The following is a 56,674-nucleotide window of genomic DNA, read 5'->3' as shown; positions in this document are numbered from 1 at the left end:
GGGCGCAATTGCACGATCGGTGGCGGCGCGAGTGTGCTTTGCTCCTATCTCGGCAATGGCGTCATCATTCACAATGGTGCGCGCATCGGCCAGGATGGGTTTGGCTATGCGCCGGGGCCGCGCGGCATGGTGAAAATCGTGCAGATCGGCCGCGTCATCATTCAGGATAATGTCGAGATCGGCGCCAACACCACGATCGATCGCGGCACCATGGATGATACGGTCATCGGCGAAGGCACGAAGATCGACAACCAGGTACAGATCGGACATAACGTCCGCATCGGCCGCCACTGCGCCATCGTCAGCCAGGTCGGCATAGCCGGCAGCACGGTGCTCGGCGATGGTGTGCAGATCGGCGGTCAGGCAGGCTTGAACGGCCACATTCATATCGGCGACGGCGTTCAGATCGGCGCCAAGAGCGGCGTAATGAATAATATTCCAGCGGGTGAGCGTTATGCTGGTCTTCCGGCGCGGCCATTGTGGGATTTTCTGAGAGAGTCGGCGGAGATCGCAAAGCGATCAGGAGCCAGAGAAAAGAAGGACGGTGCGGAGCATGACTGAAGAAGCCAAGACGTCGATGTCGTCGGCAGACGTCATCGAAATCATGAAGCTCTTGCCGCATCGCTACCCCTTCCTCATGGTCGACAAGATCATTGAGATCGATAGCGATAACTCCGCCATCGGTATCAAGAACGTCACGGCCAACGAGCCGCAATTCACCGGCCACTTTCCGGAATCTCCGATCATGCCGGGCGTGCTGCTGATTGAAGGCATGGCGCAGACGGCTGGCGCGATCTGCGCCCGCAAGGATGGAATCGGCGGCAATCTCGTCTACTTCATGACGATCGATAATGCCCGTTTCCGCAAGCCGGTCGTGCCGGGCGACCGTGTTGAGTTCCATGTCGTCAAGCTGAAGCAGCGCGGTACGATCTGGAAGTTCCATTGCGACGCCAAGGTCGATGGTTCGCTGGTTGCCGAGGCCGATATCGGCGCGATGATCGTACGGAAGGACCAAGAGCAGGCATGAGCAGCATTGCAAAAAGCGCGCGCATTCATAAGCTCGCGGTTGTTGAGGATGGAGCGGTCATTGGCGAGAACGTCGTCGTCGGTCCGTTCTGCCATGTCGGCCCCAAGGTCGTGCTGCATGATGCCGTCCAGCTCCTGACGCATGCTGTCGTGACCGGCCGGACGACGATCGGCAAGGGCACGAAGATATTCCCCATGGCTGTCGTAGGCGGCGATCCGCAGAGCGTGCATCATGGTGGTGAAGAGACGACGCTGGATGTCGGCGAGAATTGCACGATCCGCGAAGGCGTGACGATCAATACCGGGACGGCCGACTACGGCGGCAAGACCATCGTCGGCAACGACAATCTGTTCCTTGCCAATTCGCACGTCGCCCATGATTGCCGCGTCGGCAACAATGTCATCATGTCGAACAATGTGATGCTGGCGGGGCATGTCACCGTGGAAGACCGAGTCATCCTCGGCGGCGGCTGCGCGGTGCATCAGTTTACCCGTATCGGTCGGCAAGCTTTCGTCGGTGGTCTCTCCGCCGCGAGCTACGACGTCATTCCCTATGGCATGCTGAACGGAAATCCGGGCGTGCTCTCGGGCCTCAACATTGTCGGCATGACCCGGGCCGGAATTGAGCGTTCGGTCATCCATTCGGTTCGCCGCGCCTATAAGAGCATTTTCGAAGGCGAAGGTTCGATCCGCGACAATGCGGCGGCGATCCGCGCTGAATATGCCGATTGCAAGGAAGTGATCGAGATCCTCGATTTCATCGCCGCCGACAGCGATCGCGCATTGTCGTCGCCCAATCGCGGTAAGGGCTGAGGTGGCCGCGAGCGGTCAAAGCCATACGGGCAGGCTGGCGATCATCGCAGGCAGCGGCTTTTTGCCGGCCTATGTCGCCGACGCCGCCCGCCAGGCAGGTGAAAATCCTGTTATCATAGCACTGACGGACGAGGCGGATCGCGATTGGTCCGCTTTCGATCATGCCAATCTCGGCGTCGGCAATTTTGCCGGCCTGGAGGCGATGTTTCGCCGCTATGGGGTCGACCGGGTCGTGATGTCCGGCGGTGTTGCGCGCCGTCCGCCTTGGCGCGACGTGCGCCCGACCTGGCGCGTCATCAAGGAATTGCCGTTGACCATCCGCACCCTTCTTTCCGGCGGCGATAATGCCGTGTTGCAGATGGTGATCCGCTTGATCGAGGCTGGCGGCGTCCGCGTCGTCGGCGCGCATGAGATCGCACCGGATTTGTTGGCGACCACCGGGCCGCTTGGCCGTTTCTCGCCATCGGAAGAGGACCTGCGCGATATTGCGCAAGGTGCGAAGGCAGCCGTTGCGCTGGGGCTGCTGGATGTCGGGCAGGGTGCCGTCAGCGTCGGCGGCCGCGTCGTGGCACTCGAAGGCGCCGAGGGCACGGACAAGATGATCGAGCGTGTGGCAGGTTTGCGGGCCGACGGGCGCATATCAAAACGTCGTCGCGGCGTATTGGTGAAGCTCTGCAAGCCTCAGCAGGATGTACGCGCAGACCTGCCGTCGATCGGGGTCTCGACGGTACTCAACGCCAAGAGAGCCGGCCTTGCCGGCATCGCCGTCGAGGCTGGCAGGGCGCTGGTCCTGGAACGTGAAGCGGTCATCGCGGCTGCCGACGAAGCCGGGCTTTTCGTCTGCGGCATCGACCGTGGCCTCAGCGCGGAGGGCTTCATGTGAGCGGTGCGCCGTTGAAACTCGCTGTCATCGCCGGCGAGGTCTCCGGCGATCTGCTTGGCGGCGATCTCGTCGCGGCATTGAAGCAACGCTACGATGGCCCCATCGAGCTAATCGGCGTTGGTGGCGACGCGCTGGAAGCGCAGGGCTTGCGTTCGCTTTTCGATTATTCCGAACTGTCGATCATGGGTTTTGCGCAGGTTATCAAGCGCTTGCCGAAACTGCTTGCCCGTATCCGCCAGACGGCGGACGCCATCATCGCGGCCAAGCCTGACGTGCTGCTCATCATAGACAGCCCGGATTTCACCCATCGCGTCGCCAAGAAGGTCCGCGCTGCGCTGCCTGACCTGCCGGTCGTCGACTATGTCTGCCCGAGCGTGTGGGCGTGGAAAGAATATCGCGCGCAGAAGATGCTCGCCTATGTCGATCACGTCCTCGCCATTCTACCCTTCGAGCCGGCGGCGATGCAGCGGCTGGCGGGGCCGGCTACCACCTATGTCGGCCATCGCCTGACGGTGGATCCGAACCTGCTGGAGACCCGTCGCCTGCGTGCGCTTCGGGTGCCTAGCGCGCCTGATGGCGAGAAGACGATCCTGCTGCTTCCCGGATCGCGTTCCTCGGAAATTCGCCAGCTTCTGCCGGTTTTCGAGCAGGCGGTGCTGGAGCTTAGCCGGCGAAGCGATCGCGTTCGTTATGTCTTGCCGACCGTTCCGCGGCAGGAGGCATTGGTGCGCTCGCTGCTTGAAAACTGGAGCGTCAAGCCGGATGTCTTCGTCGGCCAGGATGCCAAGTGGAATGCTTTTGCGGAAGCGGATGCTGCAATGGCAGCCTCCGGCACCGTGGTTCTGGAATTGGGGCTTGCGGGCGTTCCCGTCATTTCGGCCTATAAGACCGAGTGGCTCGCCCGGTTCGTGCTTTCGCGCATCAAAACCTGGACGGCGGCTCTGCCGAATTTGATTGCGGATTATGCCGTGGTGCCCGAGCTGATCAACGACGTGCTGCGTCCCGGTCTGTTGGCCCGCTATATGGAGCGCTTGTCGAATGATACGCCGGAGCTTGCGGCTATGCTTCACGGCTACGATCTGGTCTGGCAGCGAATGCAGACCGAGGAACCGCCTGGCGAAAAGGCGGCGGCGATCGTTCTCGATGTCTTGTCCAAGAAAAAACCCGGCCATTTCTGACCGGGTTTTTTGTTGTCTCGTTTTTCGGCTTAACGCTTGGAAACCGGAACGTATTCGCGCAGCGGTTCGCCGGTGTAGAGCTGGCGCGGACGGCCGATACGCTGTTCCGGATCTTCGATCATCTCGTTCCACTGAGCGATCCAGCCGACGGTGCGGGCAAGCGCAAACAGCACTGTGAACATGGTCGTGGGGAAGCCCAGGGCCTTCAGCGTGATGCCGGAATAGAAGTCGACGTTCGGGTAAAGCTTCTTCTCGATGAAATAGTCATCGGTCAGCGCGATACGTTCCAGTTCGATCGCGATGTCGAGCAACGGATCGTCCTTGATGCCGAGTTCGCCGAGCACTTCGTGCGCCGTCTTCTGCATGATCTTGGCGCGCGGATCGTAGTTCTTGTAGACGCGATGGCCGAAGCCCATCAGACGGAACGGATCGTTCTTGTCCTTGGCGCGGGCGATATATTCCGGAATACGGTCAACCGTGCCGATTTCCGTCAGCATGTTGAGCGCTGCTTCATTGGCGCCGCCATGAGCCGGGCCCCAGAGGCATGCGATGCCAGCGGCAACGCAAGCGAACGGGTTGGCGCCGGAAGAGCCAGCGAGACGAACCGTCGAGGTCGACGCGTTCTGCTCATGATCCGCGTGCAGGATGAAGATGCGGTCCATGGCGCGTGCAAGCACCGGATTGACTACATATTCCTCGCAGGGCACGGCAAAGCACATGCGCAGGAAATTCGAGGCATAGTCGAGATCGTTCTTCGGGTAAACGAAGGGCTGGCCGATATGGTACTTGTAAGCCATGGCGGCAAGCGTCGGCATCTTGGCGATCATGCGCAGGCTTGCGACCATGCGCTGGTGCGGATCGGTGATGTCGGTGGAGTCGTGATAGAAGGCCGACAGAGCGCCGACGCAGCCGCACATGACGGCCATCGGATGCGCATCGCGGCGGAAACCGGTGAAGAAGCGGGACATTTGCTCATGCACCATGGTGTGGTGCACGACCCTGTAATCGAAGTCTTTCTTCTGGGCTGCGGTCGGCAATTCGCCGTAGAGCAGCAGGTAACAGACTTCGAGGAAATCGCCGTGTTCAGCAAGCTGTTCGATCGGATAACCGCGATGCAGCAGAACGCCTTCGTCGCCATCAATAAAGGTGATTCTGGACTCGCACGACGCAGTCGAGGTGAAGCCAGGATCGTAGGTGAAAGTGGAGGTGTTCTTATAAAGGGCACCAATATCAATGACACTTGGGCCGATGGTTCCGGTCTTAACCGGCAAATCCACCGTCTTTTCACCCCAAGTTAGTTTCGCGCTTTGTTCCGTCATGCTGATCCTCCAAGATTTGGCGGGATGGCGCCTTAAAAAGCGCCAAAGGGTTAAGCGACTAACGATTAGCTATATGATCCAGAGCCTAATGCCAAGTTATCGTTACGCCTATTTGTGCATTGCGGTATCAACTTTTGGGCACTGCGGTAGGCGGACTCGTCGTGCGCTAACATGAATTGGCGTCATTTGTTGGAGATTAGGCCGATTTCAGTTGAAATCACCTAGCGGTGACGGCAAAACTCTCGCTCTAGCTGTAGTTTTGCGTGGGCGCTGGGGTATATGCCTAATTTAGAGGCACCGGATCCGCAGGTGGAAAGTAGGGAGTTTGCTGCGGTTGCCGAGCGCGAGCACGGCATCGGCACGACTATTTCTGCTACCAAAGCGATGCGGCCGGAGCGAACACAGGATCACGCCGCGCTTATTGCCCGTCTTCGCCTTGCGGCAGGCAGCATCCGACTCGGCATTTACCATTTGGTCGAAGAAGAGGCGGCGTACGGTCGCGCGATGCTGTTTGCGCCGGTCTATATCGGCGCCGGCGCGATCTTCTGGTTTGCCGCCGGAGCCGATCCGCCGCCGCAGGCCGTTTTTGCCGCCCTCCTTATCTTCGCAGCCGCTTTCTTCATCCAACAGGAGGCGGGGCGGGTGTTGCGGCACTTGCTGTATGCGGCCATGCTTGCCTGCTCCGGCATGGCTTTGGCGCAATGCGAAACCTGGCGCGCGTCGACGGTGATGCTCGACTCTGCGGTGACGACTACGATCACCGGGCGGATCGAACGGCGCGAGGCCGACGATAAGGGGCGTTGGCGCTATGTCGTAGCTCTCGAGGCAACGGAAAAGCCGGCTGTTCGCCGGCCTCCGGCGCAGATCACCATTTTCGTGCGCAAACAGCTCCAGCCCTTTGAACTCGGGGATCGCATTCAAGGCAGGGCGCGGCTGACGCCACCGGCCGGACCCGCCTTGCCCGGTCTCAACGATTTCGCCTTCAGCGCCTATTTCGATGGCACCGGCGCGAACGGCTTTGCCTACGGAACGCCGACGCTACTATCACCGACCAGTGATGTTGCTCAGGGATCGTTTTTCGATAAGGCGGATATCTGGCTCGCGCGTTTGCGCAGCAGCATCGGCGACAGGATTAGGATGCTTTTGCCCGGTGACACCGGCGCCTTTGCGGCCTCGCTTGTCACCGATGAGAGACGAGCGATCTCGGATGAGACGACGGAAGCGCTGCGGACCTCAGGTCTTGCGCATATCATTGCCATCTCCGGCCTGAACATGGCGCTCTCCGCGGGCATCTTTTATGTCGGCCTGCGTTATGCCCTCAGCCTGTTTTTCGGCGTGGCCCAGGCCTGGCCAACGAAGAAGATCGCAGCCTTCGGCGCGCTGGTCACGGTGACAGCCTATTATTTCATTTCCGGCTTCGGCGTATCGGCAGAGCGCGCTTTCATCATGATGGCGATCATGCTGGTTGCCGTGCTCTTCGACCGGCCATCCCTCAGCCTCCGAAACGTAGCACTGTCGGCGATCGTCATCCTCATTCTGTCACCGTCACAGGCGCTCGGACCAAGTTTCCAGATGTCCTACGCGGCGACCTTGGCATTGGTGTCCGGTTATTCGCTCTGGACGAGGCGACCGCATCGGGAAAGCGTTCTCTCCCGGTTCCGGCTCCTGCGTCCGCTGCTCTTCGTCTCGCGCTTCTTCGGAGGCATATTGTCGACCTCCTTTATCGGCGGCGCGTCGACCGCGATCTTCTCGATAGAGCATTTTCACCGCTTGGCGACATATGGTCTTGTCGCCAATCTGGCGGCCATGCCGGTCGTCTCCTTTGTCGTCATGCCTTTTGGTATGGCGGCTACAATGCTGATGCCGTTTGGCGTCGATGCTCCTTTCTGGCAGATCACCGGCGCGGGACTCGATGCCGTCATCGTCGTTGCCAAAACGGTCGCCGCCTGGGGCGGCAATATTCCCTTTGGCCGACTACCGGTCTGGCTATTTCCCACGGTCATAGTCGGCTTCTTGCTGATGACCCTGCTCAAAACATGGCTGCGGCATGCGGGTGCGCTTTTGATCATTGGCTCGGTCGCAGTCGTGGCCCTCAGCCCCGGTGTTCCGAAACCCGATCTGATGATCTCCGAGGACGGTACGCTGGTCGCTTTGCTGCGAAACGGTGCGTTGACGACCAACCGTGAGAAACCGCCCGATTTCATCTTCGAGCAGTGGCAAAGAGCCCTGGCGATCACCGAGCAGCAACCGCCTGCGATGCTTCCGCCCGACAGCCAGCTCCCTAAAATCAGCAAATCGGACAAGCATCGCCGCTTGAGTTCCGACGAACAGACCGCCGTTCGAAAGGCGATGGATGCGGCACTGGACAATGCCGGGCAGGGCGGTTTCGCCTGCCAGAAAGGGGCTTGGTGCGTGGCAATGCTGGAGAATGGCGACATGCTTGTCACCATTGAAGACGCTGCTTATCTCGCTCCGGCCTGCGATACCGCCAATATCGTCGTCACACCCATACGGCTGCGGCTTGATCGCTGCCGCTCCGGCGCTATGCTTTTTACGGGCGTAACACTTCGCCGGACTGGGTCCATCGAAATGAACCTCGGCGCCGAGAAACCGGTAATAACGGCGGCGTTTGAAAATCTAACGCGGCCATGGAGCCTTCATCGCGCCTATGACTGGCGAACCGGTACTTTCGGAGCGCCGATCGCACCGGTGTCACCCGTCAGTGATAGCGGCGAATGAGGCCGACGAGCTTGCCTTGCACTTTCACACGATCCGGCCCGAAAATACGGGTCTCGTAAGCCGGGTTAGCGGCCTCAAGCGCGATCGAAGCTCCCTTGCGGCGGAAGCGCTTCAATGTCGCCTCTTCATCATCGACGAGAGCGACGACGATGTCGCCGGGATTGGCGGTCGTGGCGTTGCGGATAATGACGGTATCGCCATCAAAGATGCCGGCATCGATCATCGAGTCGCCCTTGACCTCCAGCGCATAGTGCTCGCCGGAGCCGAGCATGTCGGCGGGAACGGTGATGTCATGGGTATTGTTCTGGATGGCCGAGATCGGAACGCCGGCGGCGATGCGGCCCATGACGGGGACCGAGACCGAACTGTTGTTTTCCTCACTTACCGGCTTGGCGGGAGCGGGTGGCGGCACAAGTTGCGGTTTGCCAAGGCTACCCTCGATGACGCTTGGCGAAAAGCCGCGGCGTGGCTGCAGGCTCGGGCTATAGGCCTCCGGCAGCTTGATGACTTCCAGCGCCCGGGCCCGGTTCGGCAGACGGCGGATGAAACCGCGCTCTTCCAAAGCCGTGATGAGACGGTGAATGCCAGATTTTGACGCGAGGTCCAGCGCATCTTTCATCTCGTCGAAAGATGGCGGAACGCCGGACTCCTTCATGCGTTCGTGAATGAAGAGAAGCAGTTCCTGCTGCTTGCGCGTCAACATCGTTTTGAACCTCGGGACTGAGAAGGTGTCGTGAAACAAATCCAGAACGGACACTATATGTTCCATATGTGTTCCGCAAGTCCTTAAATTTTGGTGAATATTTTGTAAGTGTCTCAAATAAATGGGAACAGAACGGGTCCTGGGCTGACGGATTTTCTCGACGCATACAGACTAAGGTACTGATATGTATATGGAATACGATTAAATGTGATTTCTGCGATCAGGAGCGGTCCATCTCAAAAGCGATAAAAAGCCACGTTGTTTGCTCAATAGTCTCTTTGGAGAGCGATGCTCTCCGAACGAAGGAGAACAAACTGTAGATCGAACAGGAAGGATCGAATTTTCGCGGGGCTGGGATCGGCGACGATTCTAGTAATATTGGATGGAAATTCAATAGGTTGGGCTCTTACTCGAACTCCTGTGCGTATGCTCGAGCAGGGTGCGGTCGTTGGCGATCTGCTTTAGCATACTGCGACCGGCCAGAATCATCTCGAAGAGAAAGGCCACGAAAGCGCCCATGAGCGCGATGACGGCAAGGCCGAAGAACCACAGCAGTAGCTGCTCGCGAAATTGCTGGCGAATCGCTCCGCCCATGAGGCCGAGCGTTGCAAGGCATGTGCACATGCCCGATGCCGTGCCGAGCAGGACGGCAACCTCAAGCGCCAATGTCCGCCGCCGCAGATAGTAGAGCTGCAGCAGCCGCGTTTCATCCGGGTCCTCCGAAGTCACCCGTTCGAAAAGGCTGTTGACCCGGTCCGAGACGCGGGCGAGCCTAGCCGAGAAAACATTGAGGCACCCGGCGGTGCCGGCCAGGCCAGCAGAAAGACCGGCGTCAGCGCTATTTGAATAACGTGCGCGGCAGCAGACGTTAGCTGGTCGTTCAGCACGCTCGATCTCCTTTCCGACGTCATCCGCATCAGGTTCGGGGTGTTGCTTCGGCAAGGAAGGACGTCAGCGTGAGGCCGTGGCTGATCTCACGCGAATGTTTTACGTCGGTGGCGCCGGCGATTGTGCCAACTGTTCAGCGGTTCTCTTTTTGTGCATTGTCAGAGCGGCGGCTGCGGTGTCGGATTTCTCCTCGCCGCCCACCTGGACGGTTGGCTGAGCGAATTCGATACCGTTTTCCATGAAGGCGTCGCGGATCATGGTGTAGGCGCGCCGCCGGATATAGGTTTGCCGACCGGGAAGGACGGTGAAGGCAAAGCTCAGTTCGATACCGAAGTCGCCGATCTGCTCGACGCCCTTCATTTTCAGGGTCTCGAGGATTTGCGGGCCGATTTCCGGATCTTCCTTCAATTGCTCTCCGATTTGCTTGGCGATCTTCTTCGCCTTGGCGACATCGGTGTTGAACGGAACCCGCAGCATGAATTTATCGATCGCCCAGTCACGGCTCATGTTCTGAACGGCGCCAAGTTCGCCGAAGGGAACCGTGAACACCGGACCGCGATGATGTCGAAGCCTGACGGAACGCAGGCTGAAGGATTCCACAGTTCCCTTGTAGCTGCCGCTCTGAATGTATTCGCCAACGCGGAAGGCATCGTCCATGAGGTAGAAAATGCCGCTGACGATATCCTTGACGAGCGTTTGCGAGCCGAAGCCTATCGCCACGCCGAATATGCCGGCTCCCGCAATCAGCGGCCCGATCTGCACGCCCATTTCCGACAATACCGTGAGGACGGCGGCCGCGATGACGATGGCTGCAAGCGCGTTGCGGAAGATCGGCAGCAGGGTGCGAAGGCGGCCCGCGCGCGCGGCTTCCGCCGACGGCGAGGATGCGTCGCTATCGGCAACGCTCAATCTCTCGTCAATGAATGCTTTCGACAACTGCCAGCAGAGATCGGCCAAAATCAGGATGACGACGCTCTTCAGTGCGCCGCGAACGGCTGCGTCGATTGCCGGATTTTCTCGTGCGAGGATGTTGGGATCATAGTGCCAGATGACTGTGATCCAGCCGACCGCGGCTGCGATGACGAGTGCCCGCGCACCACGGACTGCCAACACCATGCGCGCACTGTTCTTGTTGTCGCTCGGCCACCGTCCTTTTGCGAATGCCTCTGCCGTTCGTCCGACGGCGGACAGCAATCCCGGAAGAATAACGGCATAGACCCCAAGCCAGAAAAGACCGAGGAAGTTTGTCACCCAAAGAAGCCAGAGGCCGATCGCGTAGACTGAATAGAGGGTATTCACAAGCGCTAGCTGCCTGGAGGCTGTCGCATCGCCCGGCCGTCGCCACACGGCTTCAAATACGATTAGCAACAGGAGAATGGAGAAGCCGTGGGAAATGACGGTGCCGACGTCTCCGTCGATGGAGAGCGGTTTGGTCAGCGACGTCGTGGCGCCGGCGAAGGCCAGAACGGCGATGAAGAGACAGGCTCTATGGTAGCCGAAGGGCGACAAGGCGCCTGCGTCCCTCGATAGCTTGCAGCAGGCAAACACGAGGCGAGCGGCGATGAATGCCAGCAGATAAAACAGGATCACCACATGCAGAAGTGGCGGCCAGTCGATGGCCAGGAAAATGCCGGAGCTGACGAGGGTGAAAGCGATCCATGGCCCGAATTCTCCGATCGTGTGTGCGACAAGAGGATTTTGAAACCGGGCTTTGAGGACAGTTTTTTTGAAAAACCATTCCCCCGCGAGACCGATGCAGACCAGTATGGTGAGCATGACGAATGCTGGCGCAAAGCCGCTGTTCCTTGCCTGCTCACGCACCCTGCGCGCTGCATCGGCGAGCTGCACCGGGACATTCGGAATCGCCGCTCGCAGCGCCTGATATCGCGCCCGAGCGCGGGCTTCGCCGCTCTCGATCAATGTCGCTGTCGCCGCGGTAGGCTGCTGCTCCGCCGCCTGCCGCTTTTCCAGCCACTGGCGTAGCTCCGGATCATTCATCAAGCGAAGCAATTCGGACACTTTTGCAGGCGGTGCCGCAGGGGGTGTTTCGGCAACCTGCGCCCGGCACAGTTGCGGCACGATCATCATAAAAAGAAGAACCAAAACACCAGGGATCAGGCGCCGAAACATCTGAACAACCTCGAAACCAGTTCATTCGCAAGGGAAGTCATCAATTGGCACCTGCCGATCTCGGCCGTTCAATTCGTGAGTTCACGCTGCTGGGGGTCGCTTTTCAATGTATCTTCGATATCGGTAGCTTTAGGGCCGGTTGTTTTGGCGTTTTCGATCGCGGTGACGGGCGCTGTTACTGTCTTGGCAGCCACCGTACCGACGCCTTTGACTGTTCCGGCAATCACAGCGGTGATGTCGTCGCTCAGCCGTACGTCGGAATCGGTGAGCGGCTGCCCGGCAACGAGTCGGGTGCCGATCAACTTGACGATTTCCGGGCTCTCCGCGAATTTTCCGTGGTTGAGGCTGTCTCCGGTTTTCACCTTGGTAAGATCGATCGCGGTGATCCCAGCGCGTTCGAGCTTGGTGCGGTAGGGTTCTTCGGCCGGATTGATGGCGCCGAGGCGATAGACATCGCCCGATATCAGTCGGGAGACTGCCAGCGCCCGGTCGTCCTGGGAAACAAAGATCGTGAACTTCGGCCGCGGCGCGCCCATCTCAACGAACTGTTTCGCGAAAACATCGATGTCGATATCCGGTGATGCCAGGATGACGTTGTGGATTTTCGGGTTCACGCGGCCATCCCGGATGCCCATCTGGCGCAACGCCTCCATGGCGAGCCAGGTGCCCATGGAGTGCGCCATGATGGTGATGTCTTTCACCTCTGGATCGCTTGATAAGGTTCTGAGGGCCGTCTCGAGCGCCGTTCGCGAATAATTCGTGCTCTCCTTATCGTAGTTGTAGTCGAGAAGCCGTGCGCGTGAAGGCCAGGTAAAGAGCATCGGCGTCACCTGGGCGCCGGAATCGTGCACGATCTGCGCAAGCCTGAAGACGGAATCCTCGTATTTGTTGTTAAAGCCGTGAACGAAGACCAGCACCTTTCCGTCGACGGTATGCTGGCTGAACCAAGCACGACCTTCAGCGATGGAGTGCAGCTCGTGAACCCGGGTTACCGCAAACTCCGTCTTTGGATCTGGCGGCAATTTCTTGGGCCATTGCAGGGTTCCGGGTTTGCGGTTCGGTGGGATGGAGATGGCGACGTCGGTTAGATACGGACGCGGGCTCCGCTCGCCGGAGAAAAGTGTATTCGGATCACCCGACGGCGCCCGGCTGGTTGCGACCAGCATGTCAACCGTGGAACTGTGCGGAATGGCGGTCGACAGTGCGACCGGCTTCATAACCCCCTCGGCATGCCCAGCGCATCCCGCCACGGCAAGGCAGAGACATGCAACCAGACACAAGACCGCGCGTGTAAGCGCCCTCTCGACGAGCATCAAACCTATGCCTCCCCCTCGGCATTCGACAGGTCGGACAAAGTACTGCCGCGAAAATAGAAGTAACGACAGACCGTCCTTCCTTTTCCGAGATCGGATTGTGCGTTGCGTTAGCCCTGGACAATCCGAAATGGAAGAATGCGCATTTTTGTGTGCCGCCAATAAAGGGACGTCGTCGAGGCCACCATCACCGCGATCATTCGCCTAAGGCTGCGTTCCCAGTTGTGTTATTATATTATGATGATCGAATTATTTCGTTTCCGCAAGCCAGAGTTCTGCGCCGCTGTATACGCCATTCCGCTAAGTGGATGGAAGATATAGCGCATCTGGAGCGCAGTCTGCGGCAGGATGCTTGACCCTTCTTCCCGCCGCCTGATTTTCGACGATTTCATTCCTGTCCCTCACAATAGTTTTTGACGCGCTTGTTGAAGATGTCCTGGGAGCGCTCTACCTGGTTTTGCCGTAACGCTTTGATCTTGAATTGAGCGGCAGATGGGCGCAAACCTGCCGACGAATGAAGGGGGAGACCATGATCTCGTCGCCGCATCCGCTCGATCATTTCGTTCTGCCGACGGCCAATATCGCAGGGGCGCGGGAACGGCTGGGTAAGCTCGGCTTTACCGTCGCCGCCGATGCCCGCCATCCCTTCGGCACGGAAAACGCCTGCGTTTTCTTTCCCGACAATATCTATCTGGAGCCCCTGGGCGTTGCATCCCAGGAGCAGTGCCAGGCGAGCGTGGCGGAAGGCAATGTTTTCGTCGCCCGCGACCAGGCCTACCGTTTTCGCATCGATGATGAAGGTTTTTCGGCCATCGTTTTCGGTACGGACGATGCGGTCGCCGATGACGAGCGCTTCCGGGCCAATGCCATGTCTGCCGGAAACATGCTCGATTTTGCGCGGCCGATGCGCATGCCGGATGGCTCGGAGGTGACGGCAGGTTTCCGTCTCGCTTTCGCAGCCGATCTGCGTTCGCCGGATTTCTTCACCTTTTGCTGCCAGCGCATCAATCCGTTGCCGGCTGATCGCGGCGCCTTGGAGCGGCATGCCAATGGCGTGACCGGCATCGCTAGAATTGCCGTATCGACGCCGAAGCCGGCTGCGTTCCGTGGCTTTTTCGAGCAGGTCGCGGGTGGACCAAAGATAGTCGATCATTCCTTCGGCCTAACTGTCCACGCGGCCAATGCGGGGATCGAGGTCCTGACCCCGCAAGGCATGGAAGCCTTCTACGATTTGCCGGTGCCGGCCGAGGATCCCGGCCTTCGCGCGCGGGCAATCCTTTTCAAGACCCGCGATCTTTCCGTGACATCGGCGCATTTGACTGCTAACGGCGTCACATACACGCGTAAGAACAATCGTATTCTGGCAAAGCCCGCCCCCGGACAGGGCGCGCTGTTCGCCTTCGAGGAGATAGCATGAGCACGAATTCCGAAGTGACCGTTGGCGAGGGAGCCTCCAAGGTCCTGTTCTCCAACTCGTCAAAGCTTTCGCTGATTGCTGGCCCCTGCCAGATGGAAAGCCGCGACCACGCTTTCATGGTTGCCGGTGTCCTGAAAGAACTCTGCGGCAAGCTCGGCATCGGCCTTGTCTACAAATCGTCCTTTGACAAGGCGAACCGCACCTCGCTGTCAGGCAAGCGCGGCATCGGTCTGGAAATGGCACTGGAAGTCTTTGCCGACCTCAAGAAGGAATATGGCTTTCCGGTTTTGACCGACATCCACACGGAAGAGCAGTGCGCCATTGTCGCCGAGACGGTCGATATTCTGCAGATCCCGGCCTTCCTGTCGCGCCAGACCGACCTGCTGGTTGCAGCTGCCAAGACCGGCCGCGTCGTCAACGTCAAGAAGGGACAGTTTCTCGCGCCCTGGGACATGAAGAATGTGCTCGCCAAGCTGAACGACAGCGGCAATCCGAATATCCTACTCTGCGAGCGCGGCGCCTCCTTCGGCTATAACACGTTGGTTTCCGATATGCGCTCGCTGCCGATCATGGCGGCAATGGGTGCGCCGGTGGTCTTCGACGCGACCCATTCCGTGCAGCAGCCGGGCGGGCAGGGCGGTTCGACCGGCGGCGATCGCCGATTCGTCGAAACCTTGGCGCGCGCAGCGGTCGCTGTCGGCGTTGCCGGCGTCTTCGTCGAGACGCATGAAGACCCGGACAATGCGCCGTCTGATGGTCCGAACATGGTGTATCTGAAGGACATGCCGCAGCTTCTGGAAAAGCTGCTTGCCTTCGACGCGATCGCCAAGGCCTGAGAAATGGGAGGCGTTCAACAGGCTGACATGAACTTGCGCTACGCGGCCTGTAGGAGCTTCAATCGAGGATGCGGGGCGGCATTGTAATTTCCGCATCTTCGACTAAGACAGATTTCAATCGATTTACAACCAGCGAGCAGGAAGCTATCATGACCGCAATCACCGACATTATCGCCCGCGAGATTCTCGACAGCCGTGGCAACCCCACCGTCGAAGTCGATGTGTACCTCGAAGACGGCAGCATGGGCCGCGCCGCGGTTCCGTCGGGCGCGTCGACCGGCGCGCATGAAGCCGTCGAAGTTCGCGACGGCGGCAAGCGTTATCATGGCAAGGGTGTCGAGAAGGCTGTCGAAGCCGTCAACACCGAGATCTTCGATGCGATCGGCGGCATTGACGCGGAAAACCAGATTCAGATCGACAACATCATGATCGAGCTGGACGGCACGCCGAACAAGTCGCGCCTCGGTGCCAACGCCATCCTCGGCGTATCCCTCGCAACCGCCAAGGCCGCTGCCCAGAGCGCCAACCTGCCGCTCTACCGCTATGTCGGCGGCGCTCACGCCCGTCTGCTGCCGGTTCCGATGATGAACATCATCAACGGCGGCGCCCATGCCGACAATCCGATTGACTTCCAGGAATTCATGATCCTTCCGGTCGGCGCAGATACGCTCCGTGACGCCGTGCGCATGGGTTCGGAAATCTTCCACGTTCTCAAGAAGGAACTGGCTTCGCAGGGCCACAACACCAATGTCGGTGACGAAGGCGGTTTTGCACCGGGCCTCTCCAGCGCCCCGGCTGCGCTCGACTTCATCATGAAGTCCATCGAAAAGGCCGGCTACAAGCCGGGCGAGGAAGTCGCGCTTGGTCTCGACTGCGCCTCCACGGAATTCTTCAAGGACGGCAAGTACGTTCTCGAAGGTGAAGGCCGCACGCTGGAATCCGGCGCTATGGCCGAATACCTTGCCGAGCTCGCTGCCAAATATCCGATCATCTCGATCGAAGACGGCATGGCCGAAGACGATTGGGAAGGCTGGAAGATCCTGACCGACCTGACCGGCAAGAAGACGCAGCTTGTCGGTGACGACCTATTCGTCACGAACTCGGCTCGTCTGCGTGACGGCATCCGCATGGGTGTCGCCAACTCGATCCTCGTCAAGGTCAACCAGATCGGCTCGTTGACGGAAACCCTCGACGCCGTCGAAACCGCGCACAAGGCCAATTACACGGCCGTCATGTCGCATCGTTCCGGCGAAACCGAGGATTCGACCATTGCCGATCTCGCTGTTGCGACCAACTGCGGTCAGATCAAGACCGGCTCGCTGTCGCGTTCCGATCGTCTTGCCAAGTACAATCAGCTCATCCGCATCGAAGAAGCGCTCGGCCCTCAGGCACAATATGCCGGCCGTTCCATCCTTCGCGGCTGATAGTCGATACCCCTGAAAATCCGCGGGATTTTCGCAAAGGCTTATTCTGCGTCGAATAACAATCCGAGTCGGCTTATAAGCCAATAATTTCCAGCTCTTGAACCGCGCTTTCGGGCGCGGTTTTTTGTTGGAAAAATGGCAGAGTCAACGGATGGTTAATCTCTGGCGGCTAGTGTTGTCAGAGATGTTTGATTTAGCGTGATCTTATCGGAAGCCACTTCGCATTTCCGTCGCGGACTTGGGGTTCAAGATCATTCTCGACAGAGCGTTTTGAGCAAGCGAGTATGTGGACAAAATATCATAAGAAGAGAAAGTTCGGCCGTTTCGTTCTCCCCGCCATCACGGTCGCCTTCGTGAGCTATTTCGGCTATCACTGCATTCACGGCGATTACGGTCTGAAGGCGACCGAGGTCTTCGAGAAGCAGCGCATCGATCGCAGCAAGGAACTCGCCGATCTCGTCGCCAAGCGCGAACGCCTTGAAAAAGAAGTGGCATTGCTCAGCGATGGCTCGCTGGACAAGGATATGCTTGACCAATATGCGCGCTATCAATTGACCTACTCGAAGGACGATGAGATCGTTATCTTCAACAAATAGTCACAATTAACCGAATTCTGGTTAATTGCTTTTTTTATAAGCATATCAATCGCTTGCGAAGAATATGAGCCATGCAATTATAGCATTGCTGTGGCGAGCAATCTTCCCTATGTTACGCGGCACTACATAACGAGGCCACTCACATAGGGAGAGTTGAATGGCGCCGCGAAAATCCGCGTCCGTTTCCAGCCGCAAGACGACATCCAAGCCTGCCAAAGACACCAATGGTGGTGCGATCGCGGAATTCGACCGCGATGCGGAACTCAAGGCCTATCGTGAGATGCTCCTGATCCGCCGCTTCGAAGAGAAGGCCGGCCAGCTCTACGGCATGGGCTTCATCGGCGGCTTCTGTCACCTCTACATCGGTCAGGAAGCTGTCGTCGTCGGCATGCAATTGGCGCTGAAGGAAGGCGACCAGGTCATAACCGGCTACCGCGATCACGGCCATATGCTGGCGACTGGCATGAGCGCCCGCGGCGTCATGGCCGAGCTTACCGGACGCCGGGGCGGCTATTCCCGAGGGAAGGGCGGCTCCATGCACATGTTCTCCAAGGAGAAGAACTTCTACGGCGGCCACGGCATCGTCGGCGCGCAGGTCTCGCTTGGCACCGGCCTCGGCTTCGCCAACTGGTATCGCGGCAATGACAATGTCAGCGTCGCCTATTTCGGCGATGGCGCGGCCAACCAGGGCCAGGTTTCTGAAAGCTTCAACATGGCGCAGCTCTGGAAGCTGCCGGTGATCTACGTGATCGAGAACAACCGTTACGCCATGGGCACGTCGACGGCGCGCGCAACCGCGCAGTCCGACTTCTCCAAGCGTGGTACCTCCTTCGGCATTCCCGGCATCCAGGTCGACGGCATGGATGTCCGCGCCGTCAAGGCTGCTGCCGACGAAGCAGTCGAATATTGCCGTTCCGGCAAAGGCCCGATCATTCTGGAAATGCTGACCTATCGCTACCGCGGCCATTCCATGTCGGACCCGGCCAAGTATCGTTCCAAGGACGAAGTGCAGAAGATGCGCTCCGAGCATGACCCGATCGAGCAGGTTCGCGCTCGCCTTCTGGAAAAGGGTTGGGCGTCGGAAGACGAGCTGAAGGCGATTGATAAGGACGTCCGCGACATTGTCGCCGACAGCGCCGATTTCGCCCAGAACGATCCGGAGCCGGATGCATCCGAGCTCTACACCGACATTCTGCTCTAATCGGGGAGGGACGATCCATGCCCATCGATATTCTTATGCCCGCCCTGTCTCCGACGATGGAAGAGGGCACCCTTTCCAAATGGCTCAAGCAGGAAGGCGACAAGGTCACTTCCGGTGACGTCATTGCCGAAATCGAAACCGACAAGGCGACCATGGAAGTGGAAGCCGTCGACGAAGGCACGATCGGCAAACTGCTGATCCAGGCCGGCACCGAAGGCGTCAAGGTCAACACCAAGATCGCGATCCTGTTGCAGGACGGCGAGTCCGCCTCGGATATCTCGACGGCCAAGGCTGCTCCGGCTGCCGAACCGGTCAAGACCGAAGCTCCGGCCGCTGCCGCTGCTCCGGCACCCGTTCCGGCGCAGCCGAAGACCGCGCCTGCTGATCCGGAAATCCCGGCCGGCACGGAAATGGTATCGATGACGGTGCGTGAAGCACTGCGCGACGCCATGGCCGAAGAAATGCGCGCCGATCCGGACGTCTTCGTCATGGGTGAAGAAGTTGCCGAATACCAGGGCGCATACAAGGTTACCCAGGGCCTGCTGCAGGAATTCGGCCCTCGCCGCGTTGTCGATACCCCGATTACCGAGCATGGTTTTGCCGGTGTCGGCGTCGGTGCCGCCATGGCCGGCCTTCGTCCGATCGTCGAGTTCATGACCTTCAACTTCGCCATGCAGGCGATCGACCACATCATCAACTCCGCCGCCAAGACCCTTTATATGTCCGGCGGCCAGATGGGCGCTCCGATCGTCTTCCGCGGCCCGAACGGCGCGGCTGCTCGCGTTGCCGCCCAGCACAGCCAGGACTATGCCGCTTGGTACAGCCAGATTCCGGGCCTCAAGGTCGTGATGCCCTATACGGCAGCCGACGCCAAGGGCCTGCTGAAGGCCGCGATCCGCGATCCGAACCCGGTCATCTTCCTTGAAAACGAAATTCTCTACGGCCAGCACTTCGACGTGCCGAAGCTTGACAATTTCGTTCTGCCGATCGGCAAGGCCCGCATCCATCGCTCGGGCAAGGACGCAACGGTCGTCTCCTTCGGCATCGGCATGACCTATGCCACCAAGGCAGTTGCCGAGCTGGAAGCCCAGGGTATTGACGTCGAGCTGATCGACCTTCGCACCATCCGCCCGATGGACCTGCCGACAATCATCGAATCCGTCAAGAAGACGGGCCGCTTGGTGACCGTCGAGGAAGGCTATCCGCAGTCTTCCGTCGGCACGGAAATCGCCACCCGCGTCATGCAGCAGGCCTTCGATTATCTCGATGCGCCGATCTTGACGATTGCTGGCAAGGATGTGCCCATGCCCTACGCCGCCAACCTCGAGAAGCTCGCGCTTCCGAATGTCGGTGAAGTGGTCGATGCGGTGAAAGCCGTTTGCTACAAATAAGGGGAGGGCTCTTCGATGCCTATCAACATCACCATGCCTGCCCTCTCGCCGACCATGGAAGAGGGCAACCTCGCCAAGTGGCTGGTCAAGGAAGGCGATAAGATCAAGTCCGGTGACGTCATCGCCGAGATCGAGACCGACAAGGCGACGATGGAAGTCGAAGCCGTCGACGAAGGCACAGTTGCCAAGATCGTCGTTCCCGCCGGTACCGAAGGCGTCAAGGTCAATGCGCTGATCGCGGTTCTGGCCGGCGAAGGCGAGGACGTCTCCGCTGCTGCTTCAGGCGCTGCCGCTCCGGCTGCAGCACCTGCCGCCGCGGCACCAGCGCCGAAGGCGGAAACGGCTCCGGCTCAATCCGCACCGGCCGCACAGCCGGCGCCGGTCGTGCCCGCCGCTCTTTCGACGGACGGCCAGCGCACCTTCGCATCGCCGCTCGCTCGCCGGCTTGCCAAGGAATCCGGCATTGATCTGGCCGCGCTCGTCGGCTCCGGCCCGCATGGCCGCGTGGTCAAGAAGGACATCGAAGCTGCCGTCTCCGGCGGTGTCGCCAAGGCCGCTCCGGCTGCTGCTCCCGCAGCTCTGCCGGCCGCTGCTGCACAGGCTCCGGCCGCAGCCGCTCCGAAGGGCATGTCTGATGATGCCGTTCTCAAGCTGTTCGAGCCCGGTTCCTACGAGCTTGTGCCGCATGACGGCATGCGCAAGACGATTGCCAAGCGCCTGCAGGAATCCAAGCAGACGATCCCGCACTTCTACGTCTCGGTCGATTGCGAACTCGATGCACTGCTGGCGCTCCGCACGCAGCTCAACGATTCCGCTCCGAAGTCGAAGGACGGTGCTCCGGCCTACAAGCTCTCCGTCAACGACATGGTCATCAAGGCCCTGGCGCTGGCGCTGCGCGACGTTCCGGATGCCAACGTGTCCTGGACCGACAGCAGCATGGTCAAGCACAAGCATGCCGATGTCGGCGTTGCCGTCTCCATTCCGGGCGGCCTGATCACGCCGATCATCCGCAGCGCCGAGCTGAAGACGCTGTCTGCCATCTCCAACGAGATGAAGGACTATGGCAAGCGCGCCAAGGAACGCAAGCTGAAGCCCGAGGAGTACCAGGGCGGTACAACGGCCGTGTCCAATATGGGCATGATGGGCGTCAAGAACTTCGCCGCCGTCGTCAACCCGCCGCATGCGACCATTCTGGCCGTCGGCGCGGGCGAACAGCGTGTGATCGTCAAGAAGGGTGAAATGGCCATCGCCACTATGATGACCGTCACGCTGTCGACCGACCATCGCGCCGTCGACGGTGCGCTTGGTGCCGAGCTCCTGGCTGCCTTCAAGGGCTACATCGAAAATCCGATGGGGATGCTCGTCTGAGCCTTGTCACGACACGGAGGCATGAATGACCAAGACCGTTCTGTGTTATGGCGACTCGCTGACATGGGGCTATAGCGCCGAAACGATCGGTCGTCATGCCTTCGAAGATCGGTGGCCGAGCGTGCTGCAAAAGGCGCTCGGCAATCAGGTCCGGTTGATCCCGGAAGGGCTGAACGGCCGCACCACGGCTTTCGACGATCATCTCGCCGATTGCGACCGTAACGGTGCAAAGGTATTGCCGACGATCCTGCAGACGCACGCGCCGCTCGATCTCATCATCATCATGCTGGGCACCAACGACATGAAGCCGGTGATCGCCGGTTCGGCCTTTGCTGCCTTGCAGGGCATCAGCCGGTTGATTCAGCTTATACGCAATCATACATGGGCGTTCGATTATGAAGTCCCCGACATTCTGATCGTGGCGCCCCCTGTTATTACTGAGACCGCCAATCCGGCCTTCGCCGCCCATTACCTCGGCGCGATCAAGGAGTCGGCGAAGCTTGCGACGCTCTACCGCGATCTGGCTGACGAGCTTGGCTGCGGCTTTTTCGATGCAGGCACGGTTGCCGTCACCACACCGCTTGATGGCGTGCATCTCGACGCAGAAAACACCCGGGCGCTTGGCCGCGGCCTTGAGCCGATCGTGCGAGTGATGCTCGGACTTTAACTATTTGATTGAGCATGATCTTACCTGAAAACTGCTTCACAGTTTTCGCTTTGCGGTTCGGCATCGTGCTTCGGAAAAATCAAGGCGAGCTGAGCTTCGACCGGCCGCCAACCAAAGGCAGGAAACATATGGCTGAGAATTACGACGTCATCATCATCGGCTCTGGCCCTGGCGGCTATGTCGCCGCCGTGCGCGCCGGCCAGCTTGGCCTGAAGACGGCGATCGTCGAACGCGAACACCTCGGTGGCATCTGCCTGAATTGGGGCTGCATTCCGACCAAGGCGCTGCTCCGTTCGGCCGAAATCCTCGATCATTCCAATCATCTGAAGGATTATGGCCTTGTCCTCGAAGGCAAGGTGACGCCCGATGTGAAGGCGGTCGTCGGCCGTTCGCGCGGCGTTTCCGCGCGCCTTAACGCAGGCGTGGGCTTCCTGATGAAGAAGAACAAGGTCGACGTGATCTGGGGTGAGGCCAAGATTACCAAGCCAGGCGAAATCGTCGTCGGCAAATCGACGAAGCCGGTCGTCGAGCCGCAGCATCCGCTGCCGAAGAACGTCAAGGGCGAGGGCACCTACACCGCCAAGCACATTATCGTCGCCACAGGCGCTCGCCCGCGCGCGCTGCCCGGCATCGAGCCGGACGGCAAGCTGATCTGGACCTATTTCGAGGCCCTGAAGCCGGATTTCCTGCCGAAATCGCTCGTGGTCATGGGTTCCGGCGCGATCGGCATCGAATTTGCGAGCTTCTATCGCTCGATGGGTGTCGACGTCACCGTGGTCGAAATCATGCCGACCATCATGCCGGTGGAAGACGCCGAAGTTTCCGGTATCGCCCGCAAGCAGTTGGAAAAGCGCGGCTTGAAGATATTCACCAAGACGAAGGTCACCAAGGTCGACAAGGGTGCGAACAGCATCACCGCGCATATCGAGACCGAAGATGGCAAGGTACAGCAGATCACTGCCGACCGGATGATCTCCGCCGTCGGCGTACAGGGCAACATTGAAAATCTGGGTCTGGAAGCGCTCGGCGTGAAGACCGATCGCGGTTGCGTCGTCATCGATGGCTACGGCAAGACCAACGTGCCGGGCATCTATGCGATCGGCGACGTCGCCGGCCCGCCGATGCTGGCACACAAGGCCGAACATGAAGGCGTGGTCTGCATCGAGAAGATCGCCGGTCTGCCGAACGTGCATCCGACCGACAAGAGCAAGGTACCGGGCTGCACCTACTGCCAGCCGCAGGTTGCCTCCGTCGGTCTGACGGAAGCAAGGGCAAAGGAACTCGGCCGCGACATCCGCGTCGGCCGCTTCCCGTTCACGGCCAACGGCAAGGCGATCGCTCTTGGCGAAGACCAGGGCCTGTGCAAGGTCATCTTCGACAAGAAGACCGGCGAGCTGCTCGGCGCGCATATGGTCGGCGCTGAAGTCACCGAACTGATCCAGGGTTTCGTTGTCGCCATGAACCTGGAGACGACAGAAGAGGAACTGATGCACACGATCTTCCCGCATCCGACCGTTTCGGAAACGATGAAGGAAGCCGTGCTGGACGCCTACGGCCGCGTACTCAACGCTTGATAATCTCCTGGCTCGCCCTCTATCCGGAGGGTGGAAAATTGCAAAGGAAATCATCATGTCTATCAGTACTGAGGCTTGGATCGTCTTTCTGTTGATCGGTTTGGTGGCGGGGTTTCTCGCCAGCCTGGTTGTCGGCGGCGGGGGCCTGATCAGTTGTTTGTTGAGCGGCGTGATCGGCGCTTTCGTGGGCGGGTTCCTGTTCAATCGGCTGGGAATCTCGCTGGGCATACAAAATGCGCTCGTGGTTGAAATCATTCACGCAACGGTGGGCGCAATCATCGTAGTCCTGTTTGCAAGGGCGATAGCGTAGGGGTAAAGGCGCGATGGAAGGCATAGGCTGGCTGGGTCTGATCATCATCGGCGGTCTCGCGGGCTGGCTCGCGGGTAAGCTGATGGAGGTGCGATACGGCATCATCCTCAACATCGTTCTCGGCATTGCCGGCTCGGTCGTTGCAGCGGGCATTCTGGTGCAACTGCATGTCGGCGTGCCCGGCGGTCGGCTCGGTTATTTCGTCACCGGTTTCATTGGTGCATGCATTCTGATATTTCTCGCCAAACTCGTACGGCGATGAATAGGCCGCGAGCAAGCGGCGGAAAGTAGACGTTCATGGTCACGATTCTCGACACGATCAATCCCGATGCCAAGCGTGTGCGTCATCCGGAGAAGGCGCATCGGCCGGATACGGAAGTCCTGCGCAAGCCGGATTGGATCCGCGTCAAGGCGCCGACATCGAAGGGCTATGCCGAAACCCGCTCGATCGTGAAGGAGCACAAGCTCGTCACTGTCTGCGAGGAGGCCGGCTGCCCGAACATCGGCGAGTGCTGGGACAAGAAGCACGCCACCTTCATGATCATGGGTGAGATCTGTACCCGCGCCTGTGCCTTCTGCAACGTCTCGACTGGTAAGCCGAATGCGCTCGATATGGCCGAGCCGGAAAACGTCGCCAAGGCCGTCAAGGAGATGGGCCTCAGCCACGTCGTCATCACGTCCGTCGATCGCGACGATCTCGAAGACGGCGGCGCCGAGCATTTCGAAAAGGTGATCTGGGCGATCCGCGCCGCCTCGCCGACAACGACGATCGAAATCCTGACGCCGGACTTCCTGAAGAAGCCGGGCGCCCTGGAGCGCGTCGTCGCCGCCAAGCCGGACGTCTTCAATCACAATCTGGAAACCGTCGCCGGCAACTATCTGACCGTGCGTCCCGGTGCCCGCTACTTCCACTCGATCCGTCTGCTGCAGCGGGTCAAGGAGCTCGATCCGACCATGTTCACCAAGTCCGGCATCATGGTCGGCCTCGGCGAAGCGCGCAATGAAGTGCTGCAGCTCATGGACGACCTCAGGACAGCCGACGTCGACTTCCTGACCATCGGCCAGTACCTGCAGCCGACCCGCAAGCATCATCAGGTTATGAGCTTCGTCACCCCGGACGAATTCAAGTCCTATGAGACGGTTGCCTACACCAAGGGCTTCCTGATGGTCGCCTCCAGCCCGCTCACTCGCTCTTCGCATCACGCCGGCGATGATTTTGCCCGGCTGCGGGCCGCCCGCGAGAAGAAGGTTCTGCTGGCCGCAGAGTAAAATTCCAATCTCTTGCCTTTTGAACGAACCGCGGCGATTGTGCCGCGGTTTTTGTTTCTACCGTCATCAGATCATCATCGCGCGAAACTTCATAAAGCTGCATCTTACTCGTTGTGAGGTTGAAATATGAGGGAATTGAGCAGCATAGCCGAAGGAGTTGCCCATCTTAGGGGCGTCGATCGCATCCTCATCATGGGGTGCTCCGGCGGAGGCAAATCAACGCTGGCCCAGAAAATTGTCGCTCGCCTGGACCTGCCTTACATCTCGATGGATCGCGAGTTTTTCTGGCTGCCGGGCTGGGTAAAGAGAGACAAGGCCGAGGAACGTGCTCTAATCGCGGCCAAAGTAGCCGAGGATCGGTGGCTGATCGATGGAACAGGGCCATCAAGCTTTGATCTGAGGTTACCACGCACAGAGCTTGTCCTTTGGGTACGCATGCCGCGCTGGGTATGCGTATGGGGAGCTCTATCGAGAGCGCTGCGATGGCAGGGGCGGTCGCGCCCCGATATGGCGCCGGGTTGTCCCGAGCGCATCGATTGGGAATTCCTGCGTTACATCTGGGATTGGGAGCGCAAGTTTGCTCCTAAAGTGCTTGCCGGCCTCGCTCAACACGGCCCGGATGTGCCTGTTCTGCAGCTAAAATCCCGCGGCGAAATGCGCAGGCTTCTTGATCTTCTGAGCCGTCCTGCTTAATTGCCGCTCATGCCTCAGTTTGAAACCCACCGCCCTGTTCCGCATTCGCCTGATCAGATGTTCGATCTCGTTGCCGATGTCGAGCGCTATCCGGAATTCCTGCCGCTTTGCGAGGCGCTGGTTGTCCGCAACCGCAAGGAGCGCGACGGCAAGATATTGTTGGTCGCCGACATGACTGTCGGCTACAAAGCGATCCGCGAGACCTTTACGACACAGGTACTGCTCAACAAGGCGGAACGGGCGATCGATGTGAAGTATATCGACGGGCCGTTCAAATATCTCGACAACCGCTGGCGCTTCACGCCGTCGGAAAACGGCGGATGCAGCATTGATTTCTTCATCGACTACGAATTCAAGAGTCGCATCCTTGGCGCCCTGATGGGATCGATGTTCGATCGCGCTTTCCGTATGTTCACGGATGCCTTCGAGACACGCGCGAAGAAGATCTACGCCTGAAGCGGGGGCGCGGTGCTACTTGCCAAGAGTGATGAGCATTTCCAATGCGGTCTTTAAGGTGGCGAGCCGAACCTTGTCGCGGCCGATATCGCCATAGCGCATTTCATGATGGATGAGGCCGCCCGTGCGTGCCTTGGCGGCGAGGTGAACGAGGCCGACCGGTTTGTCCGCAGAGCCGCCGCTCGGTCCGGCGACGCCGGTCACGGCAACGGCAAGATCGGCGCGCGAGCGGAAAAGGGCGCCATGAACCATCTGCAGTGCCGTCTCTTTGGAAACGGCACCGAACTGCGCCAGGGTCTGCTCTTGCACGCCAAGCATGTCCATCTTCGCCGTATTCGTATAGGTGACGAAGCCGCGGTCAACGACTGCCGATGAGCCGGGAATTTCCGTCAAGGCACCCGCGATCAGCCCGCCGGTGCAGGATTCCGCCGTGGCGACCATCCAGCCCTTGGCCGCGAAATCTGTGATGATGCCCTGGGCGAGCGCCAGAATATCGTCGGGAAAATGGGTCATGCCTTTCCTCCCCGATAAACCACCGTCGCCGTAGCAATGGCCGCAATGCCCTCGCGGCGCCCGACGAAGCCGATCTTCTCGTTCGTGGTCGCCTTCACCGAGCAGCGTTCAAGGCTGATTCCCAGGAATTCCGAGAGTTTGGCGCGCATCGCTTCGCGGTGCGGCCCGACCTTCGGCGCCTCGGCGATCAGCGAGACATCGGCATTCATGATCGTACCGCCGTGCTCGCGGACGATCTTTGCCGCATGTTCGATGAAGATGCGGGAAGGGGCGCCTTTCCATTGCGGATCGGAGGGCGGAAAGTGATCGCCTATATCGCCGGCGCCGCAGGTGGCGAGCAAGGCGTCGGTCAGCGCATGCAGCGCGACATCGGCGTCGGAATGACCCTTCAGTTTTTGATCATGCGGGATGAAGACGCCGCAGAGCATGACGCCGTCGCCCGGCTCGAGTTGGTGGACATCGTAGCCGTTGCCAGTGCGCACATCCGGCAGCAGATCGGCGGAGAGCTTTTCATCGGCCATGGCGATATCCCTTTTGATTGTCAGTTTGACATTGTCGGCGCTGCCGGCAACGAGCGTTACCGGCAGATCGCTCCATTCGGCGATCGCCGCATCGTCGGTGAAATCCGTCCTGTTTTCGGCTGCAGCCTTTTGATGCGCCGCCAGAATATCGGCGAAACGGAAGGATTGCGGCGTCTGCGCGGCGTAAAGGCCCGAGCGCGGCACGGTTTCGGTCACCAACCCAGCCGCATCGCCTCGTTTCAACGTATCCGTCACCGGCATGGCGGGTAGCACGGCGGGTGCGCCTTTGGCCAGCGCCGCGGCAACGCGATCGAGCAGATCATGGTCAAAGAAAGGACGCACGGCGTCGTGGATCATAACATGCGTAACGCCGGCATTTTCCAACTGCCTAAGCCCGGCAAGCACCGATTGCTGACGGGAGGCGCCACCGAAAGCAATCTCGACCTCTGGCGAATCGGCAACCTGTTGCAGCGCGGTTTGCAGCAATGTCTCGTCGTCGCGATGGATGACGATCACAATCTTCTGCGCCTGTGACCATGTCACGAATTTTTCAAGCGTATGCGCAATAACCGACCGGCCGCCGATCAGGCGGTACTGCTTCGGGCCTTCCTCGGGCGATCCCGCCCGCTCGCCGCGTCCGGCAGCAACGATCACGATTCCGATCGACATCGGTTGCATTGAGTGCATTTGCGTCATAAACCCCCAGGGATGAAAGGCTTTCGCTCCAACATGAGCTCCAAAAGTGTAAAGCGGTTTTTGGACAGCATCATGCCAAGCAGATCGCCAAAGCGGGATCTCGCTCCAGCAGGGTCTATCGCCTCGAATGGGTATTTTCCAGCATTCGCCCGAAAAATATCGGCATTCTCCGAAACCCCTTGGCAAGCTTCATAAGACTGTCTAAAAATAGTGCAGATATATGGTGTGCCTGAAAGATAATCATTTGTTTCCGTCCGAGCTTGCAGCCCCATTTTCCATCGGCCCCGTGCCCATCCGCAATCGCGTGATCCTCGCGCCGATGTCGGGTGTGACCGATTTGCCTTTTCGTCAGCTCGCTTTGCGCTATGGGGCTGGCCTCGTCGTGACCGAAATGGTCGCCAGCCGCGAGCTGGTGCAGGATACGGCTGAATCCTGGGCTCGCCTGAGAAGCGCCGGGCTGAAGCCACATATGGTGCAACTGGCAGGTCGCGAGGCGCATTGGATGGCCGAGGCGGCGAAGATCGCCGCTGACAATGGCGCCGACATCATCGACATCAATATGGGTTGCCCGGCCAAGAAGGTCATCGGCGGCTATTCCGGTTCGGCGCTGATGCGCGATCCGGATCATGCGCTGAGCCTGATCGAGGCGACGGTCAAGGCTGTCGATGTCCCGGTAACGCTAAAGATGCGGCTCGGCTGGGACGAAAATTCCATGAACGCGCCGCACATCGCCCGCCGCGCCGAGGAAGCCGGGATTCGGCTCGTCACCATTCATGGCCGCACGCGCATGCAGTTTTATGAGGGCAGGGCAGATTGGGATGCCATCCGCGCCGTGCGCGATGTCGTCTCCATTCCGCTGGTCGCCAATGGCGATGTTGACACACCGGAGGATGCTCGCGAGATCCTTCGCCGCTCCGGCGCCGATGCCGTCATGGTCGGTCGCGGCTGCCAGGGGCGGCCTTGGCACGCGGGCGTGCTTGCGGGACACCGCCATCCGGACCGCAGCGAGATCGCCGATATCGCCCTTGAGCACTATCAGATGATGCTCGCGTTCTATGGCGAAGCCGTTGGCATTCGTCATGCCCGCAAACATCTCGGCTGGTATCTGGACCGTTACGCTCCCACCATAACGGGCGCTGAAAAGGCAGGAATCATGACTTCGAAAGACAGCCGGGAGGTGGCGGCATTGTTCTATGCGGCGCTGCAGGACGGCTCCGATCTCGCCCAATGCGCCCAGGAGGCTGCATGAGTTCCAAATCCAATTCCGGAGCCTCGGATCACACGGGCAGCGCCGTGGCCATGGCCGTTCTCAACGCGATCCAAAACCCGGTCGTCATGGTCAATGAGGCCGGCCTGATCGCCTTTGCCAATTGGGAGGCCGAAGCCTTCTTCGGCGCCAGCGCCTCGCATCTGTCGCGCTATGAGATTTCCACCTTCATTCCTTTCGGCAGCCCGCTGCTGGCGCTGATCGACCAGGTGCGCGAACGCCGCGGCCCGGTCAATGAATACCGTGTCGATCTCAGCTCGCCGCGCCTCGGCCAGGACAAGCTGGTGGACATCTATGTCGCGCCTGTTTCGAGCGAACCCGGCTCCGTGGTGATCGTGTTCCAGGAACGGTCCATGGCCGACAAGATCGACCGGCAATTGACGCATCGTGCTGCCGCCCGTTCGGTGACCGGTCTTGCCTCGATGCTGGCGCATGAGATCAAGAACCCGCTCTCCGGCATCCGCGGTGCCGCCCAATTGCTCGAACAATCGGTAGGGGATGACGACCGCGGGCTAACTCGCCTCATTTGCGAGGAGACCGATCGGATCGTTTCGCTGGTCGATCGCATGGAGGTCTTTTCCGACGAACGTCCGATCGACCGCGTGCCGGTCAACATCCATTCCGTTCTCGATCATGTGAAGGCGGTGGCAAAAGCCGGTTTTGCGCGCAACATCAAGGTCACCGAGAACTATGACCCATCCTTGCCGGCGGTCTATGCCAATAGAGACCAGCTCGTGCAGGTCTTCCTCAATCTGGTGAAGAATGCTGCCGAAGCCGTTGGCGACCGGGCGGATGGCGAGATCGTACTGACGACGGCCTATCGTCCGGGTATCCGCCTTTCGGTCGCCGGCACGCGTGAGAAGATCTCGCTGCCGCTGGAATTCTGCGTGATCGACAATGGCCCTGGCGTGCCCGCCGATCTCCTGCCGCATCTCTTCGATCCGTTCATCACGACGAAGACCAATGGCACCGGCCTTGGTCTCGCGCTGGTCGCCAAGCTCATCGGCGATCATGGTGGGATCGTCGAATGTGACAGCCAGAATCACCGCACCACTTTCCGCGTTCTGATGCCGGCCTCCAAAGGCATCACGCTTGAAGACGCTCCTCTTCCGAACTCCACAGGGACTACTCGATGACAGCCACGATCCTTGTCGCCGACGATGATGCGGCCATCCGCACCGTGCTCAATCAGGCTTTGAGCCGCGCGGGCTACGATGTACGCATCACATCCAACGCCGCCACGCTTTGGCGTTGGGTTTCCGCCGGCGAAGGCGACCTCGTTGTAACCGACGTCGTCATGCCCGACGAAAATGCCTTCGACCTGCTGCCGCGCATCAAGAAGGCACGGCCGGAGCTGCCCGTTCTGGTCATGAGTGCGCAAAATACCTTCATGACGGCGATCAAGGCTTCCGAAAAGGGTGCCTACGATTATCTGCCGAAGCCCTTCGACCTGACGGAGCTGATCGCCATTATCGGCCGCGCTTTGTCCGAACCGAAGCGCAAGCCTGCCAAGCTCGATGACGACATGCAGGACGGCATGCCGCTGGTCGGCCGCTCTGCGGCCATGCAGGAAATCTACCGCGTTCTGGCGCGTCTGATGCAGACCGACCTGACGCTGATGATCACCGGCGAGTCCGGCACCGGCAAGGAGCTCGTCGCCCGCGCGCTCCATGATTATGGCAAGCGCCGCAATGGCCCCTTCGTCGCCATCAACATGGCGGCAATCCCGCGTGACCTGATCGAATCCGAATTGTTCGGCCATGAGAAGGGCGCCTTCACCGGTGCGCAGACGCGCTCGACCGGTCGCTTCGAGCAGGCCGAGGGCGGCACGCTGTTTCTCGACGAAATCGGCGACATGCCGATGGACGCCCAGACCCGTCTGCTACGCGTCCTGCAGCAGGGCGAATATACGACCGTCGGCGGCCGCACGCCGATCCGCACTGACGTCCGCATCGTTGCCGCCACCAACAAGGATTTGAAGCAGGCGATCAATCAAGGCCTCTTCCGCGAAGATCTCTATTATCGCCTCAACGTCGTGCCGCTGCGCCTGCCGCCGCTGCGTGACCGCGCCGAGGATATTCCCGATCTCGTCCGTCATTTCGTGCAGCAGGCGGAAAAGGAAGGACTGGGCTCGAAGCGCTTCGACCAGGAAGCCCTGGAACTCATGAAATCCTATCCCTGGCCGGGCAACGTGCGCGAGCTGGAAAACCTCATCCGCCGCCTGATGGCGCTCTATCCGCAGGATGTCATCACCCGCGAGATCATCGATTCGGAATTGCGCGCCGACGTGCCCGATAGCCCGATCGAAAAAGGCCCGGTCCGCACCGGCAACATGACCATCGCTCAGGCGGTCGAAGAGAACATGCGTACTTATTTCTCGAGCTTCGGCGACAATCTGCCACCGCCGGGGCTCTATGATCGCGTTCTCACCGAAATGGAATATCCGCTGATCCTTGCCGCACTGACCGCGACCCGCGGCAATCAGATCAAAGCCGCCGATCTGCTTGGCCTTAACCGCAATACATTGCGCAAAAAGATCAGAGAGCTGGGTGTTTCCGTCTATCGGAGCTCCCGCACGGCTTGACAATGTGATTGGATGCGTTGCATTTTCGCCACAATGCGTTGCTTAAAGGTCACGCAGCCGGTTCACAGTTTTTGCGGTGGCGATTCGTCGAGTGTGTTCCTGTGCAAGGGGAAATTGTTTATTAGTTTCAGCTCATTATTCGAATGATTTGAAACGGAGGTTTCGCATCAGATACGAAGCCGAATGACGGTTCCTCCTTTGCCTGTCGCTCTTGCCGCCGCCAAAGCAGTGCGATTGCAATTTTGGCCAGGGCGCCGACCGCCGCCCGCGCCCGGAGACGATGGGAATGAAGCAGGACGCGGGGTCGCCGACAACGAGCGACGAGGCGGTCGTCAAGGTGACGGACCGTCGTGCATCCTTCGCCCTTCCTGGCCTGATCTTGGCCGGCGGCGCGCTTTTGTGCGCGATCGCCACGCTTCTGATGCTCCTGGGGCTGACACCGGTCGCCCCCACATCATCCGTCGTCTTCACTTCCGTCGTCATCAACGGCCTGTTCGTTCTAGGTCTGATCGCCCTGATCGCGCGTGAAGTCGCACGCCTTGTGAAAGCCCGCAGCCGCGGCCGCGCGGCGGCGCGCCTGCATATCCGCATCGTCGTTCTCTTTTCTATCGTCGCCATCACCCCGGCGATCCTCGTGGCCATCGTCGCCAGTTTGACGCTGAATGTCGGCCTCGATCGCTGGTTTGCGCTGCGCACGCAGCAGATCATCAGCTCCTCGCAGAATGTCGCTCAGGCCTATCTGATGGAGAATGCCAGCTACCTGCAGGGCCAGACCGTTTCCATGGCGAACGATCTGGAGCGCAATCGCACGCTCTACAGTCTCGATCGCACCGGTTTTGCCGATCTGATGACCAGGCAGGCCAAGGGCCGCGGCTTGCTCGGCGCTTTCCTGGTGCGTCGTGACGGCAGCGCGATTGTTCAGGCCGACATCAAGACCGAGCGTCCGCTGCCGGCAATTCCGAAGGATGCGCTCGAAGCCTCCGCCGACGGCCAGCCGACCCTCATCCCGCCTGGGGTGACCAATCTCGTCGGTGCCATCATCAAACTGGACGAGATTCCCGGTTCCTTCCTCTACACTGTCCGGGCCGTCGATCCGCGCGTCATGAACGCCATGCGCATGGTCGAAGACAACACGGCCGAATACAAGGCGATGGAAGAGGGGCGCATGTCCCTGCAGATCGCCTTTGCGGTGCTCTACATCGGCTTTGCGTTGATCGTGCTTCTGGCGGCGATCTGGACCGCAATCGCGGTTGCGGACCGCATCGTTCGGCCGATCCGGCTTTTGATCAGCGCCGCCGACAATGTCGCGTCCGGCAACATGAACGTGCTGGTGCCGGTGCGCGCGGCCGATGGCGACGTCGGCAGCCTGTCGCGCACCTTCAACAAGATGATCTCGGAGATACGCACGCAGCGTGACGAGATCCTCGAAGCCAAGGACGAGGTGGATGACCGCCGTCGCTTCATCGAAGCGGTGCTCTCCGGTGTGACCGCGGCCGTGATCGGCGTCGAGCACGACCGGCGCATCACCATTGCCAACACATCCGCCGAAGAGCTGCTGACCCTGAAGAGCGATGAACTTGTCGGCAAGAACCTGGCCGATATAGCCCCAGAGGTCGAGCAGGTCGTGACGGAAGCGACGACCCGGCATCGCAACGACTTCCGCAAGCAGATCAGCCTGGTGCGTGGCGGCACGGTGCGGACGCTGAGCGTTCAGGTGACGCGCGAGGAGTCGCGCGATTCGAATGAATCCTACGTTATCACGCTCGACGACATCACCGATCTGGTCATTGCCCAGCGCTCGACCGCTTGGGCCGACGTTGCACGTCGCATCGCCCATGAGATCAAGAACCCGCTGACGCCGATCCAGCTTTCCGCCGAGCGAATCCGCCGCCGCTTCGGCAAGAACATCGCCGAGGCCGATCGTCCGGTCTTCGATCAATGCACCGACACGATCATCCGCCAGGTGGGCGATATCGGCCGCATGGTCGATGAATTCTCCTCCTTCGCCCGCATGCCGAAGCCGACGATGGAACCGAGCGACCTGCGCGACATCCTGCGTGACGCCGTGTTCCTGCGCGAAATGGGCAATAACCACGTCAAGTTCGAACGCGAACTCGGCGAGGAGCGCCTGGAAGGCATGTTTGACACGCGCATGCTGGGCCAAGCGTTCGGAAATCTTATCAAGAACGCCGTGGAGGCGATCGAAGGCGTGCCGAGCGGCGAGACCCGCGAGGAGCCTAAAGTCCTCGTACGTTCATTCCTGGATGCCGAGCGCGACCGCTTTACGGTCGACGTCATCGACAATGGCCGCGGCCTGCCGGTCGAGAACCGGCACAGCATTCTCGAACCTTACATGACGATGCGCGAGAAGGGGACGGGCCTTGGGCTCGCGATCGTCAAGAAGATCATTGAAGACCATGGCGGGCAGCTAGAACTGCACGATGCTCCCGCCGATTTCGACCAGGGCAGGGGTGCCATGATCCGCGTGCATTTGCCACGCCGTGAGCAGGCCTCCGTCGCCCCGACAGCAAGTGACAAGGAAAGCGTATATGGCATCTGATATTCTCGTGGTGGATGATGAGGAAGATATTCGCGAAATCGTTTCGGGAATTCTTTCGGATGAAGGACATGAGACTCGCACCGCGTTCGACAGCGACAGCGCTTTGGCGGCGATCTCCGATCGAGCACCGCGGCTGATCTTCCTCGATATCTGGATGCAGGGCAGCAAGCTCGACGGCCTGTCGTTGCTGGATGAGATCAAGACGCGCCATCCGGAACTGCCGGTGGTGATGATCTCTGGCCACGGTAACATCGAAACTGCCGTCTCCGCCATCAAGCGCGGCGCATTCGATTTCATCGAGAAGCCGTTCAAGGCCGACCGGCTGATCTTGATCGCCGAACGGGCGCTGGAAAACTCCAAGCTGAAGCGCGAGGTCTCCGAGCTGAAGCGCCGCACCGGCGACGCCGTCGAGCTGATCGGCACATCGGTTGCCGTTTCGCAGCTTCGCCAGACCATCGACAAGGTCTCCCCGACCAACAGTCGCGTGATGATCTTCGGCCCCTCTGGTTCCGGCAAGGAACTTGTGGCCCGCATGATCCACAAGAAGTCGACGCGCGCCAACGGTCCTTTCGTCGCGCTGAACGCCGCAACAATCACCCCCGAACGGATGGAAATCGCCCTCTTCGGCACCGAAGGGTCGCCGGGCCAGCCGCGCAAGATCGGCGCTCTGGAAGAGGCGCATCGCGGCATTCTCTATCTCGATGAAGTCGGCGAGATGCCGCGCGAGACGCAGAACAAGATCCTGCGCGTGCTGGTCGATCAGCAGTTCGAGCGCGTTGGTGGCTCGAAGCGCGTGAAAGTCGATGTGCGCATCATATCGTCGACCGCCTACAATCTGGAAAGCCGGATCGCCGAAAGCCTGTTCCGCGAAGATCTCTATCACCGCCTCGCTGTGGTGCCTGTGCGTGTGCCGGCGCTCGCCGAGCGGCGCGAGGATATTCCATTCCTCGTCGACCAATTGATGCGCCAGATTTCCGAGCAGGCTGGCATCCGCTCGCGCCGCATCGGCGACGACGCCATGGCGGTGCTGCAGGCGCATGATTGGCCGGGCAATATCCGCCAGCTTCGCAACAATATCGAGCGCCTGATGATTCTCGCGCGCACCGATGGCCCGGAGACGCCGATCACCGCGGAGATGCTGCCGACCGATCTCGGCGACATGTTGCCGAAGGTATCCGCTAAGAACGACTATCACATCATGACGTTGCCGCTGCGCGAAGCCCGCGAAATGTTCGAGCGCGACTATCTGATCGCGCAGATCAACCGCTTCGGCGGCAATATTTCGCGCACCGCCGAGTTCGTCGGCATGGAACGCTCCGCGCTGCACCGCAAGCTGAAGTCGCTCGGCGTCTGAAATCCTTTGCGCGGCAGTTCCGATCTGCCCCGCAACCCTCTCATATTCTTATGAAATTCTGATCAGGGTCCGCCATGCCGAGAATAGCTTATGTGAACGGCCGTTACGTCAACCACAGCGATGCAATGGTCCATGTCGAGGATCGCGGTTATCAATTTGCCGATGGTGTCTACGAGGTCTGCGAGGTCCGTCACGGCTTGATCGTCGATCTGAGCCGCCATCTCGACCGTCTCAACCGCTCACTCGGCGAACTGCGCATCGCCTGGCCGATGAGCCGCGCGGCGCTGATCCATGTGATTCGCGAGACGCTGCGCCGCAATCACGTCCGCAACGGCCTGTTCTATCTGCAGGTGACGCGCGGCGTCGCCCGCCGTGATCATGTCTTCCCGGCCGAAGGCACGCCGTCCTCGATCGTGGTCACCGCCAAGAGCACCGATCCGTCCGTCATCGCCAAGAAAAATGCCAATGGCATCAAGGCGATCACCGTGCGCGACAATCGATGGGATCGGGTCGACATCAAGTCTGTCGGGCTTCTGCCGAATGCGCTGGCTCGCCAGCAGGCCAAGGAAGCCGGCGCACAGGAAGCGATCTATATCGATCATAATAGTATGGTGAAGGAGGGGGCTGCGACCAACGTCTGGATCGTCGATACGGATGGCAACCTGGTCACACGCCCGGCGGAGCACGGCATCCTGCGCGGCATCACGCGCACGACGCTGATGGATGTCGCCGCGAAACTGGAGGTCACCGTTGTCGAGCGTTTCTTCTCCGTCGAGGAGATGATGGCGGCGCGCGAAGTGTTCATTACGGCCGCCACCAGCATTTGTTTTCCGGTGGTTGCCATCGACGGCCAGACGATCGCCAACGGTCATCCCGGGAGCGTTTCGCAGAAAATTCGCGAAGCCTTTTTCGACGTTGCGGAAAAGACTGCGATTTGATACCAACATTCGCTGGAGAGGAGAGAGTGAGGGTATCTCCTTTCCGGGGTCTCAGTATATCTTGATATTTCACCGGCTTAGGCTGGCAAAAAAGAAAGAAGCGGCGCGATGGCGGAACGTTCTCAAAACTTGCAGGACCTATTTCTCAATACTGTTCGCAAGCAAAAGATTTCACTCACAATCTTTTTGATCAATGGCGTAAAGCTCACGGGCGTTGTTACGTCCTTCGATAATTTCTGCGTCCTGCTGCGCCGAGACGGCCATTCACAGCTCGTCTATAAGCATGCGATCTCGACGATCATGCCTGGCCAACCGATGCAGATGTTCGAAAGCGAAGAAGTCGCATCCTAACTAGGATTTGCCGTTATCACGACACGCGATACGAAAAACGATTCCATCATCCCGGAAACTGCGAAGCATCGGGATGACACGCATGCTGTCGTCATTGTGCCCGTCCTGAAGCAGGCGCGCGCGTCGCGCTCCGCGCAGGCGGATGGGGCGACGACCATCCGTTCCCCCGAAAGCCGGCTCGAAGAAGCCAAGGGTCTGGCACTCGCCATCGACTTGAACGTCGTCAATGGCTCGATCGTGCCGATCAGCGATCCGCGTCCGGCGACACTTCTCGGCACCGGCAAGATCGAGGAAATCCGCGCGCTACTCGACGAATTCGATGCCGGCTTGGTGATCGTCGATCATCCGCTGACGCCGGTGCAGCAGCGCAATCTCGAGAAGGAATGGAACGCCAAGGTCATCGACCGCACGGGTCTGATTCTTGAAATCTTCGGCCGCCGCGCCTCCACCAAGGAAGGCACGCTGCAGGTCGATCTTGCGCATTTGAACTACCAGAAGGGCCGGCTGGTTCGAAGCTGGACCCACCTTGAGCGCCAGCGCGGCGGTGCGGGCTTCATGGGCGGCCCCGGTGAAACACAGATCGAAGCCGACCGGCGCATGCTGCAGGAGCGGATCATCCGGCTCGAGCGCGAGCTGGAGCAGGTGGTGCGCACCCGCCAGCTTCACCGTGCCAAGCGCAAGAAGGTGCCGCATCCGATCGTGGCATTGGTGGGCTACACCAATGCCGGCAAGTCGACGCTGTTCAACCGGATTACCGGTGCTGGTGTCCTGGCCGAGGACATGCTGTTTGCGACGCTCGATCCGACGCTGCGGCGCATGAAGCTGCCGCATGGCCGCACCGTGATCCTTTCCGATACCGTCGGCTTCATTTCCGACCTGCCGACCCATCTGGTGGCCGCTTTCCGCGCCACGTTGGAAGAAGTCCTGGAAGCCGACCTGATCCTGCATGTGCGCGATCTCTCCGATGATGACAATCCGGCGCAGAGCGCCGATGTCATGCGAATCCTCGGCGATCTCGGCATCGGCGAGGCGGAAGGGGCGGAGCGCATCCTCGAAGTCTGGAACAAGATCGACCGACTGGAGCCGGAGGCGCATGATGCCATCGTCCAGAAGGCATCGACCGCTGAAAACGTCATCGCGGTCTCGGCAAGGAGCGGCGAGGGCGTCGATCGCCTGATGAACGAAATCAGCCGCCGGCTCTCCGGTGTCCTGACCGAGACGACGATCACGCTGCCCCTCGACAAGCTGGCATTGTTGCCGTGGCTCTACAATTACGCCATCGTCGATGGCCGCGAAGACAACGAGGACGGCACCGTCACCTTGGATTTGCGCTTGACCGAGACGGAAGCGGCGGAGTTGGAGCGGCGCATGGGCAATGGTCCGAAGCCGCAGCGCGAGGATTGGGAATAGACGTCCTAGAGTGGTTCAACTTTTCACAGAAGAACCGCTCTATCCCTTTGTTTTTTCCGCAATTCCGGACGGAAAACCGCTTCGCGCTGGATTTGCTCTATTCAGCGAGCTGACGCTCGATCGCCTTCGCCGCCTGCCAGATATCTTCCATCCGCTCCAGAGAAGCGCCGTCGAGAGTTTCCCCTTCGGCGGCGAGTGTCGTTTCGATGTGATTGAAACGGCGGCGGAATTTCGTGTTCGTGCCCCGCAATGCCTGCTCGGGCTCCGCGTTCACATGCCGGCCGATGTTGACGACGGCGAAGATCAGGTCGCCCAGTTCGTCGCTGACCTTGGCCTTGTCGCCGCTTGCAAGTGCCACCCGCAATTCGTCGATTTCCTCCTCGATCTTGTCGAGGATCGGCTCGGGCGCTGACCAGTCGAAGCCGACCTTGGCGGCGCGTTCTTGCAATTTCAGCGCCTCGGTCAAAGCGGGGAATGTGCGTTGCACCGAACCGAGAAAACCGGTTTTGAAATCCTCGGAGATTCCCCGGCGTGCCCGGCGCTCGGCGCGCTCGCGCTTCTCTTGCGCCTTGATCTCTTCCCACTGCACTTTCACCGCGTCGGGCGTATCGGCGCCGGAGACAGCGAAGACATGCGGATGCCTGCGGATCATCTTGCGGGTAATGGCTTCCACTACATCGCCGAAGGAGAATTCGCCCGCTTCCTCAGCCATGCGAGCATGGAAAACGACCTGCAGCAGGAGATCGCCGAGCTCTTCGCAAAGATCGTCCATATCCCTGCGTTCGATCGCATCGGAAACCTCGTAGGCTTCCTCGATCGTATAGGGCTTGATGGTCTCGAAGGTCTGGACGATGTCCCACGGGCAACCGGTCTCGGGGTTGCGCAGTGCCGCCATGATTTCGATCAGGCGGGATATGTCTCGCGATGCTTCCATCGTGGCCTCTATGGTCTTGTCTATTTCAGTTTAGTGGAATGTCGTTGTCGCTCTTGGTCGCCTGGTAGCGATTGGAGAGCGCGGCATAGGCGGCCTTGATGCGCGCCGTCTGTTCCTTGAGCGCCGCCTTCAGCGGGTCCGCTTCCGTTTCGACGAGATCGGCGACCGCAAAGCTGTTCCAGAAGGCGTTCTGCCGGCGATAGCCGCCCGGTTCCAGCCCGAAGACCTCTTTCAGGATTTTCAGGTCATGCGGGATCGCGAAAGCGTCGCGGGAATCCTCATGGCTGAAGAAATAGTAGAAATTATCGAAGCCGGCCCAGGTGATGGCCGACATGCACATGGTGCAGGGCTCGTGCGTGGAGAGGAAGATCAGCTCCTTGGTCGCAGGCTTCTCGCCGAGTTCGTAGAAGCGCTTCAACGCATGTACTTCGCCATGCCAAAGCGGATTTTCGAGCTCGTTGTTCGTTTCGGCAATGACCAGCGACAAGTCGGATTTACGCAGGATCGCCGCGCCGAAAACCTTGTTTCCGGCGGCAACGCCCCTTTGCGTCAGCGGCAGGATATCGTGTTCCATGACATCGAGGAGGCGGGCGGCGATGGTGTTGGCGGACAAACGGAACACTCCGAGATATTTTCTTCATCTTAACGGCATTGCCGGCACGGCGGAATGCGCAAATGACGTATGGACTCCATTTGCCACAGGCAATAGGAATGTCCTTGATAGCAAGAAGTCCTAAAAGTCTATGGATTTCCTGTATTTATGCTATTCTGACTGACTGGTGAGTTTTGCTCAAATCGGAGAGATGTCGAGCAAAAGAATACGGACTCGGCGGAGCATTAGAATTTCTGTTTCTTCAATCTCCTGGCCGGTAAGGTGATATTCGGGCAATCTCGAAGTGGAATAATGATGCCTCCCAGGACTCAACAGCTTTCGGTGTTTCCCGCCTTCTTTCGCGTGGAAGGAAGGATCGCGGCTGTGTTCGGCAATGGTGATGAAGCCTTTGCCAAGACGCGGTTGCTGATGAATACGCAGGCGAAGATCGTCGCCTACGCGCAAACGCCGGAAGCCGATTATCATTCCTTCCTGATCGCCAATCGCATCGAGACCGTGCGAACGGCTTTTTCGCCCGATCAGGTGGAGGGCGCTGCCCTGGTGTTCGCCGCCACCGGTGATGCCGAAGCCGACCGCGCCATCGTTGACGCTGCCCGCGCCGCAAGAATTCCGGCAAACGCCGTCGATCAGCCTGACTATTGCGATTTCTACACGCCGGCGCTGGTCAATCGCGCCCCGGTCGCTGTCGCTATCGGCACCGAAGGCGCCGGCCCCGTGCTGGCGCAGATGATCCGCGCGCAGATCGATCAATTGCTGTCGCCTTCGCTTGGCAAGCTCGCAGAACTGGCGACGAGCTATCGCAAATCCGTCGAACGCCTGGTGCCGCGTGGCGTCGCCCGCCGCGTCTTCTGGCGCCGCTTCTTTTCCGGCCCTGTTGCTGACGCCGTCAGCGCCGGTCATCTGCTGCAAGCCGAACGTGCCGCCGACAGCTTGCTGCACTCTATGCACAAGGTCGAGGGTCATGTGTGGCTGGTAGGTGCCGGTCCTGGCGCGGAAGATTTGCTGACGCTGCGCGCTCAACGCGTGATGATGGAAGCCGATGTCATCGTCTATGACGCGCTCGTCCCACAGGCGATCGTCGATATGGGCCGCCGTGACGCCGAGCGTCTTTCCGTCGGCAAACGCAAGGGCTGCCACACGAAATCCCAGGAAGAGATCAATGATCTGCTGGTGCAGCTTGGTCAGGACGGCAAGCGCGTCGTGCGGCTGAAGTCCGGCGATCCGCTGGTCTACGGCAGGGCGGCTGAGGAAATGGCTGCCCTCCGCGCTGCTGGCGTTACCTATGAGATCGTTCCCGGTATCACCTCGGCTTTTGCTGCGGCTGCCGATTTCGAGCTGCCGTTGACGCTGCGCGGCGTCGCCTCGTCGCTGGTCTTCACCACCGGTCACGACCTGACCGGCAACGTCCTGCCGGATTGGGCGAGCCTCGCCGTATCCGGCGCGACCATCGCTGTCTATATGGGCCGCACGGTCGCCGCTTCCGTGGCCGGTCGTCTGATGGAAGCCGGGCTTCCGCCGGAGACCACCGTCGCCGTCATCGAGAACGCCAGCCGCCGCGACCGTCGCCTGATGCACGGCACCTTGAAAGATCTGCCGGACCTGGAGCATCGCGATGAACTCGGCGGTCCGGTCATGGTCATCATCGGCGACGCTGTCGCCGGCGCCAATTTCGAACAGTCCGAGCCGCTGGTCCGCCAGGAGACCGCCGCTCAAGAATTTGCAAGGAGCTGATCCATGGTCGACAAGGTTTTGACCGCAAACCGGCTGACCGATGGCATTGCCGTCTGGTTGGATGCCAATGGTGAGTGGGCAACCTCGCTGCAGGAGGCGCTCGTCGCTCGTCATGCCGAGGCGGATGCCGCGCTCGAGGCGATCGGCAAGCAGGCTTATGCCGATAACAAGGTCGTCGACGTCAACCTGATTGAAGTTCAGGAAACCGCCGGCAAGCTCTGGCCGCTGCGCCTGCGTGAGCGCATCCGCGCCGAAGGTCCCACGATGGAATACGCGCCGGGTTATGCCGCGGCCGATCCGGAATTCATTGCAGTCTGAGGAAATCATGTATCGCTACGACGAATTTGACCACGCCTTTGTTGCGGAACGGGTTTCGCAGTTCCGCGATCAGGTGCAGCGGCGCCTTTCGGGTGAGCTGTCGGAAGATGCGTTCAAGCCGCTGCGTTTGATGAATGGTGTCTATCTGCAGCTCCATGCTTACATGCTGCGCATTGCCATTCCCTATGGCACGCTGAGCTCGCGCCAGGTGCGGATGCTCGCGCATATCGGGCGCACCTATGACCGCGGTTACGGCCATTTCACCACCCGCCAGAACCTGCAGTTCAACTGGCCGAAGCTGTCCGATATACCCGATGTGCTTGCTGAGCTTGCTTCCGTCGAGATGCACGCCATCCAGACGTCAGGCAATTGCATTCGTAACGTCACGGCCGACCATTTTGCCGGTGCCGCCGCCGATGAAGTCGCCGACCCGCGTCCCTATGCGGAAATCCTGCGGCAGTGGTCCTCCGTTCACCCGGAATTCTCCTTCCTGCCGCGCAAGTTCAAGATTGCTGTCACCGGCGCCGAGCGCGACCGTGCCGCCATCCAGGTGCATGATATCGGCCTGCATCTGAAGAAAAACGACAAGGGCGAGATCGGCTTTGCCGTCTATGTCGGTGGCGGGCAGGGCCGCACGCCGATGGTCGCCAAGCTGATCCGCGAGTTCTTGCCGGAAGAAGACTTGCTGTCCTACACGACCGCCATCGTGCGCGTGTACAATCTGCACGGCCGCCGCGACAACAAATACAAGGCCCGCATCAAGATCCTCGTGCACGAAACCGGTGCTGCGGAATTGGCACGTCAGGTCGAGGCCGAGTTTGCAAACCTGAAAGACACGGAACTGAAGCTTCCTGAGGCCGACGTTCAGGCGATCGCGACCTATTTCGCACCTCCGGCTCTGCCGGAACGCGCCGAAGGCTGGGAAAACCTCGCCCACTGGAAGAAGGCCGATCCGGCCTTTGCCCGCTGGGTTCAGCAGAATGTGCAGCCGCACAAGAATCCCGATTACGGCATGGTGACGATCTCGCTGAAGCCGATCGGCGGTATTCCGGGCGATGCTTCGGACGCGCAGATGGATGTGGTGGCCGATATCGCCGAAGAATATGCCTTCGACGAAATCCGCGTCAGCCACGAGCAGAATCTGATCCTGCCGCATGTGGCGCTGGCCGATCTCGAAGCCGTCTATCGCGGCCTGGTCGCCGCCGGTCTCGAAACCGCCAATGCCGGCCTGATCACCGACATTATCGCCTGTCCCGGCCTCGACTATTGCGCTCTCGCCAATGCTCGTTCGATCCCGGTTGCGCAGGAAATCTCCAGGCGCTTCGGTTCGGCCGAGCGTCAGGCCGAAATCGGTGAGCTGAAGATCAAGATTTCGGGCTGCATCAATGCCTGCGGCCACCACCATGTCGGCCATATCGGCCTGCTTGGCGTCGAGAAGAAGGGTGCGGAACTCTATCAGATCACGCTCGGCGGCTCCGGCGATGAGCATACCTCGATCGGTGAGATCATCGGCCGCGGTTTCGAGCCGGAAAAGGTGACCGATGCGATCGAGACGATCGTCGATACCTATCTCGGCCTGCGTCTGGAGCCTTCCGAAACCTTCCTCGCCGCCTATCGTCGCGTCGGACCGCAGCCTTTCAAGGATGCGCTCTACGGCTCGGCAGCGGCCGAAGCGGCGTAAGGAGATGGCCATGACGAAGATTTGGCGGGAAACCGGTTTTGTCGCAAACGATCCCTGGATCATCGAAACCGATGAGCTGAAGGCGACGGAAGAGCAGAAGCCGCTGCTCGGCCTCGATGCCCTGATTGCCAAGGCCGAGGAAAGCAACGATATCGGCCTCGGCGTCTTGATCAAGCCGGCTGACGATGTGACCCGGCTGGAGCCCTATCTCGATCGCCTGGAGATCGTCGCCGTGGCGTTTCCGGCTTTCAACGATGGCCGCGCCTTCAGCCACGCCTCGCTGCTGCGCCAGCGCCTCGGCTACACCAGCGAGCTGCGTGCGGTTGGCGATGTGCTGATTGACCAGGTTCCATTGATGTTGCGGGTCGGTATTGATAGTTTCGCAGTCACCAACGAGACGGCGCTGAATCGGCTTTCGGAACAGCGCCTGCCGGGCATTCCGCATCACTATCAGCCGACCGCCCGGCATTCCGAAGGCGGCCAAGCCTATAGCTGGCGCCGCCAGGCCGCCAAAACGGCCTGATGCGGCTTTCAGCCCCAGGAGTGGCGGCAATGCGAGATACATCGGATTGCCGCATTCTAGTGACTATATATGGCTGACATGATGGCGTGAATCTTGACCGGAACACGCATATTTTATGCCGGCGCCGTGTGATGGAATAGAATGCCTTTAAATCGGGGCTATATTATAATATCAGCCTCGCGAAACGCAGCTTGCCAAGAATGACGTGTACGACGAATACGGGATCCGAGACCGAATGAACGCCCCCGCCAAGACCGAAGACTTTGTTTCCGCAGTGCCCGCCGGCGTCTTTGCCGAGAAGGTACTGAGCGTGACGCATTATACCGACCGGCTCTTTCGCTTTACGATGACCCGGCCGCAGGGCTTCCGCTTCCGCTCGGGCGAGTTCGCGATGATTGGCCTTATGGTCGACGGCAAGCCGCTTTACCGCGCCTATTCGATCGCGAGCCCTGCCTGGGCCGATGAGCTTGAATTCTTCTCGATCAAGGTGCCGGATGGTCCGCTGACCTCGCATCTACAGAACATCAAGCCGGGCGACGAAGTGCTGATGCGCAAGAAGCCGACGGGCACGCTGGTGCTCGACGCGCTGACGCCGGGCAAGCGGCTCTATATGTTCTCGACCGGCACCGGCATTGCGCCTTTCGCCAGCCTGATCCGCGATCCAGAGACCTATGAGAAGTTCGAGGAAGTGATCCTCACGCATACAACCCGTGATGTGGCAGAGCTGAAATACGGCTTCGACCTCGTCGAGGAAATCAGCAACGATGAAATCCTGAGTGAAGTCGTCGGCGACAAGCTGCGCCACTATGCGACCGTCACCCGCGAAGAGTTTCCCTTCAAGGGCCGCATTACCGATCTCATCGAAAACGGCAAGCTCTTCACCGATCTCGGCATTCCCACGTTGGATCCCGCGGTCGACCGCGGCATGATCTGCGGTTCCTCGGCCATGCTGAAGGACACTAAGGACCTGCTTGAGAAGGCAGGCCTCAACGAAGGCGCCAACAGCAAGCCGGCCGAATTCGTCATCGAACGCGCCTTCGTCGGCTAAACGAAAAATACGAAGCAGTTTTCCATCCGGGATTGCAAAATAGGCTAATTCCGCGTTTTCGTGAAAAGCGAAACTGCTCTCGGATATCGGAATAGGTAAGGCGGTCTCGATAGCGAGGCCGCTTTTTTCATCTGTCGCTGAGATAATCGATCAGTGTTGCCATCACTTTGCGGGCATCATCGCTGTCGCCCCGATGGATTGCCGTGATGACGCTGACATGCAACGCAATCGACCGGTCCATGCCATCGGGCGTAGCGGTCGAATACCAGAGCCGGCGCGAATGCGTCTGCACGGGTCCGAGTGCGGCCGTGATGAAGCCGTTCGGACAGGCCTCCTCAAGGATTTCATCGAACGCCTTGTCGGCAGCGAAGAAGCCAGGCAGATCGCGCGTTGCGGCGCAATCACTCATGAGCCGGGCGCACTCAAGCAACTGTTCCCGTTGTTCCTCAGTGGCATGGCTGGCGACCAGCGATGCGGCGATCGGTTCGAGTTCGCGCCTGACCTGCATCACATGCATATGGTCTCCCGGCCGAATCTCCGCGATCTGCAATCCGACGCGCGGCCTTACATGAATCAACCCTTGCCACGCCAGCTTCTGAATCGCCTCGCGCACCGGCGTGCGCCCATGGCCTGCCAATTCGATCAGTTGCTTTTCCGTGACCAGTGCACCCGGTTTCAGCGCCAACGTCACGATCCGATGCTCAAGGGCGAGATAAGCAAGATGGCTTTGCGAATTCAGCATTCTCGGGCGATTCCATTGATATATCACAAGTTGCCATGGCGTCGTCGCGATGGCAAGCGACGGTGATATATCAGGTGAGATCGGCCGGCTGCGAGCCCGCCTGCCGGACCTGTCAAAGTTCTGATTTGGTGGAATCGGACGGTCAAGGGCCGGGCGAGGGGAGCCCGTGACCGTGAGATAGGGTCAATAGCCGATTGCGGAGGATAGGCTCGGCGGCTTCCGCTTGGCAGCCATCAGCAAATCCAGTTCCGTCGAAGACGGTCCGAACTTGTCGAACAGCCGCTTGGCTTCCTTGTCGTCGAGGCGATATTTTCGTGCGAATTCGGCGATGCTGTAGGGGCGACCGCGTATTACTTTCCGGCCCGGCGTCTGATTGGCGCTTTGGGTCATGCTTCCAACCTCCTCTTCCGTCTACCCAACAAAAGTTAGGGCTGCGGATGCGGTTGAAAAGGGTTGTGAAAGGCAAAATGTCACATAAATACAATAAAAAAGGGAAGACGAGATATCCCCATCTTCCCTTTGAGCATCTCTGTCCGGACGGCTTTCTGCTCGCGCAGCGCGCGCCTATCGCCTGATCAACCGACCGACGAAGATCAGGATGCAGGCACCAATGAAGCCGGTGATCAGATAGTTGAGCCATGCGTTGAACGGCAATGCGATGTGCAGGGCCCCAAGGAGCCAGCTAGCAACAATTGCCCCGACGATGCCGAGGATGATGTTCATGATAACGCCCATGTTGCTTTCCATGAGCTTTTCGGCGAGCCAGCCGGCGAAGCCGCCAATAATGATCGCTGCGATCCAACCGACGTGTGCGTCTTCCATAAATATCCTCCTCAAGGAATCGGCAAGTTACTGATAAAAGTTGATATACACCAAAAGCGATTCGGCCCGCAAACAATTGCGTTTGGGTTGCGAACAGAGCCGCTGGCTGGCAAAGCGCGATTATTGGGGAAAAATGTTACCGTTGTTCCGGGGCGCCGAGACAGGCTTTGAGATCGGCTAACTGTTTTCTCAAATCCTCGGCGACTTCATCGGTCGTGTCGATGAACCGGTTGTTTTCCACGACATGTACGCGGATGCGGCCCTGTTTCAGACAATGCAGGTGGAAACGCAGAAATTGCTCCTGTGCCTTGCACCATTTATCGAGCTCGGATTTCTGCTTCATTGGCGCCCTCGACCCCCAGTGCCGGCCCAAACCTGATACCGGGCAGATATCTTAAGAATTCAGGCAACTAGCATTCAATAATGCCGTGTTCGCTCAAAAACATCCTATCAAAACCGTGGTAACATTCCGACGTGGCGCTCGCCGAGTCATTCGTTCGAATAAGAAAGGCGTAGTCGCCCCTCAAAAAGTCTGCGGCAATCTCCCGAAAAGGCAAGAATAATCTATAAGATAATCCTTAAATTGAGGAATCATGCCCTTCCGTATCATCAAAACGACCAATCCTTGCTTTTTTCCAGCTTGAAACCACTGCTTGATGCGCTGATCTTTCCAAGTCGCGCATCGAGACAGGCAGGTTTCACCACGTCGACATGCGGAAAAGCATTGTCCGTCGCCGCAACTGCGATTTTATGGGTTGACCGCAATAGGGCGTCTGCATATGTTCCGCGCACTTCCAGCCGGGGTGTGACCATCCGCGGACAGGGAGAGCGTAGCTCAGCCGGTAGAGCAACTGACTTTTAATCAGTAGGTCATGGGTTCGAATCCCATCGCTCTCACCAAAAAATCCAGGAAAGTCAGACAGTTTATAGGGCAGGGCCTTTTATCTCCGGCCTGTTCAGCCGTTTTCGTGTCTACCCTATGTCCGAATGAGAACGACCTGTGTCCGCCTCGACCGGGCAAGCGATTTGCTGCGCCGTCGCACCTGTCGGTCTGCTAGCCGGCGGATGCTCGTTCGACATAGCGGAAGATTCTGGTCACGGTCGATCGGCTGACGCCTGCCTCTTGGGCGATGCAATCCATCGACTTTCCCTCGGCCTTTAAGCGAAAAACGCTTTCCTCTTTATGCCTCATGGCCGTGGCCGACGAATCGTGCACCGGCGTCATGCCGACGGAGGTTTCGGAATGCTCTGTAACAACAGCCGCCATGATACGCTCCCTTGCAATCATTGGAGAGCTAGAAGAAATGACGTCAATGTTGCTGTGAGTAAATTCGGATATTAGCAGTATATGAAGCAATCTTTATTCGGTAGGGGTGCGGCCTTGTGCCCGCTTCGCCCGCGAAAAGGTGATTGGCGTTCCGGCCCCGGCAACGCTAGTAAGACGGCTGAATGACATAGCCGGAGTCTATCGTGTCGCTTGCCGATATCTCGCTTCTGAGCGCCTTGCTTGCCGGAGCGCTTTCGTTTCTCTCGCCCTGCGTCCTGCCGCTGGTGCCACCGTATCTCTGCTATATGGCCGGCATTTCTGTCGAGCAATTCCGCGGTGGTGGAGCGGCTATTGCGACGGGGCCGAGCGTTCGTGGCAATGTCCTGTTTTCGGCGCTGTTCTTCACGCTCGGCTTTGCGACCGTGTTCATTGCGCTTGGCGCCGGTGCGTCCTCGATCGGCATATTGCTACGCCAGCATCTCGATATCCTGGCGAAAATAGGCGGCCTGATCATCGTCGTCATGGGCTTGAATTTCCTCGGCGTTTTTCGGCTTGGCATTCTTGCTCGCGAGGCCCGTTTCCAAGGGGGCGGCAAACCGGCGACGCTGACGGGTGCTTATATCATGGGCCTCGCCTTTGCCTTCGGCTGGACGCCCTGCATCGGCCCGGTGCTCGGGGCAATCCTCGGCGTTGCGGCTTCGCGGGAGACGATCGGCGCCGGCGCCGGGCTGCTCGCCATCTATTCGCTCGGCCTTGCCATCCCCTTCTGGATCGCCGCCGGTTTTTCGGGCGCCTTCATGAGCTTTCTTGTCCGCTTCCGCCGCCATCTTGGCACGGTTGAGAAGGTTATGGGCGGGCTGCTCGTGCTGACCGGCCTGGCGTTCATATTTGGCTATGTCAGCGACATGGCGATCTGGTTTCAGCAAACCTTTCCAATCCTGATGCAAATCGGCTAAGCAACTCCCGTCCTGTCTCCAATCGCCAAAATGGATGTGCCCGATGGCTGACATTGTCGGTCTGTTGCTGCCGTTCTTCGGCTTGATCTTGGTCGGTTATATTGCCGCGCGCATCACCAAACAGTCGGCTGAGGCGCTTGGCTGGCTCAACACCTTCATCATCTACGCCGCGTTGCCGGCCCTCTTCTTCAAGCTCGTCTCGCAAACGCCGATCGAACAATTGACGCGAGTCGATTTCATCGCCACCGACATTGCCGCGACCTATCTGATCTTTCTGCTGGTGTTCCTGGTCGGATGCTTCCTGCGTCGCAATTCGCTGGCCGATAGCACGATCCAGGCCTTTGCCGGTGCCTACGGCAATATCGGCTACATGGGGCCGGGCTTAGCGTTGCTGGCGCTTGGCGAGAAGGCCGCCGTACCGGTGGCGCTGATCGTCTGCTTTGAAAATGCGCTGCATTTCATCGTCGCGCCGGCGCTGATGGCAATCGAGGGCGGCGATAAACGTTCGCCATGGCGGCTTGCCGCCGACATCGCGAGAAGGGTGCTGCTGCATCCCTTCATCCTGTCGACGGCCCTCGGCTTTGCCGCCGCGGCCTTTTCGGTCGGCCAGCCAGCTCCCTTCCAGCACTTCGTCGATTATCTCGCTCAGGCGGCCGCACCCTGCGCCTTGTTCGCCATGGGCGTGACATTGGCGCTGCGGCCGCTGAAACGCATACCGGCCGAGATCGGCTATATCGTGCCGGTCAAGCTCATTCTGCATCCGTTGGTCGTCTATGTCGTGCTGCAGGCGGTCGGCGGCTTCGATCCGATCTGGATCGAATCGGCGGTGCTGCTCGCGGCTCTGCCAACGGCGACGAATGTCTTCGTCATCGGCCAGCAATATGGCGTCTGGCAGGAGCGCGCCTCCGCGACGATCCTGATCACCACCGCTTGTTCGGTGGTGACGGTCTCGCTGGTGCTTTATTTGATCAAGTCCGGTGCCTTACCGGCGCAACTTTTCCCGTAGCATCGACGGAAAACCGCGCAAGCCGCCGCCTGGCTCGATGCCTTCGCGCATGACGATGTTGCGCAATGGCGGAATGGCTGAAAGGACATGCAGCCCTGCTGCTCGCAACATCTGGACGGGCAGGAAATCCGAAAGCAGGGAACGGTTCAGCAGATCGACGCTCGCCGTCCGGCTGATGATATCGACACGGCGGCGGCGGTCGAAACTGTCGCCGGCGGATGCTGAAATCGGCTGCCCTGTGGGGCTCGCCAGAATTTCGACGAGCGTCAGGATATCGCGCAGGCTGAGGTTCAGCCCTTGCGCGCCGATCGGCGGGAAAACATGCGCGGCTTCGCCGATCAGCGCGGCGCGGCCTTTGCCGAAGCGATAGGCCGTCATGCCGGAGAGCGGCCAGACCTGGACGTTGTCCTCGACAGTAACCTTGCCGAGCATCGATTGCATACGGTCCTCGATGAGGCGCCCGAGGTCTTCCAGCGATCTCTCAGCATTGGCGGCGGCTTCCGCCGGCTTTTGCACCCAGACGAGGCTCGAGCGATTGCCGGGCAGGGGGACCTGGGTGAACGGCCCGCTTTCCGTATGGAATTCGGTAGAGATGTTTTGATGCGGCAGCGAATGCGCAAAGTTCAGCACCATGGCCGATTGCGGATAAGACCACGTCTTGACCTTGATCCCCACCGTTTCCCGCACCATCGAATTGCGCCCGTCCGCACCGACGACCAAAGCCGTTTCAACGATATCGCCGTCTTCGAGAGTGATGGTGACGCCATCGTCGCGCACAGTCACCTCAGAAGCCGCCGTCTCGATAAGCGTGATATTGCCTTCCGCCTTTGCGGCTTCGCTAAGAGCGCTGAGCAGTGCGGCGTTCGGTATATTGTAGCCGAAGGCGTCGAGGCCGATTTCGGAGGCGCGGAAGGCGACGGTCGGCGCACGCAGCAGCCGTGTGGTGCCGTCAATGATCTGCATCGTGGTCAGCGGTGCGGTGGACGGCGCAATCCTGTCCCAGAGCGTCAACCGCTCCAGGAAGCGAATCGATTGGTCCATCAGCGCCGTCGTCCGCCGGTCGGCCTTGTTATGCGGCTGGGCTATGAGCGCAACGGCTCGTCCGCCGCGCGCCAAGGCGATCGCCGCGATCATGCCCGCCAGACCGCCGCCGATGACGGCCACTTCAACCTGCTTCATATCGATGCCTCAATTATCTTTCTTTCTGAAAATAGACGCTTAGCCTGTTGAAATCCATGGGATGAAACATCGCAGCGGGTGAAAATGACAAGAACTCGCGCTAGCCTATGGTACATGGACGCTTTTGCGCTGGCAGCGCCGGGCAAAGGGTGCATATTAGCAAGAAAAATCGCCTGCCGGGGCAGGTAGATAAGCAGGCGAGTAACGGGGCGGATGAAAATCTTCAATTACAAGCGGGTGCCTTACGCGGAAATCCGCGCCTTTTCCGTACATATCTTGACGGCATCCGGCTCATTCCTTGCCTTTCTCGGCGTTGTTGCAGCGGCGGAACATCGCTTTGTCGATATGTTCTGGTGGCTCGGCCTGGCGTTGCTTGTCGATGGCATCGATGGTCCGATCGCCCGTAAGGTCAGCGTCAAGGAAGTTTTACCGAATTGGTCCGGCGACACGCTGGATAACATCATCGACTACGTGACCTATGTGCTTCTGCCCGCCTTCGCGCTCTACGAAAAGGGCATGATCGGTGAGCCCTGGTCCTTCGTCGCCGCAGGCATGATCGTCGTATCCAGTGCCATTTATTATGCCGACACGGGCATGAAGACGGGGGAGTATTTCTTCTCCGGATTCCCTGTCGTTTGGAACATGATCGTCTTTACGCTCTTCGTCATCGACGCCAGCGCGGTGACTGCCATGGTGCTGGTCGGCGTTTCGGTTGTTTTGACATTCCTGCCGATCAATTTCCTGCATCCGGTGCGGGTCAAGCGGCTGCGGCCGCTCAATCTCGGCATATTCCTGCTTTGGTCCGCGCTCGGAGTGTATTCATTGCTCATGCATTTCGTCATGCCGGAATGGGCCGTTATCTTGTTTATCGTTACCGGCATCTATCTCTATTGCATCGGCGCCGTGCTGCAGTTTTTCCCGTCCCTCGGACGCCAGTAGGATTTGCGAGACATGAGCATGAAGAAGACCCACGCCATTCGCATTCACGAAAACGGCGGTCCGGAGGTCATGAAGCTGGAAGAGGTCGACCTGCCGCCGCCAGGCGCCGGCGAGGTGCAGATCCGCCATGCTGCGATCGGATTGAATTTCATCGATGTCTATTTCCGTTCGGGTCTTTACAAGGCGCCCTATTTTCCGCTGCCGCTTGGCAAGGAAGCGGCCGGCACGGTAACGGCCGTAGGCCCGGGTGTCAGCGATTTCGCGGTCGGCGATCGCGTTGCCTATGTCGGCAGCGATGGCGCCTACAGCGTCGAGCGCAATATCGAGACGCGTTTTATCGTCAAGGTACCCGATGATATCGAGCTCGAGACCGCGGCGTCGATGATGCTGAAGGGTATGACGGCCGAATATCTTCTCAACCGCACCTTCAAGGTCGGTCCGGAAACGGTGCTGCTATTTCATGCTGCGGCCGGTGGCGTCGGATTGATTGCCGGACAATGGGCAAAGGCGCTCGGCGCCACGGTGATCGGAACCGCCGGCTCGCCTGAAAAGGTGAAACTGGCGCTGGAACATGGCTATGACCATGTGATCGATTACAGCAGCGAGAGCTTCGTCGACCGCGTCCGCGAGATTACCGGCGGCAAGGGTGTCGATGTCGTCTATGACTCGGTTGGCCGTGATACGTTTCCGCACTCCCTCGATTGTCTGAAGCCGCGCGGCATGTGGGTGACTTTCGGCCAATCCTCTGGTCCGATTGAAAATTTTAACCTTGCCATCCTTAATCAGAAGGGCTCGCTTTTTGCTACGCGGCCAAGCCTTTTCGCCTATATCGCCACCCCTGAGGAAATGAGAGCCAGCGCAAAAGCATTATTTGCTGTTGTGCAAGGCAGCAAAGTGCGTATCAATATCAACCAGACCTATCCGTTGAGCGATGCGGGGCGCGCGCACACGGATCTGGAAACAAGAAAAACGAGTGGAACTACGCTGCTGATCCCATAGATCCGAAAGGGTAGGACAGTGGGAAGGAAATGAGGGGAACGTGTCGTCATTCGATGTGCCGGCAACCGGCGCGTTATTGTCGGTTCGCAAGCTGACGAAGCTGTTCGGTAGCTTTGCTGCCTGTAATGGAATTGATCTGGAAATTCGACCGGGCGAGATTCACGCTTTGCTCGGTGAGAACGGCGCAGGCAAATCCACTCTGGTGAAGATGCTGTTCGGCGTTTTGGAGCCAACCGAGGGCGAGATCGCCTGGCAAGGCCAACCCGTTTCCATTGGTTCGCCTGGCGAAGCGCGTAAGCTCGGCATCGGCATGGTGTTTCAGCATTTCTCGTTGTTCGAAGCGCTGACGGTCGCTGAAAATATTGCCCTTTCCCTTGATGACAGCATCCCGATCGGCAAGATCGCCGAGGAGGCTGCCAGCCTATCGCGAGCCTATGGCCTGCCGCTCGATCCCCATGCGCATGTGGCCGATCTTTCCGTCGGCGAGCGCCAGCGTATCGAAATCGTCCGCGCGCTACTGCAGAATCCGAAGCTGATCATCCTCGACGAGCCGACCTCCGTGCTGACCCCGCAGGAAGCCGATCGTATGTTCGAAACGCTCTTCCGGCTCCGGGACGAAGGCCGTTCGGTGCTCTATATCAGCCACCGCCTGGAGGAGGTGCAACGCATCTGCTCCCGCGCCACGGTGCTGCGCCATGGCAAGGTAACCGGTGCCTGCGACCCACGGCAGGAAACGCCCGGCTCGTTGGCTCGTATGATGGTCGGCAGCGATGTTGCCAGCGTGCAGCATGAAGGGCTTGGTAAAAAGGGCGACATCCAGCTCGAGATTGCCGGTCTTTCGGTGCCTGCCCGCACGCCCTTTGCCATGTCGTTGAAGAACGTTTCGCTGCGGGTACGCGCCGGCGAGATTCTGGCGATCGCCGGCGTTGCCGGAAACGGGCAGGGCGAACTGTTCGACATCGTTTCCGGTGAACACACCGTGCCATCGGACAATTTGATCTTCGTGCGTGGCCAAGCGGTCGGGACCAAGGGTATCAACGCGCGCCGCCTGTTAGGTGCCGGCTTTGTGCCGGAGGAACGTCATGGCCATGCGGCGGTTTCGGGGCTGAAGCTATCGGACAATCTGGTGCTCGCCCGCAGCAAATCGGACCGCCGTGCTTTTCTTGGCGGCGGCTTCCTGAAAGTGATTCGGCGTGGTGCGGTCAAACAGGCGACCAAGCGCATTTCCGAAGCCATGGACGTGCGCAAGAGCGGCGAGGACCCGACTGCCGGCTCGCTCTCCGGCGGCAATCTCCAGAAGTTCATCGTTGGCCGAGAGCTTGACCGACAGCCGACCGTGCTGGTCGTCAATCAGCCGACCTGGGGTGTCGATGCGGGTGCCGCGAGCCATATTCGTCAGGCACTGGTCGATCTTGCCCGCAACGGCTCGGCCGTGCTGGTCATCAGCCAGGATCTCGACGAAATATTCGAGGTTGCCACCGACATCGCCGTCATTTCCGAAGGGCGGCTGTCGCAGGCCTATCCAGCGGGCGAGCTGACGCGGGAAAAGATTGGCCTCCTGATGGGCGGCCTGCATGAATCAAAGACGCATTCGGAGCCTATGCATGCGCATTGAACTGGAAAGGCGCCCGCAGGCTTCGAAACTGTTCGGCTTCCTGTCGCCGCTGCTTGCCCTCGCGTTGGCGCTGATCGCCGGCACCATCATGTTCGCCGTCCTCGGCAAGGACCCCGTGGAGGCGCTGGACGCCTTCTTCGTCGAGCCACTGCTGGAAGTCTGGTCGCTGCACGAACTGGCCATCAAGGCCGGGCCACTAATCATGATCGCCGTCGGCCTTTGTGTCTGCTATCGTTCCAACAACTGGAACATCGGCGCCGAAGGCCAGTTCACCATCGGCGCGGTCGTCGGCTCGTATATCCCGATCGTCTACACCGATTGGCATTCACCGATGGTCCTGCCGCTGATGCTGATCGCAGGTGCCATTGGCGGCGCGCTCTATGCCGCGATTCCGGCGTTGTTGAAGGCGCATTTCAATACCAACGAGATCCTGACGAGCCTGATGCTCGTTTATATCGCGCAGCTCTTCCTGGATTGGCTGTCACGCGGGCCATGGCGCGATCCACAGGGCCATAATTTCCCGCAGAGCATCGATTTTCCGCCGGAGGGGGTGCTGCCGGCGATCTGGGCGGACTCCGGCCGGGCGCATTGGGGTATCGTCTTTGCCATCGTCGCGGCGATCCTTGCCTGGTTCATGATGAAATATACGCTGAAGGGCTTCGAGATAACCGTTCTCGGCCAATCGGAACGGGCAGGGCGTTTCGCCGGATTCTCTTCGCGAAAAATGGTCTGGTTCGGCTTCCTCTTCTCCGGTGCATTAGCAGGTCTTGCCGGCATTTCCGAGGTTTCGGGCTCGATCGGCCATCTGCAGCCGGCGATATCGCCTGGCTACGGCTTTACCGCCATCATCGTTGCTTTCCTGGCGCGTCTCAATCCGCTTGGCGCGATCCTCTCCGGCTTTGTACTGGCGCTTACCTATCTTGGCGGCGAGGCGGCGCAATTGTCACCCGGCATCTCCGCCAAGGCGGCGAGCGTCTTCCAGGGGCTGTTGCTTTTCTTCGTGCTCTCCTGCGATACGCTGATCAATTATAAGATCCGGCTGGTCTGGTCGCGGGTTCGGGGAGGTGCGGCATGACTATGAGTGTTTTTGAAGCGATTCTCCTGACCATCATCACCGCCTCGACGCCGCTCGTTATCGCCGGCCTCGGCGAACTGGTGGTGGAACGCTCCGGCGTGCTCAATCTCGGCGTCGAAGGCATGATGATCATGGGTGCTGTCGCCGCTTTCGTCGGCGCGCAGATGAGCGGATCACCCTATGTGGGCCTCATCACCGGCATTGTCGGCGGTGCGCTGTTTTCGCTGCTGTTCGGGTTCCTGACGTTGACGCTGGTGACCAATCAGGTGGCGACGGGTCTGGCGCTCACTATCCTCGGCCTCGGTCTCTCCGGCATGATCGGTGAAGGTTATGTCAGCGTGCCCGGCGTGCAGTTGCGGGAAATCGTCTTTCCGTTCCTGTCCGATATTCCGCTCATCGGGCCGGTGCTCTTCAAGCAGGACCTGACTTTCTATCTCTCGATCGCGCTGCTGATCGGCGTCAATTGGTTCCTCTTCCGCAGCCGGACCGGCCTGAAGCTACGCGCCATCGGCGACAGTCATGGCTCGGCGCATGCCCTCGGCATCAATGTCATCCGCACGCGCTATCTGGCCGTCATGTTCGGCGGCGCCTGCGCAGGCCTCGCCGGCGCGCAATTGTCGCTGGTCTACACGCCGCAATGGGTTGAGAACATGTCGGCCGGCCGGGGCTGGGTGACGCTGGCTCTCGTTGTCTTCGCGTCGTGGCGGCCAATGCGCGTCATGGCCGGCGGCTATCTCTTCGGGGCGGTGACGATCCTGCAATTTCATGCGCAGGGCTTCGGGGTTGGCATTCCCGCACAATTCCTGTCGATGCTGCCCTATGCGTCGACTATAGTGGT

At 59.6% G+C, this 56,674-nt stretch carries 55 protein-coding genes and 1 tRNA gene (2 of these 56 cut by a window edge); 41 read left to right on the top strand and 15 right to left on the bottom strand.

Annotated features, from left to right (window positions below):
• The 5 genes in view from lpxD to lpxB are tightly spaced (at most 1 nt apart) and all read left to right on the top strand, a layout consistent with a single transcriptional unit that may run on beyond the window.
• On the top strand, window positions 1-561 hold the 3' portion of the coding sequence (gene lpxD, locus QD357_RS01360; RefSeq protein ID WP_107107940.1) for a UDP-3-O-(3-hydroxymyristoyl)glucosamine N-acyltransferase. The gene continues 504 nt to the left of window position 1, outside the view; 561 of the gene's 1,065 nt are visible here — the last part of the coding sequence; its start codon lies beyond the left edge, outside the window; the stop codon is at window positions 559-561.
• Complete coding sequence (fabZ, locus tag QD357_RS01355; protein ID WP_107107941.1) at window positions 554-1,027, top strand: 3-hydroxyacyl-ACP dehydratase FabZ; 474 nt, start codon at window positions 554-556, stop codon at window positions 1,025-1,027. The genes lpxD and fabZ overlap by 8 nt, the downstream gene beginning before the upstream one ends.
• Window positions 1,024-1,839: an acyl-ACP--UDP-N-acetylglucosamine O-acyltransferase gene (gene lpxA, locus QD357_RS01350; RefSeq protein WP_107107942.1), complete on the top strand. Its 816-nt coding sequence runs from the start codon at window positions 1,024-1,026 to the stop codon at window positions 1,837-1,839. Before fabZ ends, lpxA begins: the two co-directional genes overlap by 4 nt.
• A gap of 1 nt (window position 1,840) precedes the next feature.
• Window positions 1,841-2,722 (top strand): LpxI family protein, encoded by an 882-nt coding sequence (locus tag QD357_RS01345; RefSeq protein WP_107107943.1) that lies wholly within the window; start codon window positions 1,841-1,843, stop codon window positions 2,720-2,722.
• Window positions 2,719-3,900: a lipid-A-disaccharide synthase gene (gene lpxB, locus QD357_RS01340; RefSeq protein WP_107107944.1), complete on the top strand. Its 1,182-nt coding sequence runs from the start codon at window positions 2,719-2,721 to the stop codon at window positions 3,898-3,900. Before QD357_RS01345 ends, lpxB begins: the two co-directional genes overlap by 4 nt.
• Before the next feature lie 29 nt (window positions 3,901-3,929).
• Here the strand turns inward: lpxB and gltA are convergent, their stop codons facing one another.
• Window positions 3,930-5,219, bottom strand: coding sequence for a citrate synthase (gltA, locus tag QD357_RS01335; protein WP_107107945.1), 1,290 nt, complete (start codon window positions 5,217-5,219; stop codon window positions 3,930-3,932).
• A 279-nt stretch (window positions 5,220-5,498) separates the two neighbouring features.
• On the opposite strand from gltA, the gene QD357_RS01330 reads away from it, so the two are divergent.
• The gene (locus QD357_RS01330) at window positions 5,499-7,958 is read left to right on the top strand and encodes a ComEC/Rec2 family competence protein (RefSeq protein ID WP_107107946.1); all 2,460 of its coding nucleotides are present in this window, start codon (window positions 5,499-5,501) and stop codon (window positions 7,956-7,958) included.
• Here QD357_RS01330 and lexA read toward each other — a convergent pair.
• From lexA to QD357_RS01310, 4 genes are all read right to left on the bottom strand, one after another.
• A complete protein-coding gene (gene lexA, locus QD357_RS01325) occupies window positions 7,939-8,661 on the bottom strand; it encodes a transcriptional repressor LexA (RefSeq protein ID WP_107108139.1) in 723 nt (240 codons plus the stop codon). The two genes, QD357_RS01330 and lexA, sit on opposite strands and share 20 nt — an antisense overlap.
• 390 nt (window positions 8,662-9,051) lie before the next feature.
• Entirely contained in the window at window positions 9,052-9,603 is a 552-nt protein-coding gene (locus QD357_RS01320) for a DUF2721 domain-containing protein (protein WP_245407457.1), read from the bottom strand.
• Window positions 9,604-9,648: 45 nt separating this feature from the next.
• On the bottom strand, window positions 9,649-11,679 hold the full coding sequence (locus tag QD357_RS01315) for a mechanosensitive ion channel family protein (RefSeq protein WP_246451045.1): 2,031 nt from the start codon (window positions 11,677-11,679) through the stop codon (window positions 9,649-9,651).
• A gap of 68 nt (window positions 11,680-11,747) precedes the next feature.
• On the bottom strand, window positions 11,748-12,992 hold the full coding sequence (locus QD357_RS01310) for an alpha/beta hydrolase (RefSeq protein WP_107107947.1): 1,245 nt from the start codon (window positions 12,990-12,992) through the stop codon (window positions 11,748-11,750).
• A gap of 529 nt (window positions 12,993-13,521) precedes the next feature.
• Between QD357_RS01310 and QD357_RS01305 the strand changes: the two genes are divergently transcribed.
• From QD357_RS01305 to QD357_RS01240, 14 genes are all read left to right on the top strand, one after another.
• The gene (locus tag QD357_RS01305; protein WP_107107948.1) at window positions 13,522-14,409 is read left to right on the top strand and encodes a VOC family protein; all 888 of its coding nucleotides are present in this window, start codon (window positions 13,522-13,524) and stop codon (window positions 14,407-14,409) included.
• A complete protein-coding gene (gene kdsA, locus QD357_RS01300; RefSeq protein ID WP_107107949.1) occupies window positions 14,406-15,245 on the top strand; it encodes a 3-deoxy-8-phosphooctulonate synthase in 840 nt (279 codons plus the stop codon). The genes QD357_RS01305 and kdsA overlap by 4 nt, the downstream gene beginning before the upstream one ends.
• 149 nt (window positions 15,246-15,394) lie before the next feature.
• Window positions 15,395-16,669 carry a phosphopyruvate hydratase gene (eno, locus tag QD357_RS01295; protein WP_107107950.1) on the top strand — a complete coding sequence of 425 codons (1,275 nt, stop codon included), beginning with the start codon at window positions 15,395-15,397 and terminating at the stop codon, window positions 16,667-16,669.
• A gap of 284 nt (window positions 16,670-16,953) precedes the next feature.
• On the top strand, window positions 16,954-17,265 hold the full coding sequence (locus QD357_RS01290) for an FtsB family cell division protein (protein ID WP_107107951.1): 312 nt from the start codon (window positions 16,954-16,956) through the stop codon (window positions 17,263-17,265).
• A gap of 157 nt (window positions 17,266-17,422) precedes the next feature.
• Complete coding sequence (gene pdhA, locus QD357_RS01285; RefSeq protein WP_107107952.1) at window positions 17,423-18,466, top strand: pyruvate dehydrogenase (acetyl-transferring) E1 component subunit alpha; 1,044 nt, start codon at window positions 17,423-17,425, stop codon at window positions 18,464-18,466.
• A 17-nt stretch (window positions 18,467-18,483) separates the two neighbouring features.
• Window positions 18,484-19,857 (top strand): pyruvate dehydrogenase complex E1 component subunit beta, encoded by a 1,374-nt coding sequence (locus tag QD357_RS01280; RefSeq protein WP_107107953.1) that lies wholly within the window; start codon window positions 18,484-18,486, stop codon window positions 19,855-19,857.
• A gap of 15 nt (window positions 19,858-19,872) precedes the next feature.
• Entirely contained in the window at window positions 19,873-21,225 is a 1,353-nt protein-coding gene (locus QD357_RS01275; protein ID WP_107107954.1) for a pyruvate dehydrogenase complex dihydrolipoamide acetyltransferase, read from the top strand.
• A 25-nt stretch (window positions 21,226-21,250) separates the two neighbouring features.
• A complete protein-coding gene (locus QD357_RS01270; RefSeq protein ID WP_107107955.1) occupies window positions 21,251-21,892 on the top strand; it encodes an SGNH/GDSL hydrolase family protein in 642 nt (213 codons plus the stop codon).
• A gap of 128 nt (window positions 21,893-22,020) precedes the next feature.
• Window positions 22,021-23,466, top strand: a complete 1,446-nt coding sequence (gene lpdA, locus QD357_RS01265; RefSeq protein WP_107107956.1) for a dihydrolipoyl dehydrogenase — start codon at window positions 22,021-22,023, stop codon at window positions 23,464-23,466.
• A gap of 55 nt (window positions 23,467-23,521) precedes the next feature.
• Window positions 23,522-23,776, top strand: coding sequence for a GlsB/YeaQ/YmgE family stress response membrane protein (locus tag QD357_RS01260; RefSeq protein ID WP_107107957.1), 255 nt, complete (start codon window positions 23,522-23,524; stop codon window positions 23,774-23,776).
• A 13-nt stretch (window positions 23,777-23,789) separates the two neighbouring features.
• Window positions 23,790-24,038: a GlsB/YeaQ/YmgE family stress response membrane protein gene (locus tag QD357_RS01255; RefSeq protein WP_107107958.1), complete on the top strand. Its 249-nt coding sequence runs from the start codon at window positions 23,790-23,792 to the stop codon at window positions 24,036-24,038.
• A gap of 35 nt (window positions 24,039-24,073) precedes the next feature.
• The gene (gene lipA / locus QD357_RS01250; protein WP_107107959.1) at window positions 24,074-25,045 is read left to right on the top strand and encodes a lipoyl synthase; all 972 of its coding nucleotides are present in this window, start codon (window positions 24,074-24,076) and stop codon (window positions 25,043-25,045) included.
• 126 nt (window positions 25,046-25,171) lie between these two features.
• Window positions 25,172-25,738: an AAA family ATPase gene (locus QD357_RS01245; protein WP_107107960.1), complete on the top strand. Its 567-nt coding sequence runs from the start codon at window positions 25,172-25,174 to the stop codon at window positions 25,736-25,738.
• Between the two features lie 9 nt (window positions 25,739-25,747).
• The gene (locus tag QD357_RS01240; RefSeq protein ID WP_028753141.1) at window positions 25,748-26,194 is read left to right on the top strand and encodes a type II toxin-antitoxin system RatA family toxin; all 447 of its coding nucleotides are present in this window, start codon (window positions 25,748-25,750) and stop codon (window positions 26,192-26,194) included.
• Window positions 26,195-26,209: 15 nt separating this feature from the next.
• Here QD357_RS01240 and QD357_RS01235 read toward each other — a convergent pair whose 3' ends face one another.
• Complete coding sequence (locus QD357_RS01235) at window positions 26,210-26,707, bottom strand: CinA family protein (protein WP_028753142.1); 498 nt, start codon at window positions 26,705-26,707, stop codon at window positions 26,210-26,212.
• Complete coding sequence (locus tag QD357_RS01230) at window positions 26,704-27,924, bottom strand: bifunctional 2-C-methyl-D-erythritol 4-phosphate cytidylyltransferase/2-C-methyl-D-erythritol 2,4-cyclodiphosphate synthase (protein WP_107107961.1); 1,221 nt, start codon at window positions 27,922-27,924, stop codon at window positions 26,704-26,706. The genes QD357_RS01235 and QD357_RS01230 overlap by 4 nt, the downstream gene beginning before the upstream one ends.
• 220 nt (window positions 27,925-28,144) lie before the next feature.
• Between QD357_RS01230 and dusB the strand changes: the two genes are divergently transcribed.
• The 8 genes from dusB to hflX all read left to right on the top strand — a co-directional run bounded on the left by dusB (window position 28,145) and on the right by hflX (window position 38,388).
• Window positions 28,145-29,173, top strand: coding sequence for a tRNA dihydrouridine synthase DusB (gene dusB, locus QD357_RS01225; RefSeq protein WP_107107962.1), 1,029 nt, complete (start codon window positions 28,145-28,147; stop codon window positions 29,171-29,173).
• Window positions 29,170-30,327: a two-component system sensor histidine kinase NtrB gene (locus QD357_RS01220; RefSeq protein ID WP_107107963.1), complete on the top strand. Its 1,158-nt coding sequence runs from the start codon at window positions 29,170-29,172 to the stop codon at window positions 30,325-30,327. The genes dusB and QD357_RS01220 overlap by 4 nt, the downstream gene beginning before the upstream one ends.
• Window positions 30,324-31,775 carry a nitrogen regulation protein NR(I) gene (gene ntrC / locus QD357_RS01215; RefSeq protein WP_107107964.1) on the top strand — a complete coding sequence of 484 codons (1,452 nt, stop codon included), beginning with the start codon at window positions 30,324-30,326 and terminating at the stop codon, window positions 31,773-31,775. The genes QD357_RS01220 and ntrC overlap by 4 nt, the downstream gene beginning before the upstream one ends.
• 286 nt (window positions 31,776-32,061) lie before the next feature.
• Entirely contained in the window at window positions 32,062-34,335 is a 2,274-nt protein-coding gene (locus tag QD357_RS01210) for a sensor histidine kinase NtrY-like (protein WP_107107965.1), read from the top strand.
• Window positions 34,325-35,689 carry a sigma-54-dependent transcriptional regulator gene (locus QD357_RS01205; protein ID WP_107107966.1) on the top strand — a complete coding sequence of 455 codons (1,365 nt, stop codon included), beginning with the start codon at window positions 34,325-34,327 and terminating at the stop codon, window positions 35,687-35,689. Before QD357_RS01210 ends, QD357_RS01205 begins: the two co-directional genes overlap by 11 nt.
• A gap of 74 nt (window positions 35,690-35,763) precedes the next feature.
• A complete protein-coding gene (locus QD357_RS01200) occupies window positions 35,764-36,627 on the top strand; it encodes a D-amino-acid transaminase (protein ID WP_107107967.1) in 864 nt (287 codons plus the stop codon).
• Window positions 36,628-36,735: 108 nt separating this feature from the next.
• Complete coding sequence (hfq, locus tag QD357_RS01195) at window positions 36,736-36,978, top strand: RNA chaperone Hfq (RefSeq protein WP_007693481.1); 243 nt, start codon at window positions 36,736-36,738, stop codon at window positions 36,976-36,978.
• Between the two features lie 48 nt (window positions 36,979-37,026).
• Window positions 37,027-38,388, top strand: a complete 1,362-nt coding sequence (hflX, locus tag QD357_RS01190; RefSeq protein ID WP_181316057.1) for a GTPase HflX — start codon at window positions 37,027-37,029, stop codon at window positions 38,386-38,388.
• Window positions 38,389-38,485: 97 nt separating this feature from the next.
• On the opposite strand, the gene mazG is transcribed toward hflX, so the two are convergent.
• Together mazG and QD357_RS01180 are read right to left on the bottom strand one after the other, a co-directional pair.
• On the bottom strand, window positions 38,486-39,322 hold the full coding sequence (gene mazG, locus QD357_RS01185; RefSeq protein WP_107107969.1) for a nucleoside triphosphate pyrophosphohydrolase: 837 nt from the start codon (window positions 39,320-39,322) through the stop codon (window positions 38,486-38,488).
• A 25-nt stretch (window positions 39,323-39,347) separates the two neighbouring features.
• Window positions 39,348-39,935, bottom strand: a complete 588-nt coding sequence (locus tag QD357_RS01180; protein ID WP_107107970.1) for a deaminase — start codon at window positions 39,933-39,935, stop codon at window positions 39,348-39,350.
• A 294-nt stretch (window positions 39,936-40,229) separates the two neighbouring features.
• Between QD357_RS01180 and cysG the strand changes: the two genes are divergently transcribed.
• From cysG to QD357_RS01155, 5 genes are all read left to right on the top strand, one after another.
• Entirely contained in the window at window positions 40,230-41,666 is a 1,437-nt protein-coding gene (gene cysG, locus QD357_RS01175; protein ID WP_107107971.1) for a siroheme synthase CysG, read from the top strand.
• Between the two features lie 3 nt (window positions 41,667-41,669).
• The gene (locus QD357_RS01170) at window positions 41,670-41,984 is read left to right on the top strand and encodes a DUF2849 domain-containing protein (protein WP_107107972.1); all 315 of its coding nucleotides are present in this window, start codon (window positions 41,670-41,672) and stop codon (window positions 41,982-41,984) included.
• A 7-nt stretch (window positions 41,985-41,991) separates the two neighbouring features.
• Complete coding sequence (locus QD357_RS01165; RefSeq protein WP_107107973.1) at window positions 41,992-43,665, top strand: nitrite/sulfite reductase; 1,674 nt, start codon at window positions 41,992-41,994, stop codon at window positions 43,663-43,665.
• Window positions 43,666-43,675: 10 nt separating this feature from the next.
• Entirely contained in the window at window positions 43,676-44,188 is a 513-nt protein-coding gene (locus QD357_RS01160) for a DUF934 domain-containing protein (RefSeq protein ID WP_107107974.1), read from the top strand.
• 235 nt (window positions 44,189-44,423) lie between these two features.
• A complete protein-coding gene (locus QD357_RS01155; RefSeq protein ID WP_107107975.1) occupies window positions 44,424-45,236 on the top strand; it encodes a ferredoxin--NADP reductase in 813 nt (270 codons plus the stop codon).
• 127 nt (window positions 45,237-45,363) lie between these two features.
• On the opposite strand, the gene QD357_RS01150 is transcribed toward QD357_RS01155, so the two are convergent.
• The 4 genes from QD357_RS01150 to QD357_RS01135 form a co-directional block, all read right to left on the bottom strand.
• Window positions 45,364-45,978, bottom strand: coding sequence for a GntR family transcriptional regulator (locus tag QD357_RS01150; RefSeq protein WP_107107976.1), 615 nt, complete (start codon window positions 45,976-45,978; stop codon window positions 45,364-45,366).
• 183 nt (window positions 45,979-46,161) lie between these two features.
• Window positions 46,162-46,368 carry a hypothetical protein gene (locus tag QD357_RS01145; RefSeq protein WP_028753159.1) on the bottom strand — a complete coding sequence of 69 codons (207 nt, stop codon included), beginning with the start codon at window positions 46,366-46,368 and terminating at the stop codon, window positions 46,162-46,164.
• A 174-nt stretch (window positions 46,369-46,542) separates the two neighbouring features.
• Window positions 46,543-46,800: a GlsB/YeaQ/YmgE family stress response membrane protein gene (locus tag QD357_RS01140; RefSeq protein ID WP_107107977.1), complete on the bottom strand. Its 258-nt coding sequence runs from the start codon at window positions 46,798-46,800 to the stop codon at window positions 46,543-46,545.
• 136 nt (window positions 46,801-46,936) lie between these two features.
• Window positions 46,937-47,143 (bottom strand): hypothetical protein, encoded by a 207-nt coding sequence (locus tag QD357_RS01135; RefSeq protein ID WP_107107978.1) that lies wholly within the window; start codon window positions 47,141-47,143, stop codon window positions 46,937-46,939.
• A 481-nt stretch (window positions 47,144-47,624) separates the two neighbouring features.
• Between QD357_RS01135 and QD357_RS01130 the strand changes: the two genes are divergently transcribed.
• A tRNA-Lys gene (locus QD357_RS01130) sits at window positions 47,625-47,700 on the top strand.
• A 154-nt stretch (window positions 47,701-47,854) separates the two neighbouring features.
• Here QD357_RS01130 and QD357_RS01125 read toward each other — a convergent pair.
• The gene (locus QD357_RS01125) at window positions 47,855-48,067 is read right to left on the bottom strand and encodes a helix-turn-helix domain-containing protein (RefSeq protein WP_107107979.1); all 213 of its coding nucleotides are present in this window, start codon (window positions 48,065-48,067) and stop codon (window positions 47,855-47,857) included.
• 203 nt (window positions 48,068-48,270) lie between these two features.
• Here QD357_RS01125 and QD357_RS01120 point away from each other — a divergent pair, with 203 nt between their 5' ends.
• A complete protein-coding gene (locus QD357_RS01120) occupies window positions 48,271-49,023 on the top strand; it encodes a cytochrome c biogenesis CcdA family protein (protein WP_107107980.1) in 753 nt (250 codons plus the stop codon).
• Between the two features lie 43 nt (window positions 49,024-49,066).
• Window positions 49,067-50,029 carry an AEC family transporter gene (locus QD357_RS01115; protein WP_107107981.1) on the top strand — a complete coding sequence of 321 codons (963 nt, stop codon included), beginning with the start codon at window positions 49,067-49,069 and terminating at the stop codon, window positions 50,027-50,029.
• Here QD357_RS01115 and QD357_RS01110 read toward each other — a convergent pair.
• Window positions 50,006-51,208 carry a UbiH/UbiF family hydroxylase gene (locus QD357_RS01110; protein ID WP_107107982.1) on the bottom strand — a complete coding sequence of 401 codons (1,203 nt, stop codon included), beginning with the start codon at window positions 51,206-51,208 and terminating at the stop codon, window positions 50,006-50,008. The two genes, QD357_RS01115 and QD357_RS01110, sit on opposite strands and share 24 nt — an antisense overlap.
• Before the next feature lie 213 nt (window positions 51,209-51,421).
• On the opposite strand from QD357_RS01110, the gene pcsA reads away from it, so the two are divergent.
• The 5 genes in view from pcsA to QD357_RS01085 are tightly spaced (at most 40 nt apart) and all read left to right on the top strand, a layout consistent with a single transcriptional unit that may run on beyond the window.
• Window positions 51,422-52,147, top strand: coding sequence for a phosphatidylcholine synthase (gene pcsA, locus QD357_RS01105; protein WP_107107983.1), 726 nt, complete (start codon window positions 51,422-51,424; stop codon window positions 52,145-52,147).
• A gap of 18 nt (window positions 52,148-52,165) precedes the next feature.
• Window positions 52,166-53,146, top strand: a complete 981-nt coding sequence (locus tag QD357_RS01100; RefSeq protein ID WP_107108141.1) for a quinone oxidoreductase family protein — start codon at window positions 52,166-52,168, stop codon at window positions 53,144-53,146.
• 40 nt (window positions 53,147-53,186) lie between these two features.
• Complete coding sequence (locus QD357_RS01095) at window positions 53,187-54,761, top strand: ABC transporter ATP-binding protein (protein WP_107107984.1); 1,575 nt, start codon at window positions 53,187-53,189, stop codon at window positions 54,759-54,761.
• Entirely contained in the window at window positions 54,751-55,836 is a 1,086-nt protein-coding gene (locus tag QD357_RS01090) for an ABC transporter permease (RefSeq protein ID WP_107107985.1), read from the top strand. Before QD357_RS01095 ends, QD357_RS01090 begins: the two co-directional genes overlap by 11 nt.
• Window positions 55,837-55,838: 2 nt before the next feature.
• Window positions 55,839-56,674: the 5' portion of an ABC transporter permease gene (locus QD357_RS01085; RefSeq protein ID WP_107107986.1), read on the top strand. 85 nt of this gene lie beyond the right edge of the window; 836 of the gene's 921 nt are visible here — the first part of the coding sequence; the start codon lies at window positions 55,839-55,841; its stop codon lies beyond the right edge, outside the window.

Origin of the sequence: Rhizobium sp. BR 317, assembly GCF_047445835.1 — a bacterium.
Classification (GTDB): domain Bacteria; phylum Pseudomonadota; class Alphaproteobacteria; order Rhizobiales; family Rhizobiaceae; genus Rhizobium; species Rhizobium paranaense.
The sequence above is the reverse complement of the archived record's forward strand: the minus strand, read 5'-3'. Positions and strand labels throughout refer to the sequence as shown.

Bases quoted from the DNA above. Each gene is read 5' to 3' on its own strand.
- fabZ (WP_107107941.1), top strand. From the start codon at position 554: ATGACTGAAGAAGCCAAGACGTCGATGTCGTCGGCAGACGTCATCGAA.
- lpxA (WP_107107942.1), top strand. From the start codon at position 1,024: ATGAGCAGCATTGCAAAAAGCGCGCGCATTCATAAGCTCGCGGTTGTT.
- gltA (WP_107107945.1), bottom strand. From the start codon at position 5,219: ATGACGGAACAAAGCGCGAAACTAACTTGGGGTGAAAAGACGGTGGAT.
- QD357_RS01330 (WP_107107946.1), top strand. From the start codon at position 5,499: ATGCCTAATTTAGAGGCACCGGATCCGCAGGTGGAAAGTAGGGAGTTT.
- lexA (WP_107108139.1), bottom strand. From the start codon at position 8,661: ATGTTGACGCGCAAGCAGCAGGAACTGCTTCTCTTCATTCACGAACGC.
- QD357_RS01315 (WP_246451045.1), bottom strand. From the start codon at position 11,679: ATGTTTCGGCGCCTGATCCCTGGTGTTTTGGTTCTTCTTTTTATGATG.
- QD357_RS01310 (WP_107107947.1), bottom strand. From the start codon at position 12,992: ATGCTCGTCGAGAGGGCGCTTACACGCGCGGTCTTGTGTCTGGTTGCA.
- QD357_RS01305 (WP_107107948.1), top strand. From the start codon at position 13,522: ATGATCTCGTCGCCGCATCCGCTCGATCATTTCGTTCTGCCGACGGCC.
- kdsA (WP_107107949.1), top strand. From the start codon at position 14,406: ATGAGCACGAATTCCGAAGTGACCGTTGGCGAGGGAGCCTCCAAGGTC.
- eno (WP_107107950.1), top strand. From the start codon at position 15,395: ATGACCGCAATCACCGACATTATCGCCCGCGAGATTCTCGACAGCCGT.
- QD357_RS01290 (WP_107107951.1), top strand. From the start codon at position 16,954: ATGTGGACAAAATATCATAAGAAGAGAAAGTTCGGCCGTTTCGTTCTC.
- pdhA (WP_107107952.1), top strand. From the start codon at position 17,423: ATGGCGCCGCGAAAATCCGCGTCCGTTTCCAGCCGCAAGACGACATCC.
- QD357_RS01280 (WP_107107953.1), top strand. From the start codon at position 18,484: ATGCCCATCGATATTCTTATGCCCGCCCTGTCTCCGACGATGGAAGAG.
- QD357_RS01275 (WP_107107954.1), top strand. From the start codon at position 19,873: ATGCCTATCAACATCACCATGCCTGCCCTCTCGCCGACCATGGAAGAG.
- QD357_RS01270 (WP_107107955.1), top strand. From the start codon at position 21,251: ATGACCAAGACCGTTCTGTGTTATGGCGACTCGCTGACATGGGGCTAT.
- lpdA (WP_107107956.1), top strand. From the start codon at position 22,021: ATGGCTGAGAATTACGACGTCATCATCATCGGCTCTGGCCCTGGCGGC.
- QD357_RS01260 (WP_107107957.1), top strand. From the start codon at position 23,522: ATGTCTATCAGTACTGAGGCTTGGATCGTCTTTCTGTTGATCGGTTTG.
- QD357_RS01255 (WP_107107958.1), top strand. From the start codon at position 23,790: ATGGAAGGCATAGGCTGGCTGGGTCTGATCATCATCGGCGGTCTCGCG.
- lipA (WP_107107959.1), top strand. From the start codon at position 24,074: ATGGTCACGATTCTCGACACGATCAATCCCGATGCCAAGCGTGTGCGT.
- QD357_RS01245 (WP_107107960.1), top strand. From the start codon at position 25,172: ATGAGGGAATTGAGCAGCATAGCCGAAGGAGTTGCCCATCTTAGGGGC.
- QD357_RS01240 (WP_028753141.1), top strand. From the start codon at position 25,748: ATGCCTCAGTTTGAAACCCACCGCCCTGTTCCGCATTCGCCTGATCAG.
- QD357_RS01235 (WP_028753142.1), bottom strand. From the start codon at position 26,707: ATGACCCATTTTCCCGACGATATTCTGGCGCTCGCCCAGGGCATCATC.
- QD357_RS01230 (WP_107107961.1), bottom strand. From the start codon at position 27,924: ATGACGCAAATGCACTCAATGCAACCGATGTCGATCGGAATCGTGATC.
- dusB (WP_107107962.1), top strand. From the start codon at position 28,145: ATGGTGTGCCTGAAAGATAATCATTTGTTTCCGTCCGAGCTTGCAGCC.
- QD357_RS01220 (WP_107107963.1), top strand. From the start codon at position 29,170: ATGAGTTCCAAATCCAATTCCGGAGCCTCGGATCACACGGGCAGCGCC.
- ntrC (WP_107107964.1), top strand. From the start codon at position 30,324: ATGACAGCCACGATCCTTGTCGCCGACGATGATGCGGCCATCCGCACC.
- QD357_RS01210 (WP_107107965.1), top strand. From the start codon at position 32,062: ATGAAGCAGGACGCGGGGTCGCCGACAACGAGCGACGAGGCGGTCGTC.
- QD357_RS01205 (WP_107107966.1), top strand. From the start codon at position 34,325: ATGGCATCTGATATTCTCGTGGTGGATGATGAGGAAGATATTCGCGAA.
- QD357_RS01200 (WP_107107967.1), top strand. From the start codon at position 35,764: ATGCCGAGAATAGCTTATGTGAACGGCCGTTACGTCAACCACAGCGAT.
- hfq (WP_007693481.1), top strand. From the start codon at position 36,736: ATGGCGGAACGTTCTCAAAACTTGCAGGACCTATTTCTCAATACTGTT.
- mazG (WP_107107969.1), bottom strand. From the start codon at position 39,322: ATGGAAGCATCGCGAGACATATCCCGCCTGATCGAAATCATGGCGGCA.
- cysG (WP_107107971.1), top strand. From the start codon at position 40,230: ATGCCTCCCAGGACTCAACAGCTTTCGGTGTTTCCCGCCTTCTTTCGC.
- QD357_RS01170 (WP_107107972.1), top strand. From the start codon at position 41,670: ATGGTCGACAAGGTTTTGACCGCAAACCGGCTGACCGATGGCATTGCC.
- QD357_RS01165 (WP_107107973.1), top strand. From the start codon at position 41,992: ATGTATCGCTACGACGAATTTGACCACGCCTTTGTTGCGGAACGGGTT.
- QD357_RS01160 (WP_107107974.1), top strand. From the start codon at position 43,676: ATGACGAAGATTTGGCGGGAAACCGGTTTTGTCGCAAACGATCCCTGG.
- QD357_RS01155 (WP_107107975.1), top strand. From the start codon at position 44,424: ATGAACGCCCCCGCCAAGACCGAAGACTTTGTTTCCGCAGTGCCCGCC.
- QD357_RS01150 (WP_107107976.1), bottom strand. From the start codon at position 45,978: ATGCTGAATTCGCAAAGCCATCTTGCTTATCTCGCCCTTGAGCATCGG.
- QD357_RS01145 (WP_028753159.1), bottom strand. From the start codon at position 46,368: ATGACCCAAAGCGCCAATCAGACGCCGGGCCGGAAAGTAATACGCGGT.
- QD357_RS01140 (WP_107107977.1), bottom strand. From the start codon at position 46,800: ATGGAAGACGCACACGTCGGTTGGATCGCAGCGATCATTATTGGCGGC.
- QD357_RS01135 (WP_107107978.1), bottom strand. From the start codon at position 47,143: ATGAAGCAGAAATCCGAGCTCGATAAATGGTGCAAGGCACAGGAGCAA.
- QD357_RS01125 (WP_107107979.1), bottom strand. From the start codon at position 48,067: ATGGCGGCTGTTGTTACAGAGCATTCCGAAACCTCCGTCGGCATGACG.
- QD357_RS01115 (WP_107107981.1), top strand. From the start codon at position 49,067: ATGGCTGACATTGTCGGTCTGTTGCTGCCGTTCTTCGGCTTGATCTTG.
- QD357_RS01110 (WP_107107982.1), bottom strand. From the start codon at position 51,208: ATGAAGCAGGTTGAAGTGGCCGTCATCGGCGGCGGTCTGGCGGGCATG.
- pcsA (WP_107107983.1), top strand. From the start codon at position 51,422: ATGAAAATCTTCAATTACAAGCGGGTGCCTTACGCGGAAATCCGCGCC.
- QD357_RS01100 (WP_107108141.1), top strand. From the start codon at position 52,166: ATGAAGAAGACCCACGCCATTCGCATTCACGAAAACGGCGGTCCGGAG.
- QD357_RS01090 (WP_107107985.1), top strand. From the start codon at position 54,751: ATGCGCATTGAACTGGAAAGGCGCCCGCAGGCTTCGAAACTGTTCGGC.